Annotated in this window: 56 protein-coding genes and 1 pseudogene (1 of these 57 only partly in view); 33 read left to right on the top strand and 24 right to left on the bottom strand. The window is 74.3% G+C overall.

Annotated elements, in window-relative coordinates; genetic code table 11:
• A partial coding sequence (locus tag VKZ81_RS16510; RefSeq protein WP_324242462.1) for an alcohol dehydrogenase catalytic domain-containing protein occupies nt 1–196 on the bottom strand: 196 nt, incomplete at its 3' end.
• Nucleotides 197–281: 85 nt separating this feature from the next.
• Here VKZ81_RS16510 and VKZ81_RS16515 point away from each other — a divergent pair.
• Nucleotides 282–1046, top strand: coding sequence for an enoyl-CoA hydratase/isomerase family protein (locus VKZ81_RS16515; RefSeq protein ID WP_324242463.1), 765 nt, complete (start codon nt 282–284; stop codon nt 1044–1046).
• 49 nt (nt 1047–1095) lie between these two features.
• Here the strand turns inward: VKZ81_RS16515 and VKZ81_RS16520 are convergent, their stop codons facing one another.
• The 3 genes from VKZ81_RS16520 to VKZ81_RS16530 all read right to left on the bottom strand — a co-directional run bounded on the left by VKZ81_RS16520 (nt 1096) and on the right by VKZ81_RS16530 (nt 5163).
• Nucleotides 1096–1677 carry a COG1361 family protein gene (locus VKZ81_RS16520; RefSeq protein ID WP_324242464.1) on the bottom strand — a complete coding sequence of 194 codons (582 nt, stop codon included), beginning with the start codon at nt 1675–1677 and terminating at the stop codon, nt 1096–1098.
• 102 nt (nt 1678–1779) lie between these two features.
• Nucleotides 1780–4557, bottom strand: a complete 2778-nt coding sequence (locus tag VKZ81_RS16525) for an AfsR/SARP family transcriptional regulator (RefSeq protein ID WP_324242465.1) — start codon at nt 4555–4557, stop codon at nt 1780–1782.
• A 33-nt stretch (nt 4558–4590) separates the two neighbouring features.
• Nucleotides 4591–5163 carry a TetR/AcrR family transcriptional regulator gene (locus VKZ81_RS16530; protein WP_324242466.1) on the bottom strand — a complete coding sequence of 191 codons (573 nt, stop codon included), beginning with the start codon at nt 5161–5163 and terminating at the stop codon, nt 4591–4593.
• Nucleotides 5164–5216: 53 nt separating this feature from the next.
• Between VKZ81_RS16530 and VKZ81_RS16535 the strand changes: the two genes are divergently transcribed.
• Both VKZ81_RS16535 and VKZ81_RS16540 read left to right on the top strand, forming a co-directional pair.
• A complete protein-coding gene (locus tag VKZ81_RS16535) occupies nt 5217–6185 on the top strand; it encodes a DUF2867 domain-containing protein (RefSeq protein WP_324242467.1) in 969 nt (322 codons plus the stop codon).
• Between the two features lie 13 nt (nt 6186–6198).
• Nucleotides 6199–7128, top strand: coding sequence for a phosphotransferase family protein (locus tag VKZ81_RS16540; protein WP_324242468.1), 930 nt, complete (start codon nt 6199–6201; stop codon nt 7126–7128).
• Here the strand turns inward: VKZ81_RS16540 and VKZ81_RS16545 are convergent, their stop codons facing one another.
• Genes VKZ81_RS16545 through VKZ81_RS16555 form a run of 3 tightly spaced genes read right to left on the bottom strand, consistent with a single transcriptional unit; the run spans nt 7129 to nt 9136 of the window.
• Nucleotides 7129–7557: an acyl-CoA thioesterase gene (locus VKZ81_RS16545; protein ID WP_324242469.1), complete on the bottom strand. Its 429-nt coding sequence runs from the start codon at nt 7555–7557 to the stop codon at nt 7129–7131.
• A gap of 33 nt (nt 7558–7590) precedes the next feature.
• Nucleotides 7591–8388: an alpha/beta hydrolase gene (locus VKZ81_RS16550; RefSeq protein ID WP_324242470.1), complete on the bottom strand. Its 798-nt coding sequence runs from the start codon at nt 8386–8388 to the stop codon at nt 7591–7593.
• A gap of 16 nt (nt 8389–8404) precedes the next feature.
• Nucleotides 8405–9136, bottom strand: coding sequence for a MerR family transcriptional regulator (locus tag VKZ81_RS16555; RefSeq protein WP_324242471.1), 732 nt, complete (start codon nt 9134–9136; stop codon nt 8405–8407).
• A 101-nt stretch (nt 9137–9237) separates the two neighbouring features.
• On the opposite strand from VKZ81_RS16555, the gene VKZ81_RS16560 reads away from it, so the two are divergent.
• Complete coding sequence (locus VKZ81_RS16560) at nt 9238–10452, top strand: acetyl-CoA C-acetyltransferase (RefSeq protein WP_414709392.1); 1215 nt, start codon at nt 9238–9240, stop codon at nt 10450–10452.
• 103 nt (nt 10453–10555) lie between these two features.
• Nucleotides 10556–12718, top strand: coding sequence for a 3-hydroxyacyl-CoA dehydrogenase NAD-binding domain-containing protein (locus VKZ81_RS16565; protein WP_324242473.1), 2163 nt, complete (start codon nt 10556–10558; stop codon nt 12716–12718).
• Nucleotides 12719–12766: 48 nt separating this feature from the next.
• Here VKZ81_RS16565 and VKZ81_RS16570 read toward each other — a convergent pair whose 3' ends face one another.
• Nucleotides 12767–13843, bottom strand: a complete 1077-nt coding sequence (locus VKZ81_RS16570) for a carboxylate-amine ligase (RefSeq protein WP_324242474.1) — start codon at nt 13841–13843, stop codon at nt 12767–12769.
• Between the two features lie 138 nt (nt 13844–13981).
• Here VKZ81_RS16570 and VKZ81_RS16575 point away from each other — a divergent pair, with 138 nt between their 5' ends.
• Together VKZ81_RS16575 and VKZ81_RS16580 are read left to right on the top strand one after the other, a co-directional pair.
• The gene (locus VKZ81_RS16575; RefSeq protein WP_324242475.1) at nt 13982–14602 is read left to right on the top strand and encodes a DedA family protein; all 621 of its coding nucleotides are present in this window, start codon (nt 13982–13984) and stop codon (nt 14600–14602) included.
• Between the two features lie 60 nt (nt 14603–14662).
• The gene (locus tag VKZ81_RS16580; RefSeq protein WP_324242476.1) at nt 14663–15088 is read left to right on the top strand and encodes a pyridoxamine 5'-phosphate oxidase family protein; all 426 of its coding nucleotides are present in this window, start codon (nt 14663–14665) and stop codon (nt 15086–15088) included.
• Nucleotides 15089–15130: 42 nt separating this feature from the next.
• On the opposite strand, the gene VKZ81_RS16585 is transcribed toward VKZ81_RS16580, so the two are convergent.
• The 3 genes from VKZ81_RS16585 to VKZ81_RS16595 all read right to left on the bottom strand — a co-directional run bounded on the left by VKZ81_RS16585 (nt 15131) and on the right by VKZ81_RS16595 (nt 17667).
• Nucleotides 15131–15814: a TIGR03943 family putative permease subunit gene (locus VKZ81_RS16585; protein ID WP_324242477.1), complete on the bottom strand. Its 684-nt coding sequence runs from the start codon at nt 15812–15814 to the stop codon at nt 15131–15133.
• Nucleotides 15811–16746 (bottom strand): permease, encoded by a 936-nt coding sequence (locus tag VKZ81_RS16590; protein ID WP_324242529.1) that lies wholly within the window; start codon nt 16744–16746, stop codon nt 15811–15813. Before VKZ81_RS16590 ends, VKZ81_RS16585 begins: the two co-directional genes overlap by 4 nt.
• Nucleotides 16747–16878: 132 nt before the next feature.
• Complete coding sequence (locus tag VKZ81_RS16595; RefSeq protein ID WP_324242478.1) at nt 16879–17667, bottom strand: alpha/beta fold hydrolase; 789 nt, start codon at nt 17665–17667, stop codon at nt 16879–16881.
• Between the two features lie 84 nt (nt 17668–17751).
• On the opposite strand from VKZ81_RS16595, the gene VKZ81_RS16600 reads away from it, so the two are divergent.
• Together VKZ81_RS16600 and VKZ81_RS16605 are read left to right on the top strand one after the other, a co-directional pair.
• Complete coding sequence (locus VKZ81_RS16600) at nt 17752–19080, top strand: aminotransferase-like domain-containing protein (protein WP_324242479.1); 1329 nt, start codon at nt 17752–17754, stop codon at nt 19078–19080.
• Nucleotides 19081–19164: 84 nt separating this feature from the next.
• Nucleotides 19165–20454 carry an amidohydrolase family protein gene (locus tag VKZ81_RS16605; protein WP_324242480.1) on the top strand — a complete coding sequence of 430 codons (1290 nt, stop codon included), beginning with the start codon at nt 19165–19167 and terminating at the stop codon, nt 20452–20454.
• Nucleotides 20455–20497: 43 nt separating this feature from the next.
• On the opposite strand, the gene VKZ81_RS16610 is transcribed toward VKZ81_RS16605, so the two are convergent.
• Nucleotides 20498–21088: a pyridoxamine 5'-phosphate oxidase family protein gene (locus tag VKZ81_RS16610; RefSeq protein ID WP_324242481.1), complete on the bottom strand. Its 591-nt coding sequence runs from the start codon at nt 21086–21088 to the stop codon at nt 20498–20500.
• Complete coding sequence (locus VKZ81_RS16615; RefSeq protein ID WP_324242482.1) at nt 21081–21662, bottom strand: helix-turn-helix domain-containing protein; 582 nt, start codon at nt 21660–21662, stop codon at nt 21081–21083. Before VKZ81_RS16615 ends, VKZ81_RS16610 begins: the two co-directional genes overlap by 8 nt.
• A gap of 175 nt (nt 21663–21837) precedes the next feature.
• On the opposite strand from VKZ81_RS16615, the gene VKZ81_RS16620 reads away from it, so the two are divergent.
• The 8 genes from VKZ81_RS16620 (at nt 21838) to VKZ81_RS16655 (ending at nt 29668) form a co-directional block, all read left to right on the top strand.
• Nucleotides 21838–23100, top strand: a complete 1263-nt coding sequence (locus VKZ81_RS16620; protein WP_324242483.1) for an amidohydrolase family protein — start codon at nt 21838–21840, stop codon at nt 23098–23100.
• A 5-nt stretch (nt 23101–23105) separates the two neighbouring features.
• A complete protein-coding gene (locus tag VKZ81_RS16625; RefSeq protein ID WP_324242484.1) occupies nt 23106–23858 on the top strand; it encodes an ABC transporter ATP-binding protein in 753 nt (250 codons plus the stop codon).
• On the top strand, nt 23855–24706 hold the full coding sequence (locus VKZ81_RS16630) for an ABC transporter permease (RefSeq protein WP_324242485.1): 852 nt from the start codon (nt 23855–23857) through the stop codon (nt 24704–24706). Before VKZ81_RS16625 ends, VKZ81_RS16630 begins: the two co-directional genes overlap by 4 nt.
• A 28-nt stretch (nt 24707–24734) precedes the next feature.
• Nucleotides 24735–25907: a substrate-binding domain-containing protein gene (locus VKZ81_RS16635; RefSeq protein ID WP_324242486.1), complete on the top strand. Its 1173-nt coding sequence runs from the start codon at nt 24735–24737 to the stop codon at nt 25905–25907.
• Complete coding sequence (locus VKZ81_RS16640; RefSeq protein WP_324242487.1) at nt 25904–27241, top strand: FAD-binding oxidoreductase; 1338 nt, start codon at nt 25904–25906, stop codon at nt 27239–27241. The genes VKZ81_RS16635 and VKZ81_RS16640 overlap by 4 nt, the downstream gene beginning before the upstream one ends.
• On the top strand, nt 27241–28017 hold the full coding sequence (locus tag VKZ81_RS16645) for a creatininase family protein (RefSeq protein WP_324242488.1): 777 nt from the start codon (nt 27241–27243) through the stop codon (nt 28015–28017). The genes VKZ81_RS16640 and VKZ81_RS16645 overlap by 1 nt, the downstream gene beginning before the upstream one ends.
• A 30-nt stretch (nt 28018–28047) precedes the next feature.
• A complete protein-coding gene (locus tag VKZ81_RS16650) occupies nt 28048–28680 on the top strand; it encodes a GNAT family N-acetyltransferase (RefSeq protein ID WP_324242489.1) in 633 nt (210 codons plus the stop codon).
• Nucleotides 28681–28771: 91 nt separating this feature from the next.
• Entirely contained in the window at nt 28772–29668 is an 897-nt protein-coding gene (locus VKZ81_RS16655; RefSeq protein ID WP_324242490.1) for a DMT family transporter, read from the top strand.
• On the opposite strand, the gene VKZ81_RS16660 is transcribed toward VKZ81_RS16655, so the two are convergent.
• From VKZ81_RS16660 to VKZ81_RS16670, 3 genes are all read right to left on the bottom strand, one after another.
• On the bottom strand, nt 29637–30887 hold the full coding sequence (locus VKZ81_RS16660; RefSeq protein WP_324242530.1) for an MFS transporter: 1251 nt from the start codon (nt 30885–30887) through the stop codon (nt 29637–29639). The two genes, VKZ81_RS16655 and VKZ81_RS16660, sit on opposite strands and share 32 nt — an antisense overlap.
• A gap of 478 nt (nt 30888–31365) precedes the next feature.
• Nucleotides 31366–32043: a response regulator transcription factor gene (locus VKZ81_RS16665; RefSeq protein WP_324242491.1), complete on the bottom strand. Its 678-nt coding sequence runs from the start codon at nt 32041–32043 to the stop codon at nt 31366–31368.
• Nucleotides 32040–33191: a sensor histidine kinase gene (locus tag VKZ81_RS16670; protein WP_324242492.1), complete on the bottom strand. Its 1152-nt coding sequence runs from the start codon at nt 33189–33191 to the stop codon at nt 32040–32042. Before VKZ81_RS16670 ends, VKZ81_RS16665 begins: the two co-directional genes overlap by 4 nt.
• Before the next feature lie 101 nt (nt 33192–33292).
• On the opposite strand from VKZ81_RS16670, the gene VKZ81_RS16675 reads away from it, so the two are divergent.
• Nucleotides 33293–34240, top strand: a complete 948-nt coding sequence (locus tag VKZ81_RS16675) for an asparaginase (protein WP_324242493.1) — start codon at nt 33293–33295, stop codon at nt 34238–34240.
• 10 nt (nt 34241–34250) lie between these two features.
• On the opposite strand, the gene VKZ81_RS16680 is transcribed toward VKZ81_RS16675, so the two are convergent.
• Complete coding sequence (locus VKZ81_RS16680; protein WP_324242494.1) at nt 34251–35105, bottom strand: TetR/AcrR family transcriptional regulator; 855 nt, start codon at nt 35103–35105, stop codon at nt 34251–34253.
• A 77-nt stretch (nt 35106–35182) separates the two neighbouring features.
• Between VKZ81_RS16680 and VKZ81_RS16685 the strand changes: the two genes are divergently transcribed.
• Nucleotides 35183–36598 carry an alpha/beta hydrolase family protein gene (locus VKZ81_RS16685; RefSeq protein ID WP_324242495.1) on the top strand — a complete coding sequence of 472 codons (1416 nt, stop codon included), beginning with the start codon at nt 35183–35185 and terminating at the stop codon, nt 36596–36598.
• 6 nt (nt 36599–36604) lie between these two features.
• On the opposite strand, the gene VKZ81_RS16690 is transcribed toward VKZ81_RS16685, so the two are convergent.
• Both VKZ81_RS16690 and VKZ81_RS16695 read right to left on the bottom strand, forming a co-directional pair.
• Nucleotides 36605–39487, bottom strand: coding sequence for an FAD-binding and (Fe-S)-binding domain-containing protein (locus VKZ81_RS16690; RefSeq protein WP_324242496.1), 2883 nt, complete (start codon nt 39485–39487; stop codon nt 36605–36607).
• Nucleotides 39484–40650, bottom strand: coding sequence for a pyridoxal-phosphate-dependent aminotransferase family protein (locus VKZ81_RS16695; protein ID WP_324242497.1), 1167 nt, complete (start codon nt 40648–40650; stop codon nt 39484–39486). The genes VKZ81_RS16690 and VKZ81_RS16695 overlap by 4 nt, the downstream gene beginning before the upstream one ends.
• 128 nt (nt 40651–40778) lie before the next feature.
• On the opposite strand from VKZ81_RS16695, the gene VKZ81_RS16700 reads away from it, so the two are divergent.
• The 5 genes from VKZ81_RS16700 (at nt 40779) to VKZ81_RS16720 (ending at nt 44596) form a co-directional block, all read left to right on the top strand.
• The gene (locus tag VKZ81_RS16700) at nt 40779–42128 is read left to right on the top strand and encodes an SLC13 family permease (RefSeq protein ID WP_324242498.1); all 1350 of its coding nucleotides are present in this window, start codon (nt 40779–40781) and stop codon (nt 42126–42128) included.
• Between the two features lie 3 nt (nt 42129–42131).
• On the top strand, nt 42132–42902 hold the full coding sequence (locus tag VKZ81_RS16705) for an enoyl-CoA hydratase (RefSeq protein WP_324242499.1): 771 nt from the start codon (nt 42132–42134) through the stop codon (nt 42900–42902).
• 122 nt (nt 42903–43024) lie between these two features.
• A complete protein-coding gene (locus tag VKZ81_RS16710) occupies nt 43025–43729 on the top strand; it encodes an IclR family transcriptional regulator (RefSeq protein WP_414709393.1) in 705 nt (234 codons plus the stop codon).
• A gap of 103 nt (nt 43730–43832) precedes the next feature.
• Nucleotides 43833–44123 (top strand): hypothetical protein, encoded by a 291-nt coding sequence (locus tag VKZ81_RS16715; RefSeq protein WP_324242501.1) that lies wholly within the window; start codon nt 43833–43835, stop codon nt 44121–44123.
• A gap of 89 nt (nt 44124–44212) precedes the next feature.
• Nucleotides 44213–44596, top strand: coding sequence for a DUF6401 family natural product biosynthesis protein (locus VKZ81_RS16720; RefSeq protein ID WP_324242502.1), 384 nt, complete (start codon nt 44213–44215; stop codon nt 44594–44596).
• A gap of 4 nt (nt 44597–44600) precedes the next feature.
• Here the strand turns inward: VKZ81_RS16720 and VKZ81_RS16725 are convergent, their stop codons facing one another.
• The gene (locus tag VKZ81_RS16725) at nt 44601–45254 is read right to left on the bottom strand and encodes a TetR/AcrR family transcriptional regulator (protein ID WP_324242503.1); all 654 of its coding nucleotides are present in this window, start codon (nt 45252–45254) and stop codon (nt 44601–44603) included.
• Between the two features lie 77 nt (nt 45255–45331).
• On the opposite strand from VKZ81_RS16725, the gene VKZ81_RS16730 reads away from it, so the two are divergent.
• The 3 genes and pseudogenes from VKZ81_RS16730 (at nt 45332) to VKZ81_RS16740 (ending at nt 49162) form a co-directional block, all read left to right on the top strand.
• Complete coding sequence (locus VKZ81_RS16730) at nt 45332–45847, top strand: 2Fe-2S iron-sulfur cluster-binding protein (protein ID WP_324242504.1); 516 nt, start codon at nt 45332–45334, stop codon at nt 45845–45847.
• Nucleotides 45844–46845: an FAD binding domain-containing protein gene (locus tag VKZ81_RS16735; protein ID WP_324242505.1), complete on the top strand. Its 1002-nt coding sequence runs from the start codon at nt 45844–45846 to the stop codon at nt 46843–46845. The genes VKZ81_RS16730 and VKZ81_RS16735 overlap by 4 nt, the downstream gene beginning before the upstream one ends.
• A pseudogene (locus VKZ81_RS16740) lies at nt 46842–49162 on the top strand (xanthine dehydrogenase family protein molybdopterin-binding subunit). The gene VKZ81_RS16735 and the pseudogene VKZ81_RS16740 overlap by 4 nt, the downstream one beginning before the upstream one ends.
• 81 nt (nt 49163–49243) lie before the next feature.
• Here the strand turns inward: VKZ81_RS16740 and VKZ81_RS16745 are convergent.
• Nucleotides 49244–50047: a mechanosensitive ion channel family protein gene (locus tag VKZ81_RS16745; protein ID WP_324242506.1), complete on the bottom strand. Its 804-nt coding sequence runs from the start codon at nt 50045–50047 to the stop codon at nt 49244–49246.
• 612 nt (nt 50048–50659) lie between these two features.
• Between VKZ81_RS16745 and VKZ81_RS16750 the strand changes: the two genes are divergently transcribed.
• Together VKZ81_RS16750 and VKZ81_RS16755 are read left to right on the top strand one after the other, a co-directional pair.
• On the top strand, nt 50660–50977 hold the full coding sequence (locus tag VKZ81_RS16750) for a hypothetical protein (RefSeq protein ID WP_324242507.1): 318 nt from the start codon (nt 50660–50662) through the stop codon (nt 50975–50977).
• Between the two features lie 90 nt (nt 50978–51067).
• Entirely contained in the window at nt 51068–51376 is a 309-nt protein-coding gene (locus VKZ81_RS16755) for a pyridoxamine 5'-phosphate oxidase family protein (protein ID WP_324242508.1), read from the top strand.
• 95 nt (nt 51377–51471) lie between these two features.
• Here VKZ81_RS16755 and VKZ81_RS16760 read toward each other — a convergent pair whose 3' ends face one another.
• Nucleotides 51472–52002 (bottom strand): GNAT family N-acetyltransferase, encoded by a 531-nt coding sequence (locus tag VKZ81_RS16760; protein WP_324242509.1) that lies wholly within the window; start codon nt 52000–52002, stop codon nt 51472–51474.
• Nucleotides 52003–52040: 38 nt separating this feature from the next.
• Between VKZ81_RS16760 and VKZ81_RS16765 the strand changes: the two genes are divergently transcribed.
• From VKZ81_RS16765 to VKZ81_RS16780, 4 genes are all read left to right on the top strand, one after another.
• Complete coding sequence (locus VKZ81_RS16765; RefSeq protein ID WP_324242510.1) at nt 52041–52598, top strand: helix-turn-helix domain-containing protein; 558 nt, start codon at nt 52041–52043, stop codon at nt 52596–52598.
• 70 nt (nt 52599–52668) lie between these two features.
• On the top strand, nt 52669–53370 hold the full coding sequence (locus tag VKZ81_RS16770; protein WP_324242511.1) for an MBL fold metallo-hydrolase: 702 nt from the start codon (nt 52669–52671) through the stop codon (nt 53368–53370).
• A gap of 44 nt (nt 53371–53414) precedes the next feature.
• Complete coding sequence (locus tag VKZ81_RS16775) at nt 53415–54290, top strand: ABC transporter ATP-binding protein (RefSeq protein ID WP_324242512.1); 876 nt, start codon at nt 53415–53417, stop codon at nt 54288–54290.
• 65 nt (nt 54291–54355) lie between these two features.
• Nucleotides 54356–55321, top strand: a complete 966-nt coding sequence (locus VKZ81_RS16780) for a hypothetical protein (protein ID WP_324242513.1) — start codon at nt 54356–54358, stop codon at nt 55319–55321.
• 4 nt (nt 55322–55325) lie between these two features.
• On the opposite strand, the gene VKZ81_RS16785 is transcribed toward VKZ81_RS16780, so the two are convergent.
• Both VKZ81_RS16785 and VKZ81_RS16790 read right to left on the bottom strand, forming a co-directional pair.
• The gene (locus VKZ81_RS16785) at nt 55326–56003 is read right to left on the bottom strand and encodes a hypothetical protein (RefSeq protein WP_324242514.1); all 678 of its coding nucleotides are present in this window, start codon (nt 56001–56003) and stop codon (nt 55326–55328) included.
• 32 nt (nt 56004–56035) lie between these two features.
• On the bottom strand, nt 56036–56379 hold the 3' end of the coding sequence (locus VKZ81_RS16790) for a hypothetical protein (RefSeq protein WP_324242515.1). Its footprint extends 1144 nt past the window's final position; only the last 344 of its 1488 coding nucleotides appear in the window; its start codon lies off the right edge, out of view; it ends in the stop codon at nt 56036–56038.

Here is a 56379-nt window from a genome sequence, read left to right on the forward strand (position 1 = left end):
CGGCCTCGTGGCCCAGCAGGAACGGGAACTCGTCGTTGATCCCGCCCTCGCGGTAGTGCAGGTCGGTGTGGCAGACCCCGCACGCCTGCACCTTCACGACCGCCTCACCGGGCCCCGGGTCCGGCACGACCACCGTCTCCAGGGAGACCGGTTCCCCCTTCTTGTGCGCGACAACCCCGCGGACCTGCTGTGGCATGGCTCCCTCACCTCGTCGTCGGAAACTACTCGTATGCCTCTATGCGCAGCCTGCCACGTGTGCCGCCCGACGGTAGGTTCCAGGCGTGCTCGAACGCGACGACGTCGATGTCGAGGGCGTTCCGGTCGCCGTGCTGCGGATGGCGCACGGCCCGGTCAACGCGATGGACCTCGAGCTCTGCCAGGCGCTCGCCGGGCGGTTCTCCGATCTGGCGGACGATCCGGCGCGCGCCGTGGTCGTCACCGGATCGGACCGAGCCTTCTCGGCAGGTGTCGACCTGAAGCGCGCCACCGCGGGCGGTGACGCCTACATCGACGAGTTCCTCCCGGCGCTGGCCGACGCGTTCCGGGCCGCGTTCGAGCTGCCGAAGCCGCTCGTCGCCGCGGTGAACGGGCACGCCATCGCCGGCGGGTGCGTGCTCGCGGCCTGCGCCGACGTCGTGCTGATGGCCGAGGGCACGGCGCGGATCGGGGTGCCCGAGCTGAGGGTCGGGGTGCCGTTCCCGCGCATCGCGCTGGAGGTCGTCCGGCACGCGGTGGGCGAGCGGGGTGCGCGCGAGGTCGTGCTGGGCGCGCAGACCCACCTGCCGGAGCGGGCGCGGGAACTGGGCCTGGTCCACGAGGTGGTGCCCGCCGCGCAGCTGGGGTCGCGGGCGGTGGCCGCGGCGGCCGCGCTGGCGGCGGAGATCCCGCCCGACACGTTCGCCACCACCAAGTGGCAGCTGCGCCGCGAGGCGCTCGAGCGGGTCGACCGGCTCGCCGACGAGCACGAGCGGGTCGCCGCCCTGTGGAAGCGGCACATCGCGGACGGGTGGGTGGCGCGCTACCTGGAAGCGGCCACGAAGCGCTGAGGGGGCGGGACCGGGGTCCCCCGAAAAACACCCCGGTCCCGCCCGGGGATCAGAAGCCGAACAGGCCCTTCAGCTGGTCCCAGGCCCCGGCCGAGCCCTCCGAGGTGGTGATCTCCGCCTCGTCGACGTGCGGCCCGTCGAGGTCGGTCCAGTCCTCGGTCGGCTCACCGTTCTCGAGCGGCACGGCGAGCGCGCCCGCCTTGCCCAGGCTCGCCGACTCGGGTGCGTCCGCGGCCACCGTGTAGGAGGCCTGCGACGTCTTCGTCTCGCCGGGCGCGAACGCGCCGAACCCGTCGCTGAAGTTGCAGCTGACGAGGTCGCCGCCCTCGGGGTTCGACCCGGTCTTCTGGCAGTGCAGCGGGTCGAAGTTGAGCACGACGTCGGGCGGCAGCGAGACGTTGATGAGAACCCCGTCGGTGGCCTCGTCCCCGGTGTTGGTCAGCCGGTAGGTGATGAGCCCCTCGGTGCCGGGCGCGACCGGGTCCGGCTCCTGGATGTCGATCCGGAACGAGTGGTCCTCGTCCGCGAATGCGGGAGAAGCGAGAATCGTCGCACCCGTTCCCAGCGCCGCCGCCGCAACGGCAACGGTGGCCGCCCGCGCGATTCCACGTCGCCCGCGTGCCAAATCCACTCCACATCCTCCAAGTCGTCGGGAGCTTGATCGGTACGTGAGGGCCAACGACGCGGTTACGGCCACCGTCACGCTTTCAGGTGAGCCCCTCGACCTGCGAATTCATGGATTCCGCATGGCGTCTGCAAGCTTGCGCTCGATGGTTTCGGCGGCCCGGTTGCGTCCGCGGGCGCGCTGGATCGCGAGCGCCTCCTGCCAGCTCGCCCGCGCGGCGTCGAGGTCCCCGGCCTCGCGCTGGGCGTCGCCGAGCCGGCCGAGCGCGAGAACCTCGACGTTGACGTCGGGCGTCTCCCGGGAGGCCCGCACCGACCGCCGGAAGCAGTCGATCGCCTCCTGGTGGTGCCCGAGGTGGAGGTGGGCGTAGCCGAGCGTGTGCCACATCCCGGCCACCGGGCAGCCGTCGACCTCGCCCGCGACCCGGAGGGCCTGCGCGGCGTACTCGATCGTCCGCTCGTAGTTGCCCAGCCGGGCGTGGCACCACCCGACGCCGTTCCACGCGAAGGCCTCGCCCGCGCGGTCGCCGCCGGCGCGGGCGAGCTCGAGCGCCTGCTCGGCGTGGGCGAGCGCCTCGGTGTGGCGGCCCTGCGGCTCGAGCAGGCGCCCGAACCCGATGTGGACCGCCGCCTGGCCGGCCGGGTCGCCGAGTTGTCGGTACAGCTCGAGGGCGCGCTCGAGGTGGGCGTACGCCTCGTCGTGGGCGTCGAGCCGGGTGCACGCCCGGGCGAGCCCGCGCAGCACGATCGCCTCGACGGCGGGCGAGCCGAGGCGCCGGGCCGCGTCGAGCGCGAGCGTGCAGGCCTCGGCGTAGTCGTGCCAGTGGGCGTGCCGGTCGAGGAACTCGCCGATCGTCCACTCCAGCTGCCAGCAGTGCGTGTCGAAGCCGTGCTGGGCGGCCAGCCGGATCGCGGCGAGCACGGCGGGGCGCTCGGTGGCGAACCACTCCGTCGCCTGCCGCAGGTCGGTCGGGACCTCCGGCGTGACGCCCGGCGCGGGCGGGTCGACGTCGATCCGCGTGCGGGTCGGGGTGAGCACGAGGCTCGCCGGGACGCCGCTGTGCAGGTAGTGGTCGAGCAGCCGGCGCACGGTGGCGCGCCGCTCGGCCTCGGTGTCCTCGGCTTCGCCGCGTTCGGCGGCGTAGGCCCGCAGCAGGTCGTGCAGGACGAACCGGCCGGGCCGGTGCTCGGTGAGCAGGCTCGCCCCGGTCAGCTCGGCGAGGAGTGGCCGCACCTCGTGGACGTCGACGCCGGCGAGCCCGGCCGCGGCGGGCAGTCCGACGTCCGGGCCCGGGTGCAGGCCCAGCCTGCGGAACAGGCGCGCGGCCTCCGGGCGCAGCGCCCGGTAGGACCACGAGAACACGCTGCGCAGGTCGGCGCGGGCGTCTCCGGCGTCCAGCGCGTCGAGGCGCCCGGGGCCGTTCTGCAGCTCCTCGGCCACGGCCGCGAGCGGCAGGTGGGGGCGTGTGCTCGCCCGCGCGGCCACGATGGCGAGCGCGAGCGGCAGCCCGGCGCAGGCGCGCAGCACCGCGTCGACCGCGTCCGGTTCGGCGTCGAGCCGCTCCCGGCCGAGGTGCCCGGCGAGGAGCGCCCGCGCCTCGGCGTCGGGGAGCACGTCGAGCGGGAGCGAGCGGGCGCCGTGCACGGCGACCAGGCCGCCGAGCTGCCGCCTGCTCGTGACGAGCACGGCGCAGCCGGGACTGCCGGGCAGCAGCGGGGCGACCTGCTCGGTGTCGCGGGCGTTGTCCAGCAGGACGAGCATGCGCCTGCCCGCCACCAGGCTCCGGTACAACGCCGCCTGGGCGTCCAGGCCCGGCGGGATCGCGTCGACCTCCACGCCGAGCCCGTCCAGGAAGGTGCGGATCGCGACGTCGGGGGCCAGCGGCTCGGCGGCCCGCGAGAACCCGCCGTCGAACCCGCGCAGGTTCACGTACAGCTGGCCGTCCGGGAACCGGTCGAGGTTGCGGTGCGCCCAGTGCAGGGCGAGCGATGTCTTGCCGACCCCGCCGGTGCCGCCGACCGCGCAGATCGCGACCGGCCGCCCGTCGTCGAGCGCCGCGTCGAGCGCGGCGAGCTCGCCCTGCCGGCCGGTGAACACCGCCGGCGGGGCGGGCAGCTGGCGCGGCACCGGCCCCGCGGGCGCTCGCGCGGGCTCGACGTGGTCGAGCGACGGCGCGCCGGTGAGCATCTCGCGGTGCAGCTTCTGCAGCGCCGGGCCGGGGTCGGCGCCGAGCTCGTCGGCCAGCCGCACCCGGACCTCCTCGTAGCGCCGCAGCGCCTCGGCCTGCCTGCCGCTGCGGTACAGCGCGAGGAGCAGCTGGCGGGCGATCCGCTCGTCGAGCGGGTGCTCGTCGGCGAGCGCCGTGAGCTCGGCCAGGACGCTCGCGTGCTCCCCGCGGCGGAGCCGGACGTCGACGAGGTCGAGCTCGGCGGCCAGCCGCTCGAGCTGCGTCTCGCCGCGCAGGCGCACCGCCCACGGCGTGTCGAGCCCCGCGAGCAGGGGGCCGCGCCAGCAGGCCAGCGCCTCGGACAGCAGCGCCGCCGCGGACGCGTCGTCGGTGCCGCGCGCACCGGCGGTGAGGCGGCGGAACCGGTGCAGGTCGACCGCGTCCTCGTCGACCCGGACGGCGTACCCGCCGGGCCCGCGGTGGATCTCGCACGGCAGCGCCGAACGGAGCCGGGACAGATAACTCTGCAGCGTTTGCGCGGCCCGCAGCGGCGGGTCGTCGCCCCAAATCCGAATGGCGAGCTCGTCGGTCGGAACCTCATTGTTGACATCGATCAGCAACGCTCCGAGCACATTGCGTTGCCGGGGTGATCCGAGATCGATGGCGTGCCCGTCCTGGTGCGCCTCGACGGGCCCGAGCACCGTGAATCGCAATCGCATCGGCGGCGAGGGTACGCACGCGCCGAAATGCGCTCAGCGCGCGGTGAGGGTGGCGATCACCGCGTCCACGTACGCCGCGAGCTCGTCCCCGGTGGGCACCGCCTGCGGCGTGGCGTGGGCGAGCTGGGCGTGGCCGAGGTAGGCCGTGTACGCGAGCAGGCTCCGCCGCCGCGCGTCGTCCGGGGGGAAACCGAGCCCGGCGAACACCTGGGTGAGGTAGTCGAGCCGCCGGGAGGTGACGCGAGCGAGCGCGGGCGCGACCAGCGGGTGGTCGGCGTTCGCCTGCAGGGCGAGCTCGATGCGCTCCGCGGGGCGCTCGGTGCCCGCGCCGAGGGCGACGGTGAGCAGCTTGTGCAGCCTGCGCCGCAGGTCGGGCTCGCCCTCGACCAGCGTGATCACGTCCTCGGTCCGGGTGCGCTCCCACTCGGCGAGGGCGGCCTCCAGCAGCGCCTCCCGGTTCGGGAAGTGCCAGTAGAAGCTGCCCTTCGTGGTGCCGAGCGACGCCGCGATGGGCTCCACCGCCACCGCCGCGATCCCGCCCTCGGCCAGCGCCGTGATCGCCGCGGACGTCCAGTCCCGCGCCGTCAGCCGCTTCCTCCCCGCCACCACCGTACGGTACCGTACGGAAAACCATACGGTGGCGTACGGAGGTGGGGCCGGTGGTGCGCAACGTCCACGAGCGGATCGTCCCCGCGCCCGTCGAGCAGGTCGGCCCGCTGCTCGACCGGATCGGCGGGCCCGACGACCTGCTGTGGCCCGCCCCGGGGTGGCGGCCGATGGTGCTCGACGGCCCGGTCGCGGTGGGCACGGCCGGCGGCCACGGCTCGATCCGCTACCGCGTCACCGGCCACGAGCCGGGCCGCAGGGTCGCGTTCGAGTTCGAGCCCGGGCAGGGCATCGACGGTCGGCACGAGATCTCGGCCGAGCCCGCGGGGCCGGGTCGCACCCGGCTGCGCCACGTCGCCGAGGCCGAGCTGTCCGGCGTGATGCGGCTGGCCTGGCCGCTCGCAATCCGCTGGGCGCACGACGCGGTGCTCGAGGAGCTGCTCGACAACGCCGAGCGCGCCGTCGGGGTCGGTCCCGCCCGCCCGTACCGCCGGTCGGCGTGGGTGCGGCTGCTGCGCGCGGTGGAGGTGCCGCGGGCGCGCCCGGTCCCGCCGGCGCGCACCCCGTTGGTCGCCGGCGCCCTGCCGCGCGTCGACTGGACCGACGCCTACGCCGTCGAGGCCTTCCCCGGCACCCCACGTGACCCTCAGGCGTGGGCGGACGCGGTGTTCCGCGACCCGCCGCGGTGGGTCCTCGCCGCGCTCGGGCTGCGCGAGCTGCTGGTCGGGCTGGTCGGCATCGACCGGGGCGGCGCCGGCGCGTTCGACACGGTCGCGCGCACCGAGGACGAGGTCCTGCTCGGCGCGGACGCCAACCACCTCGACTTCAGGGTGTCGGTGCGCCGCGAGCCCGAGCGGGTCGTGCTGACCACGGTCGTCCAGCTGCACAACCGGCGCGGCCGGGCGTACTCGGCGCTGGTGCGGCCGGTGCACCCGATCGTCGTGCGGGCGATGCTGGACCGTGCCGCGCGCACGCTGTCCTCCGGCTGGAAAGCGGTGGACACGGCGGCGCGCATGCGGTGATCTCGACCGCGTGGTGAGCGGGGGAGGGGCCCGGCTGGGCCTCGACGAGGTGCCGGGACGGGTGCGCGCGGCGATCGAGGGGATCCTCGGTGCGCCCGTCGTCGCGGCGCGCTCCCAGCCCGGCGGCTTCTCGCCCGGCCTCGCCGCGCGCCTCGTGCTCGCCGACGGGCGGCGGGCGTTCGCCAAGGCCGTCGGCGTCGAGCGCAACCCCGACGCGCCCGGGTTCCACCGGCGCGAGATCGAGGTGCTCTCGGCCCTGCCGCCCGACCTGCCGGTGCCCCGCCTGCTCGGCAGCTACGACGACGGCGACTGGGTGGCGCTCGTCGTCGAGGACGTCGACGGCGTGCCGCCCGCGGAGCCGTGGCGCCCGGACGAGCTCGCCAGGGTGGTCGACGCCATGGCCGCGCTCGCCGATCGGCTCACGCCCAGCCCGGTGCCCGCCCGGCCGATCGCCACGCTCGACCAGGAGGGGTTCCGCGGCTGGCGGACGCTCGCCGCGGAGCCCGAGGCGGCCGCCCCGCTCGGTCCCGCGGTGTGCCGGCGGCTCGACGAGCTCGCCGCGATCGAGGAGGGCTGGGTGGCCGCCGCCCAGGGCACCTCGCTGGTGCACTGCGACCTGCGCGCCGACAACATCCTGCTGGCCGGCGACCGGGTGGTCTTCGTCGACTGGCCGCACGCGCGGGTCGGCGCGCCGTGGCTCGACCTGCTGTTGCTGCTGCCGAGCGCCGCGGTCACGGGCACCGACCCGGAACGGGTGTGGGCCGCCTACCCGCCGGCGCAGGCCGCCGACCCGGACGCGGTCACCGCCGTTCTCGTCGCGCTGACGGGATTCTTCCTGCGCCAGTCGCTGCTCCCGCCACCGCCGAACCTCCCGACGCTGCGGGAGTTCCAGCGGACGCAGGGCGAGGCCGCGTTCCGATGGCTGCTGGCCCGGCTCGGCTGATCAGGGCGCGTCGGCGCGCAGCGGCGCCGGCTCCCCGAGCGCGGCGGCGAGCGGCGGCGGGATCTCGCGCTTGCCGGAGCCGTCGGTGGCGATCACCACGTACACCGTGCGGCCCGAGCACGTGACCTCGTCCCCGTCCCGGCGCACCTCGAAGTCGAGCGCGAAGCTGGTGCGCCCGATGCGGGCGGTGGACACGGCCACCTCGGCCGCGTCCTGCCACCGCAGCCCGGAGCGCCAGTCGATCTCCGAGTGCACGAGCTGCACGTCGAAGCCCGACTCGATCATCTTCGCGTACGGCATCCCCCGCGCGGTGAGGAACGCCGACATGGCCTCGTCGAAGTAGGTCAGGTACCAGGCGTTGAACACGACGCCCTGCGCGTCGACCTCCATGTACCGGACGGTCAGCGGGAAGGTGAAGACGTCGCTCATGGCCGGGCGCGCTCCACGATCACGCCGCCGACGCTACCCGAGGTTGCGGTCGATGAAGGCGGTGACGTCGCCCAGGACCTCGTCCTTGTTGGTCTCGTTGAAGACCTCGTGCCGGGCGCCGGGGTAGATCTTCTCCTCGAAGACCACGCCACGCAGGGCCTCGATCCCCTCCCGGGTGCCGTCGAGCGGGACGAGCTGGTCGTCCTCGCCGTGCACCCAGAAGGTGGGCAGCGCGCCGAGCGGGCCGTGCTCGCGGATGCGGTCCAGGCACGCCATGATCGCCTCGAGGGTGGTCCGCTGGAAGCGCCCGTGCCACACCAGCGGGTCGTCGGCGTAGGCCTTGCCGACCTCCGGGTCCCGGGAGAGCGTGTCCGGATCGATCGGCACGTCCGGGATCGGGTCCTGGGCGAGCAGGTTGCTCGCGGCGTCCCACCGGCCGAGCACGGGCCCGGACAGCACGAGGGCGGCGAGCTCGTGGCCGTACCGCTGGGCGTAGCGGGCGGCGATCATCCCACCCATCGAGTGGCCGATGAGCACCGTGGGCAGCCCGCTGCGGACGCGGGTGGCGAGCTCGTGGAAGTCGTCGACGACCCGCTCGAAGTCGGTGATCAGCACCCGCTCGCCCGCGCTCTTGCCGTGGCCGACGTGGTCGACGCCGTGCACGACCGCGCCGTGGCGCACGAGCGCGTCGGCGACGTGCTCGTAGCGGCCGATGTGCTCGCCGTAGCCGTGGCAGAGCAGCGCGGTGTAGCGCGCCTGCTCGTTCGGCCAGGTGCGCGCCGTGAGCTCGCCGCCGTGCCCGGCGAAGGTCCACTCCTGCGATTCGGACACCCTCGTCCCCCTTCGTTCAGTCGCCCAACCGCTGTCGGATCGTCCGGTTGACCGCCCGCCCGAACGCCGTGACCAGCCCCAGCACGGTCACCGGCTTGAGCTGCGACAACGCGGTGGCGAGGCGCTGCCGCTCGTCGGCCCGGTGCCCCCGGTCCCGGTAGGGCTGCAGCACCTCGTTCTGGAACATCTCCATCAGGTCCTCGGCCAGTGCCGAGGTGTGCTTCTCGATCAGGCCGTGCGCGCGCCGCCACACGTCGGTCGGGAGGTCGGACCCGATCACGGCGAGCGCGCTGCCGAGCGGGCCCGCGCCGTGCAGCTGCAGGCGCCCGTCGGGCAGCGGGGTGACGGCGCCGAGGTCGCGCAGCGCGTCGAGGTCCTCGTCGGACAGGGTGCGGCCGGCGCGCTTCTCCAGCTCGGCCCGGTCGACCTCCTCGATCTCCTCCGGCACCCACGGGGTGAGCAGCGCCCGGTGCAGCGCCAGCTCGGCGGCCCCCGCGTGCGGGGGGAGGCGCTCGAGGTGGCTCTCGATCGCCGACAGCGTGAAACCCAGCGCACTCAGCTCGCTCACCAGCTCCAGCCGGGCGAGGTGGTCGGGCCCGTAGAGGCCGGTGCGCCCGCGCAGCGTCGGCGGGGGGAGCAGGCCCCGCGCCGCGTAGTACCGGATGTTGCGGACCGTGATGCCCGTCCGGGCGGCGAGCTGGTCGATCGTGAGGAGCTCGCCCCGGTCGGGTAGCGATGGTGCCGCCATGTGCGGCAGGTTACGACACCGCTTGACCTATGTGACAGTACTGCTGTAACAAAAACCCCGTTGGTCCGCTCGGTCGTCGAGGAGAGGTTCCCATGGCAGAGATGCCCGAGGCGTACATCTACGACGCCATCCGCACACCTCGCGGCCGGGGCAAGGCCTCCGGCTCGCTGTACGAGGTCAAGCCGGTCTCCCTGGTCGTCGGCCTCATCCACGAGCTGCGCGCCCGCTACCCGGAGCTCGACCCCGCCACGATCGACGACGTCGTGCTCGGCGTCGTCTCGCCGATCGGCGACCAGGGCGGCGACATCGCCAAGACCGCCGCGATCCTCGCCGGCCTCCCGGAGACCACCGCGGGCGTCCAGCACAACCGCTTCTGCGCCTCGGGCCTCGACGCGGTCAACAGCGCCGCCCACCAGGTGCGCGCGGGCATGGCCGACTTCGTGCTCGCCGGCGGAGTCGAGAGCATGTCGCGGGTGCCGATGGGCTCCGACGGCGGCGCCTGGGCGATGGACCCGGAGACCGCCTACGAGACCGGCTTCGTGCCGCAGGGCATCGGCGCCGACCTCATCGCGACGCTCGAGGGCTGGACCCGCGAGGACGTCGACGCCTACGCGCTGGAGTCGCAGACCCGCGCCGCGAAGGCCTGGGCGAACGGCTACTTCGCCCGCTCGGTCGTCCCGGTCAAGGACCGCAACGGCCTCGTGGTGCTCGACCGCGACGAGCACGTCAGGGCGAACACCACGATGGAGGCGCTCGGCGCGCTGCAGCCGTCCTTCGAGATGATCGGCGACCAGGGCGGCTTCGACGCCGTGGCGCTGCAGCGCTACCACTGGGTCGAGAAGATCAACCACGTGCACACCGCCGGCAACTCGTCCGGCATCGTCGACGGCGCCGCGCTCGTGCTCATCGGCACCGAGGCCGCGGGCAAGGCCGCAGGCCTCACCCCGCGGGCCCGGATCGTGTCCACCGCGCTGTCCGGCTCCGACCCGACGATCATGCTCACCGGTCCGGCCCCGGCCACCCGCAAGGCCCTCGCCCGGGCGGGGATGACCGTCGACCAGATCGACCTGTTCGAGATGAACGAGGCCTTCGCCGCCGTCGTGCTGCGCTTCATGAAGGACATGGGCGTGCCGCACGAGAAGGTCAACGTCAACGGCGGCGCGATCGCCATGGGCCACCCGCTCGGCGCCACCGGCGCCATGATCCTCGGCACCCTGGTCGACGAGCTCGAGCGCCGCGACCAGCGCTTCGGCGTCGCCACGCTCTGCGTCGGCGGCGGCATGGGGATCGCAACCGTCGTCGAGCGCCTTTCCTGACCTCCATTCCAGACGTGCTTTGCGTAGCGGTGCAGGTAGCGGCGCCGGCTGCGTGCTCTCCCGGCGGCCACGCCGCCAACGGAACACGAAGGGACCTCGAATCGTGACCGAGCAGCAGAAGGCCGTCCGCTGGGAGAAGGGCGAGGACGGCATCGTCGTCGTCACCCTCGACGACCCCGGCCGCAGCGCCAACACGATGAACGACCGCTACCTCGAGGCGATGGGCGAGTGCGTCGACGCGCTGGCGGCCGACAAGGACGCCATCGCCGGCGTGATCATCACCTCGGCGAAGAAGACGTTCTTCGCAGGCGGCGACCTCGACTCCCTCAGCAGGGCGACCCCGGACGACGCGGCGGCGGTCATGGAGAAGTCCATGACCGTGAAAAAGCAGCTGCGCAAGCTGGAGACGCTGGGCAAGCCGGTGGTGGCCGCCATGAACGGCACCGCGCTCGGCGGTGGCCTCGAGATCGGGCTCGCCTGCCACCACCGCATCGGGCTGGACGCCAAGGGCGTGGTCTACGGCCTGCCCGAGGTGACGCTCGGCCTGCTGCCGGGCGGCGGCGGGGTCGTGCGCACGGTGCGGATGCTCGGCATCGCGAACGCCGTGATGAACGTGCTGGTGCAGGGGCAGCGGCACAAGCCCGCCAAGGCGCTGGAGATCGGCATCCTGGACGAGCTGGCGACCAGCCAGGAGGAGATGCTCGCCAAGGCCCGCGCCTGGATCGCCGCCCACCCCGAGTCGCGCCAGCCGTGGGACGAGCCGGGCTACAAGATCCCCGGCGGCACGCCGTCGTCGCCGAAGCTCGCGTCCATCCTGCCCGCGTTCCCGGCGAACCTGCGCAAGCAGCTCAAGGGCGCCCCGCTGCCCGCGCCGCGCAACATCCTCGCCGCGGCCGTCGAGAGCACGCAGGTCGACGTCGACACCGCGTTCCGGATCGAGGCCCGCTACTTCACCGAGCTGGTGGTCGGGCAGACGTCGAAGAACATGACCAAGGCGTTCTTCTACGACCTGCAGGCCATCAACGGCGGCCGGTCGCGGCCCGACGGGTACGAGCCGTGGCAGCCCACCAAGGTCGCGGTGCTCGGCGCCGGGATGATGGGCGCGGGCATCGCCTACGTGTGCGCGCTCGCCGGCTGGCAGGTCGTGCTCAAGGACGTGTCGCTGGAGGCGGCCCAGAAGGGCAAGGCCTACTCCGAGGGCCTCGTCGCCAAGGGCGTCCAGCGCGGGAAGACCACGCAGGAGGCCGGCGACGCGCTGCTCGCGCGGATCACGCCCACCGCCGACTACGCCGACCTCGCCGGCTGCGACATGGTCATCGAGGCCGTGTTCGAGTCGATGCAGCTCAAGCACGAGGTGTTCCGCGAGGCGATGAAGGTCGTCGAGCCGGACGCCCTGCTGTGCTCGAACACCTCCACGCTGCCGATCACCGAGCTCGCCGCGGGCGTGGACCGCCCGGGCGACTTCATCGGCCTGCACTTCTTCTCGCCGGTCGACAAGATGCCGCTCGTGGAGATCATCCGCGGCGAGCGGACGTCGGACGCGTCGGTCGCCAAGGCGTTCGACGTCACCCTCGCGATCAAGAAAACCCCGATCGTCGTCAACGACAGCCGCGGGTTCTTCACCAGCCGGGTGATCGGCACCTTCCTCAACGAGGGCGTCGCGATGCTCGCCGAGGGCATCGACCCGCAGACCATCGAGCAGGCCTCCGCGCAGGCCGGCTACCCGGCGCCGGTGCTGCAGCTGATGGACGAGCTGACGCTCACGCTCCCGCAGAAGATCCGCAACGAGTCGAAGGCGGCCGTCGAGGCGGCGGGCGGTACCTGGGAGCCGCACCCCGCCGAGGCGATCATCGACCGGTTGGTCGACGAGTTCGGGCGCAAGGGCAAGAGCTCGGGCGCGGGCTTCTACGAGTACGCCGACGGCAAGCGCACCCGGCTGTGGCCAGGCCTGCGCACCGAGCTCGGCGCCACCAACCACGACGTCGACCTGCGCGAGCTGTCGGAGCGCATGCTGTTCGTCGAGGCGATCGAGACGCAGAAGTGCTTCGACGAGGGCGTGATCACCTCGGTGCCCGACGCCAACATCGGCTCGATCTTCGGCATCGGGTTCCCGGCCTGGACCGGCGGGGTGGTGCAGTACGTCGAGGGCTACCCCGGCGGGGTGGCGGGCTTCGTGGCGCGGGCCGACGAGCTCGCGCGCAAGTACGGCAAGCGGTTCGAGGTGCCGCAGAGCCTGCGCGCCCGGGCGGCGGCCGCCGCGGCGTAGCCCCTCCGACTCCGACGAGCGCGCCGTTCGTCGGAACCTCCGGGGTGGCTACCGCGCCCGGTGCACCGCGTCGAGGGCCACGGCGCCGAGGTCGCCCGTCCTGGCCAGGGCGTGGCGCTGCCGGCGGGCGCCGGTGCCCCGGCGCAGCACGGCGTCGACGAGTTCGCGCACCGCGTGCAGGTCGCCGGCGTCCTCGAGGGCGGGGCCGACGTGCGCGACCAGCGCGTCGAACACCCCGCGCGCCGGGGCCGGCCGCCACGTGCGCGGGTCCAGCAGCTCGGCCTCCGTGCCCCAGCGGCTGGCGCGCCACTCGGCGAGCTGGAGCACCTCGGTGCGCACGGGGTCGGGTTCGGTGCCGCGCGCGGCGGCGTCGGCCGCGGTCTGCACGAGCGCCCGGACCAGCCCGGCCACGAGCACGGCATCGTCCGGCTCCAGGCACACGTCGGCGACGCGCACCTCGACCGTCGGGAGGTTCCGCGCCAGCCGGGCCGCGAGGTAGACCATGCCCTCGTCGAGCAGGGTGTCGGTGGCGAGGGCGGTGTCGACGAACTCCCGGTAGGCCGCCGCGGACCCGAACCGCGCGTACGGGCCCGCCACCGGCCAGCGTTGCCAGACCTGCGTGCGGAAGCTGCGGTAGCCGGAGTCCTCGCCGTTCCAGAACGGGGAGTTGACCGACAGCGCGAGCAGCGGCGCGAGCCATGGCCGGATCCGGTCGAGCACGGCGACCCCCTCGTCCGGCGAGTCGACCGCGACGTGCACGTGGCAGCCGCAGGTGAGCCCCTCGGCGACGGTGAGCCCGAACCGGCGCGCCATCTCCGCGTAGCGCCGGGACGGCGTGATCGTCGGCTCCACCGCGAGCGGGGAGGTCCCGAGCGGGACGAGCGCGGCTCCGGCGTCGGCGGCGGCCGCGGCGGCCGCGGAGCGCGCCGCGCGGATCTGCGCCGACAGCTCGTCGAGCGTGTGGCAGGGCTTCGTGGCGGTCTCCACCTGTTCCTGCTGCAGCTCCCCGGCGAGCTCGCGGTCGGCGGAGGCGGCGAGCACCGCCTGCCCGACGGCCCGTGGCCGCCCCGTGTCCGGGTCGACCAGCAGGAACTCCTCCTCGACGCCGAGCGTCCGCGCGTTCACGAAGGACGAGGTACCCGCCCGGCCGGGGGCGTCCCGTGGGCCCGGATCACCCGTTGCGGGCGCCTCCGCCGCCGCGTGGTGAGCACCGTCGCCGCGCCGATCGGTGTCGGAACCGGACACCTCGGGCACCCTGGAGGCGTGGCGGAGTGGGTGTTCTCGATCGTCGACGGGCTCGGAGCAGCGGGTGTGGGGCTGCTCATCCTGCTCGAGAACATCGTTCCGCCGATCCCGTCCGAGGTGATCCTGCCGCTGGCGGGCTTCCGGGCCCGCACCGGCGCGCTCAACGTCGTCGCCGTCTGGCCCGCGGCCACGGCCGGGTCGGTGCTCGGCGCGCTGCTGCTCTACGGGCTCGGCGCGTGGCTGGGCTACGACCGGCTGCACCGGCTCGCCGGCCACCGCTGGTTCGTGTTCGTGAGCCAGAAGGACCTCGACCGCGGGGAGCGGGTGTTCGAGCGGCACGGCGGCAAGGTCGTGCTGCTGGGCCGCTGCGTTCCGTTCCTGCGCAGCGTGGTGTCGATCCCGGCCGGGATCGCGGGGATGCCGCTGCCACGCTTCCTCACGCTCACCACGATCGGCAGCGGGGTCTGGAACGCCGCGTTCATCGCGGTCGGCTGGGTGCTGGGGGAGAACTGGTCGCAGGTGGAGGGCGCCATCGGCCCGGTCAGCTACGTGGTGCTCGCGCTGCTCGCCGTGGGGCTGGTCGTGCTGATCGTGCGGCGGGTCCGCGCGCGGGAGCCGGAGTCGGTTCCCCAGCGGTGACCGACCCCCCTCGAAAGTGCCTTCTCCCGGGCACGGGCGGGGTCGGCGAGGCTCGCGAGCATGACGACACGGGTGCCCGACTTCGCCGCGATCGGAGAAGAGTTCGACGCCTACGTCGGGGCGATCGGGTACGCGACGATGGTCACCGTCGACGCCCGCCACCGCCCGCGGACCCGGGTGCTGATCCCGGTGTGGGAGGTGGTGGACGGCGCCCCGCTCGGCTGGCTCGCCACGTTCCCGACCCCGGTGAAGCTGGCCCACCTCGCCGGCAACCCGCACGCGAACTTCTCCTACTGGGCGCCCGGCATCAACTCGGTCGCCGTCGACGCCGTCGCGGAGTGGACCGAGATCCCAGCCGACAAGCGCCGCGTCTGGCAGCTGTACCGCCGGACCAGCCCGACCGGGGCGGGCTACGACCTGGGCGCCTTCTGGCGTTCCCCGGAGGACCCGCAGCTCGTCGTGCTGCGCCGTGGCGCATCCAGGTGATCAGGGGCATCGACCTGCGCAGCCGGATCTGGCGCTCCGAGGTCAGTACTCGTACGGATCGGGCGGCGGCGGGATCGCCCGCGCGGACGTGACGGAGAGCGCCGGGACGTAGCCCGCCGCGGCGGTCGCGCTGCCCTCCTGCAGGACGCCGCGCACCCGCAGCCACGTGTCGGCGGCCGGGTCGTCGAGGTCGCCGACCAGCCGCACGCGGTGCGGGCGGGCGTCCGCGGCGCAGCAGGCGATGGTCAACCGGGCGAGCTCGACGGCCGCGCCGCGGCGCACCACGAACCCGGTGAGCACGACCTCGCGCCCGGCGAGCGACCCGCCGTCGTCGAAGATCGCGCGCTGCACGAACTCGGCGACCGGCAGCTCGGCCGGGCCGCCCGGCGGCAGCGGGTCGAACACGTCCGAGCCGTCCACCACCGGGTTGGCCGAGCCCGCGCGGCCCACCGCGTCCGCCCCGAGCGCGGGCGGGGCCACCAGCGCGATCACGAGGACCGGCGCGAGCAGCAGCCACGGCGTGTGGCCCGCGTGCTCGTGGGCGGGCGGGCCGGCGCGGTCGCGCAGCAGCGCCACCACCGCCAGCCCCACGATCACGGCGCCCGCGGTGAGTAGCAGCCACCGGTGCGACGGGCGGACGTAGCGCAGGTAGGTGTCGTCGGCGGCGATCCGCAGCAGCGCGCCGCCGAGGAGCACGAGCAGGACGTGCTGGGTGTCGCGCCTCACAGCAGCACCAGCCCGGCGACGACCGCGCAGCCGACGGCGACGGCGAACGTGAGCGGCGCGAAGCGGGCGGCGAACGCGCGGCCGAACGTGCCCGCCTGCAGCGCGATCAGCTTGACGTCGACGGCCGGGCCGACGACGAGGAACACCAGCCGCGGCAGCAGCGGGAGCGTGGTGAGCGACGCGGCCACGAACGCGTCCGCCTCGCTGCACAGGGCGAGAACCACCGCCAGCAGGGCCATGACCAGCACGGCGAGCAGCAGCTGCCCGGCGAGCGCCTCCGTCCACGCCGGGGGCACGAGCACCGCCAGCGCCGCGGCGGCGGCCGCCCCGATGACGAGGAACCCGCCCGCGGAGACCAGGTCGTGGCGCGCGGTCTCGGCGAGCACGGCCCACCGGCCGCCGTTCACGGCGTGGGCGGCCGCTGCCCGCCGGGCGATCCACTCCGCCCGGCCGAGCCGCTGCCACAGCCACCCCGTCACGCAGGCGGTGGCGAGCGAGCCGACGGCCCGCGCCAGCACCATCCGGGGCTCGCCGGGGAAGGCGACGGCCGTGGCGACCAGCACGACCGGGTTGACCGCGGGCGCGGCGAGCAGGAACGCCAGCGCCGCGGCGTCCGGGACGCCCTGCCCGATGAGCCGGCGCGCCACCGGAACCGACGCGCACTCGCATCCCGGGAGCACGAGCCCGGCGGCGCCCGCCACCGGGACGGCCGCGGCGGGCCGCGCGGGCAGCACCCGGCGCAGCACCGCGGGCGAGACGAACGCGGCGATCGCCCCGGACAGCAGCACCCCGAGCACGAGGAACGGCAGGGCCTGCACGCAGATCGCGACGAACACCGTGGCCGCGGTCTGCAGCACAGGCACCGAGAGCGCGTCGACGAGCAGCGGCCGCGCGAGGATCGCGGTCAGCAGCACGCCGCAGAAGACGTGCATCGAACTGACGCGGGAGCCGAGCGCAGCGGTCACGGGCCGGATGCTGCCAGCGGCACCGGCTCTGGTGGGCCGATTCGGCGAAGATCGAGACGATCGGGTGCTCGGAGCAATGTCTCGGATCAATCGGTCGAATCAATCGGGCACCCGGTCGAGCAGGCGCTGCAGCGCGGCGTTGAAGTCGTCGGGGCGCTCGAGGTTGGGCATGTGCGCGGCGTTCGCCACCACCACCAGCTCCGCGCCCGGCACGCCCTCGGCGATCTCCTTCGCGTCCGCGACCGGGGTGAAGGAGTCGTCGTTGCCGACCACGACCACGGTCGGCACGCCGACGCGGGCGAGGTCGGCCCGCCGGTCGGGGCGGTCCGCGCGGGCGCGCTGGGCGGCCGCGGCGCCGACGGGGTCGGCCGAACGCATCATCTCCAGGACGTGCTCGGCCACGGCGGGCGGCGCGTCCGGCGAGACCATCAGGTAGAGGTTTTCGACGGCGTACGGGTCCATGCCGTCGCTGACCAGGCGGTGCGCCTGGTCGAGGCGGGCGGCGCGGGAGGCCGGCGTCTCGCCGGCCGCGGTGGTGTCGGCGAGCAGGAGGCCCGCGACCCGCTCCGGGTGGCGCGCCCACAGCTCCAGCGCGATCTGCCCGCCCATCGACAGGCCGACGACGACCGCACGGGATACGCGCAGGCCGTCCAGGAGTCCGGCGAGGTCGTCGGCGAACGCCGACCACGCGGGCACCGCGCCGCGGCTCGCCCCGTACCCGTGCAGGTCGGGCACGATCACGCGCCGCTCGGTGGAGAAGCGGGACAGCTGCGGTTCCCACATCGACCGGTCGAACGGGTGGCCGTGCACGAAGAGCAGCGGCGTGCCGTTGTCCGGGCCGGCGTCGGTGTAGGCGAGAACGGTGTGCCCCAGCGTGATCGTGCGCATCTGTCGGTCCTCCTGGCATTGACCGATCCGAGTCTGATCGGTACAAAGCAGCGAAGCAATACCGACAATGACCTCGGAGCAATCGTGGACGACTACCGGGCGCTGGCCGACGCCGTGGCCGCGGACATCAGGGCGGGCCGGCTCCGGGCGGGCGACCGGCTGCCCACCCAGCGGCGGTTCGCGCGCGACCGCGGCATCGCCGTGTCCACCGCGTCGCGGGTCTACGCCGAGCTCGCGCGGCGCGGGCTGGTCACCGGCGAGGTGGGCCGCGGGACGTTCGTGCGCGCCGCGCCCCCGCCGCCCGGGCCCGCCCTCGCCGAGCAGCGCCCCGGCGTGGTCGACCTCGAGCTGAACTTCCCGATCCTCGACGGGCAGGACGAGCTGCTCGCGCCCGCGCTCGCCGGGCTGCTGCGCCCGGACGGCCTGCGGGCCGGGCTCGCGCCGGGCCGCGCCGCGGGGACGGCGGCCGGCCGGGAGGCGGCCGCGGCGCTGCTCGCCTGCCCGGGTTGGACCCCGCAGCCGGAGCAGCTGCTCTTCGCGGCCAACGGGCGGCAGGCCATCGCGGCGGCCATCGGCGCGCTCGTGCCCGCCGGCGGCCGGCTCGGGGTGGAGACGCTCACCTTCCCGGTGGCGCGCACGATCGCGGCGCGGCTCGGCGTCGAGGTGGTGCCGCTCCCGGTCGACGGCGACGGCCTGCAACCGGACGGGGTGCGCGCCGCGGGCCGGCTCGACGCGGTGTTCGTGCAGCCGACGCTGCACAACCCCCTCGGCGTCACCATGCCGGTCACGCGCCGCCGCGAGCTCGCCGCCGTGCTCACCGAGCTCGACGTCCCGGCGATCGAGGACCGCATCTACTCGTTCCTCCGCGACGACCCGCCGCCGCTCGCGGCGTACGCGCCGGAGCACACGGTCGTGGTGGACAGCCTGTCCAAGCGCGTGGCGCCCGGCTGCTCGCTGGGCTTCCTCGTGCCGCCGCCCGCCCGCCACCAGCGGGTGCGCGCGTCGATCCAGGCCGGCGGGTGGGCGGCCCAGTCCTTCGCGGTCGAGGCGGCCACGCGGTGGATGGCCGAGGGCGTGGTGGCGCGGATCCAGCAGGCCAAGCGGGCCGACGCGGCGCGGCGGCAGGCGCTGGCGGCCGAGCGGCTGGCCGGGTTCACCGTGCGCGCCGACCCGGCGGCCTACCACTGCTGGTGGGAGCTGCCGCCGCCGTGGCGGGCGGAGACGTTCGTCGCCGCCGCGGCGCGCCGCGGGATCGCGGTGACCCCCGCCGCGTCGTACGCCGCGGGCGCGGGCCACGCGCCGAGCGCGGTCCGGCTGGCGCTGGCGACGCCGCCGCTCGACGCGCTCGCCGCCGCCCTCGACGTCCTCGCCGGGCTCGGCCGCGGTGCGCCGGGCGACGACGGCACCGAGTGAGTTCAGGAATGTGGCTTTCCTGAAGCCCAGGTTCGTGAATGTGGCTTTCCTGAACTCGCAGGAGGTTCGGTAGAACTTGCGCCCGTGCTGATCGTGCGGGGTGCCGAGCTGGTGTGGACGGGGAGCGCCGAGATCCCGGGGGGTGAGGTCGCCTGCGGCCCGGACGGGCGCGTGGCGGCCGGGCCCGTCGACGGGGGCGAGGTGCTCGACGCCTCCGGGTGCGTCGTCACCCCCGGGCTCGTGAACGCCCACCACCACCTGCTGCAGACCGCGTTCCGGACGCTGCCGGGCACCCGCGGCGTGCCGATGCGCGAGTGGCTCCCGCGGATGGCCGCCGCCTACGCCGCGGTGGGCGTCGACGACGAGCTGGCGCACGCCGCCGCCGCGGCCGGGCTGGCCGAGGCGCTGCTGTGCGGCGTGACGACCGTGGCCGACCACCACCTCACCTGGCCCCCCGGCGACGGGGTGGGCATCGCCCGCGCGGTGGCCGCCGCCGCGGGGGAGGTGGGGGCGCGGCTGGTGTTCGTGCGCGGCAGCGCCCGCGACGACCCCCAGGAGGCGGCGGCCTCCGCCGACGCGATCGCGACGGCGCTCGGCGGCGACCCGACCGGGATGGTGCAGGTCGCGGTGGGTCCCGCGGGCGTGCACAGCGACGGGGAGGAGACGTTCCGGCTGCTCGCCGAGGTCGCCCGGCGGCACGGGCTGCGGCGGCGGACCCAGGCGAACGAGCAGGTCGACGTCGAGGTCGCCGAGCAGCGCTACGGCCGCCGCCCCCTCGACCTGCTCGACGAGTGGGGCTGGCTCGCCCCCGACGTCACGGTCGCGCACCTGTGCGGCGTCACGGACGCCGAGATCGCCCGCGTCGCGGCGGCCGGTGTGACGGCCACCCATGCGCCCGGCTGCGACCTGCCGATGGGGTGGGGGGTCGCGCCGATGGCCGCGCTGTCGGACGCGGGCGTGGCGGTCGGGCTCGGTACGAGCGGCGGCGGCAGCAACGACGCCGGTCACCTGCTCGCCGACGCCCGCCTCGCCATGCAGGTGGCCCCGCTCGTCGGCCGCCCCGTGGCCGCCCGCGAGGTGCTGACCTGGGCGACCGCGGGCTCGGCCACCGGGCTGGGCCGCCCCGAGCTGGGCCGGCTCGACCCGGGCTGCGCGGCCGACCTCGTCTGCTGGGACGTGACCGGCGTCGCCGACGCGGGCGTCGCCGACCCCCTCGCCGGCCTGCTGTGGGCCGCCCCGGGGCGGCGGCCGCGGCACGTGGTGGTGGCGGGCCGGGTGGTCGTGCGGGACGGGGAGCTGGTGCGCCGCCCGGAGCACGAGGTGGCCGCGGACCTGCGTGCCCTCCTCGCCCGCCGCCCCGCCCCCGGCGTCTGACCGCGCCCCCGGGCCCGCCCCCACCCGTTCGAGCCGGGTGGGGTCAGGGCAGCGCCGGGAAGTGGCGCCAGCCGTCGCCGTCCCGCACGAACCGGGTCTTCGTCGACGTGGTGGTCTCCGTGCCCGCCTGCCAGAAGTCGATGCGCTCCGGCTCGAGGAGGATCGTCGTCCAGCTCGGCGGCGGCTCCGCGGACGCCGGGTCGGCGGCCGCCGCGTCGAACGCCGCCTCGACCGCGCCGGGGGCGACCGCGTGGTGCGGCGGCTCGAGCCGGGGGAGCAGCGCGTGGTAGGCCCACGCGATGAGCTGCAGCCGCCGCGGCTGGGCGAGGTAGCCCGCGCGGGAGGTCTCGGCGTCGAGCTCGCCGGCCCGCCCCTCCACCACGACCTGCCGCCCGAGCGACGGCCAGTGGAAGACGCCCGTGGCGCGGGGGTTGGCGGCGATGTCGCGGGTCTTCGTGGTGGGCGTGGAGGAGTGGAAGCGCACGCCCGCGGGGCCGACGCCGGTGACGAGCACGGTGCGGGCGTGCGGGACGCCGTCGGCGTCGGCCGTCGCGAACGTCATCGTGCGGTGGTCGCCCGCCTCGAACCACCGGGCCAGGAGGGCGAGCGGATCGCCGGAGAGCTGCTCAGTCATCGGGCGGCCCCGTGTGCACCAGCACGACGACGCACGTCTCCGGGCCGACCTGGCGGAACCGGTGATCCACGCGGCCAGGGTAGGTGATCGAGTCCCTGGCGTTGAGCGTGGTGAACCGGCTGGTGCCGTGCTCGCGCAGCTCCAGCTCGACGGTGCCGCGGGCGACGTACAGCAGCTCGCGCCGCCCGTGCCGGAAGAACTCCCCGAACTCCTGCGGGGAGCCGACGAACTCGGTGACGTCGGCGCCCTCCGGGTCGTGCAGCAGCAGCCGCGCGCCGCCCGCCTCGACCTCGACGAGCGCCGCGTCGTCGGCGCGCACGGGCTCGGCCGCGGCCGGGCTCGCGGCCCGGCCGAGAAGCGCCTGCTGGGTGGTACCGAGCGCGGTCGCGATCCGGTAGAGCGAGCGCATGGACGGGCGGGTGCGCCCGAGCTCCAGCTGGGACAGGAACGGCTGCGAGAGCCCGGCCTGCGCCGCGACCTGGGCGAGGGTCATCCCGCGTTCGTGGCGCGCCGCGCGGATCGCCCGGCCGAGGCGGGCGTCGGCCTGGCGCTGCGCCGCACTGGTGGTCGGCATCGATTTCACACAGCCGCGCGGAGGCGGCAACGTCGGCGAAACATGGGCTCCATAACGTCTCCGAATGTTGACCTCATCAATAAACTGCAGGTAGAACCCGGTCAAGGAGGAAACTATCGACGGGGAACGGGTCCGCTCGATCGGGGCGCCGGACGATTCCGCTCGGCTCTCCGGCGTGCGGCTGCGCTCCATCCGCGGTGCCCGGTTGCTCGACGGCATGGTCGCCGACCTGCGGATCTCGGGCGCCCAGATCGCCTCCGGACCGGCGCCGGACGGTGAGCCGGGCGTGGACCTCGACGCCACGGGCTGGCGCGTCCTGCCCTCGGCGGTCGAGCCGCACGCCCACCTCGACAAGGCGCTCACGGCGCCGCGCATCCCCGCCGACACCGGCAACGACCTCGGCGCGGCGATCGCGCAGTGGCGGGCGCTGGTGGCCGACATCGACGGCGCCGACATCGCCGAACGCGCGCTGGTCGCCGTTCGCCGCTACGCCGCGAACGGGATCACCACGATCCGCACGCACGTCGACGTCCCCACCACCGGCGACCCGGCGCGCGGGGTCGAGGCGCTGGTCGAGCTGCGCGAACGGCTGCGAGGGCGGGTCACGCTGCAGGTCTGCATGCTCGCCGGGCACCAGACCCCCGACTCCGTCCTCGCCGACGTCGCCGCGCGCGGGGTCGACGTGATCGGCGGCTGCCCGCACATCGCGTCCGACCCGCGCGCCGAGACCTCCCGCATGCTCGACCTCGCCGAGCGCCTCGGCCTGCCGGTGGACCTGCACGCCGACGAGCAGACCGGGCTGCCGCCGTCGGACGCGGGGCTCGACATCGTCGACCTCGCCGAGCAGGTGCTGGCCCGCGGGCTGCAGCAGCGGGTCACCGCGAGCCACTGCGTGCGCCTCGGCATGCTGCCGCCGGACCGGCTGGCGCGGGTGCTCGACGTCGCCGCCCGGGCCGGCCTCGGCATCGTCACGCTGCCGATCACGAACCTCTACCTGCAGGGCAGGGACGCCACGCACGCCGCACCGCGCGGCATCGCCGCGGTCCGGCAGATCCTCGACGCGGGCATCCCGCTGGCCGCCGGTGGGGACAACCTGCGCGACCCGTTCAACCCGGCGGGCCGCGCCGACCCGTTCGAGACCACGTCGCTGCTCATGACGGCCGCGCACCTGCGCCCGCTCGAGGCGCTCGCCGCGGTCACCACCGGGGCGCGCACCGTGCTGGGCCTGCCGCCCGCCGGCACCGCGCCCGGCGCCGTCGCCGACCTCGTGCTCGTGCCGGACGTGGACCTCGGCGACGTCCTGGCCGGGGCGGTCGGGGCCCGGGTGGTGGTGTCGGCGGGCCGTGTCGTCGCCGACACGCGGGTCGCCCGCGCGCTCGACCTGCCGAACCCGGCCACGCCGGATCTTGCCCCGCAGCCGCTCACCGATGTGAGGTGAGGAATGTGACCACCGAAATCGCCGAGCGCACGCACACGCTCGCACTCGCCGGGGTGACCAAACGGTTCCCGACCGGCACCGTCGCGCTCACCGACGTGAGCCTGTCCATCTCCCCGGGTGAGTTCGTCACCGTCGTCGGGCCGTCCGGCTGCGGCAAGTCCACGCTGCTTCGGCTCGCGTCCGGGCTGGAGACCGCCACCAGCGGCACGGTCGAGGTGTCCGCCCGGGCCACGAGCTATGTCTTCCAGGACGCCACCCTGCTGGAGTGGCGCACCGCCCTGCGCAACGTCGAGCTGGTCGGCGAGCTGCGGGGCGTCCCGCGGGAGGAGCGGCGGGAGCGGGCCCGCGCCGCGCTCGACCTCGTGGGGCTCTCCGGGTTCGAGCGGCAGCACCCGCGGCAGCTCTCGGGCGGCATGCGGATGCGCGTGTCGCTCGCCAGGGCGCTCGTCGCCGAGCCCGACCTCGCCCTCTTCGACGAGCCGTTCGGCGCGCTCGACGAGATCACCCGCCTCCAGATGCAGACCGAGCTGCAGCGGATCTTCCGGCAGGAGCGGTTCGCCGGCCTGTTCATCACGCACTCGGTGTCGGAGGCGGTCTACCTGTCCACGCGGGTGCTGGTGATGAGCGGACGACCGGGCCGGATCGTGGCCGAGATCCCGGTGCCGTGGGACTACCCGCGCCCACCCGAGCTGCGGCACACGCCCGAGTTCGGCGAGCTCACCGGCCGCGTGTCGGCCGCCTTGGGGGAGCACTCGTGACCACCGTCGAGAGCCGCGTCGAGACGCCCGCACCGCAGGCGGCGGAGCAGCCGCGCGCGGGCGCGGGCGCCCTCCTGCGCCGCGCCGCCCCGATCGTCGGCGCGCTGGTGGGCTTCCTGGCCGCCTGGTACGCGGTCACCTACCTGGTGCTGCCCGCGCGCCAGCGCTTCCTCCTCCCGCCGCCGCACGAGGTGTACGGGGGCGTGTTCTCCAACCCCCAGCTGATGGCGCCGATGATGGAGGCCCTGGGCCGCAGCTTCGCGGTGGCGCTGGTCGGGCTCGTGATCGCCGTCGTGCTCGGTATCGCCTACGCCGTGGTGATGTCGCAGTGGTCGTGGGCGGAGAAGATCCTCTACCCGTACGCGGTGATCCTGCAGACCATCCCGATCCTCGCGCTGGTGCCGCTGATCGGGATCTGGCTCGGGTACTCGTTCCTGGCCAGGGTCGCGGTCTGCGTGATCATCGCCCTGTTCCCGATGATCGCCAACACGCTGTTCGGGCTGCAGTCGGCGAGCGCCGCGGCGCACGACCTGTTCACGCTCAACAAGGCCACCCGGTGGCAGCGGCTGATGAAGCTGCAGTTCCCCGCCGCCGTGCCGTCGATCTTCACCGGCCTGCGCAACGCGGCGGGCCTCTCGGTGATCGGCGCGATCGTCGGCGACTACTTCTTCCAGCAGGGCGCCCCCGGCATCGGCGGCCTCCTGCGCGTCTACACCCAGCGCCTGCAGATGGAGGCGCTGCTCACCTCGGTCACGCTCACCGCCCTCTTCGGTGTCGTGATCTTCACGATCTTCGCCGTGCTCGACCGCGCCGTGGTCGGGCGCTGGTACGGCCGAGTGGCCCGCTGAAACCCCCGTCCCACCACTGGAGCTCCCCATGAACCGCACGTCCGCTCCCCTCGCCGCGACGGCGTTCGCCGTCGCGCTCCTCCTTTCCGCGTGCGGCGGCGCGGACGAGACGGGCGCCCCCGCCGGGCCGGCCGCCCCACCGGCCGAGGCGGGGAGTCCGCTCGACCTGAGCGACGTCTGCCCGGCCACCGTGGTGCTGCAGCAGGACTGGCAGCCCGAGGCCGAGCACGGCTCGATGTACTCGCTCGTCGGTCCCGACTACACGATCGACACGAGCGCGAAGACGGTCACCGGGTCGTTGGTCGCGCAGGGCGTCGACACCGGGGTCGACGTCGAGGTGCGTCCCGGCGGGCCCAACGTCGGCTTCCAGCCGGTGCCCGCCCTCATGTACCTCGACGACGCGATCACGCTCGGCGCCGTCAACAGCGACGCGGCGATCGCGGCCGCGGCCGACCAGCCGACCGTCGCCGTGGTCTCGCAGATGACCGTGAGTCCGCAGATCCTCATGTGGGACCCGGAGAGCCACCCGGGGATGACCACGATCCGCGAGATCGGCGCCACCGGCGTCCCGGTCGTCACGGCGGGCGACGTGATCCCGGCGCTGCTGGTGAGCCGGGGCATCATCACGCAGGAGCAGGTCGACACCAGCTACGAGGGCACGCCCGCGCGGTTCGTGTCCGACCCGTCCATCCTGCAGCAGGGCTTCGCGACCGCCGAGCCGTACGTCTACCAGAACGAGATCGGCGAGTGGGCCCGCCCGGTCGGCTACGAGCCGCTCGCGAACCACGGCTACTCGATCTACCCCGAGCCGCTCGCGGTGCGCGCCGACAAGCTCGACGAGCTGCGCCCGTGCCTGCAGAAGCTGGTGCCGATCCTGCAGCAGTCGCAGATCGACTACCTGGCGAACCCCGGCCCGACCAACCGCCTGATCGTCGAGCTCGTCGAGGTCTACCAGACCGGCTGGACCTACTCCGAGGGCGTCGCGGAGTTCTCGGCGAGGGCCCAGGTCGAGCAGGGCTTCGTGGTGAACGACCCGGCGTCGGGCGTCTTCGGGCAGTTCGACCCCGCCCGCATGCAGGAGATCGTGTCCACGTTCGGGCCGATCCTGCAGTCGCAGGGCACGATCACCTCGGTGCCCGACGCGGAGAGCCTCTACACCAACGAGTTCATCGACCCGAACATCAGGATGGAGGCTCCGTGACGGTCGCGGACCGCACCGCGGCGGCCGTCGCCGAGATCGAACGTCTCGGCGCCGGCACCGTGTCCACCGACCCGGCCCTGCTGGTCAAGGTCTCCTCGGACTGGTCGCGCATGTCGCCCGTGCTGCAGGAGAAGGTGCCGCCGGGCCGCTACGTCGCCGACGCCGTCGTGCGGCCCACGCGGCCCGAGGACGTGCCGCAGGTGCTGAAGGTGGCGTTCGACCACGACGTCCCGATCACCCCGCGCGGCGCGGGCACCGGCAACTACGGGCAGGCCACCCCGTTCGACGGCGGGATCCTGCTCGACCTGCGCGGCCTCGACTCGATCACGGTGAACCCGAGCGGCACCATCACCGCGGGCGCCGGGGCGCGGATGACCGCGATCGACCGGGTGGGCCGGGCGGCCGGCCGGGACATCTGGATGTTCCCGTCCACCAAGAGCTCCACGGTCGGCGGGTTCATCGGCGGCGGCAGCGCGGGCACCGGCACCATCGAGCACCGCACCACCACCGACGGCTTCGTCGTCTCGGCGCTGGTCGCGCACATGGACGGCAGCGGCACCATGCAGCGGGTCAGCGGCGCCGAGCTCACGCCCTACATCCACACCTACGGCGTCACCGGCATCCTCGTCGAGGTCGAGATCCGCACCGACCCGGCGCGGGACTGGGTGGCCGTCTACGGCAGCTTCGCCTCGTACGCCGACCTGGTGGCGGTGCACCGCTCGCTGCTGGACCTCCCGCAGCTGCCGCGGCTGGCCTCGGCCGACGAGCCCGCGCTCGTGCCGACGCTCACGGCGCCGATCGACCTCGACCCCACCCGCTACAGCCTGCGGGTGATCGCCGAGGCGTCCACGGCGGACGAGGTGGCCGCGCGCATGGCCGCGGGCGGCGAGCACGTCGCCACGCTCACCGACTACGCCGAGACCGACCGGCTCTCCGGCATGTCGTACAACCACCCGGTCTGGTTCTTCCAGCGCGGCAACCCGGATCGGACCTACTTCCACATGGAGTCCGGCGGCACCCCGATCTGGGACGACCCGGACGCCGTGCGCGCGGTGTACGACGGACCGGTGCACCTGCACCTGGAGCTGTTCGGCCACGGACCGGGCGCGATGATCGTCGCCGAGTACCGGGGGGAGGAGGCCGTGCTCGCCGGCATCCCGAAGCTGGAGGCGATCGGGGTGGGGGTCCACTCCCCGCACCAGTGGTACGTCGACCGCAACGTCGAGCTCGCCATCGAGACCGCGCGGGTGACCGACCCGAAGGGCCTGCTCAACCCGGGCAAGCTCACGGCCACCCCGCCCGTGGACACCCGCGTGAACATCGGGGTGCGGTGATGGTCCCGCGCTTCACCGACCTCACCGCCCCGCAGATCGCGGCGCTGCCCGCCGACACCGTCGCGGTTCTCCCGCTCGGCGCGATCGAGCAGCACGGTCCGCACCTGCCGGTCTCCACCGACTACGTCACCGCCACCGAGGCGGCGGAGGCCGCGGTGCGGGCGGTCGCCGAGGCGGGCAGCGCGCCCGTCGTCCTGCTGCCCGGGCTCGCCTACACCAAGTCCGACGAGCACCACTGGTCGGCGGGCACCGTCTGGCTGTCCTGGGACACGCTGATGCGCACCCTCGTCGACATCGGACGGTCGCTGTCCACGTCGGGCATCACCCGGCTGCTGTTCGTCAACGGCCACGGCGGCAACTCGGCGCTGGGCCAGGTGGCGTGCCGGGAGATCCGCATCAAGTTCGGGCTGCGGACGTTCTTCGCGCACCTGTCGGTGCCCGCCGACCAGGGCGGGCGCACGTCCGCGGAGCACGAGTACGGGATGGGCGTGCACGGCGGCCACGGCGAGACCTCGCTGATGCTGCACCTGCGCCCCGAGCTCGTGCACATGGAGCACGCGCGGCGCAACGTGCCCGAAGGACTGCGGGAGTACCAGCACATCGGGTTCGGCAAGCCGGTGTCGTTCGGTTGGACGAGCGCCGACTTCGGGCCCGACGGGCACGTGGGCGACCCGACCGGGGCGACCGCCGAGCACGGCAAGGCGATCTTCGAGGCCGCGGTCGGCCGGCTCGCCGAGGTGATCGTCGAGGCCCACCGCTTCACCACCCCCGCCTGACGGCCCGGTGCGGGCGGATACGGTGGCGCCGTGCCCGTGATCCGCCCGTACCGGCCGGGGGATCGCGCCGCGGTCGCCGAGATCTGCATCCTCACCGGGGACGCCGGCGGCGACTCGCGGCGGCGGTGGCCCGACCCGGAGCTGCTTGCGAACGTCTTCGCGCTGCCCTACGTCGACCACGAACCGGAGCTCGCGTTCGTGCTGGACGACGGCGGGCGGGCCGTCGGGTACATCCTCGGCACCGCCGACACGGCGTCGTTCGTGAAGTGGTTCCGCGAGGAGTGGCTGCCGCCGCTCGCCGAGCGCTACCCACCCCCTCCCGACCCGCCCACCACGCAGCTCGAGTGGCTCCGGCGCCGGCTGCACACCCCGGAGCGGATGCTCCTGCCCGTGGTGGAGGACCACCCGGCCCACCTGCACATCGACCTGCTGCCCGCCTACCAGGGCGTCGGGCACGGCCGCGCCCTGATGACCCGGTTCCTGCGGGCGCTCGGTGAGATGGGGGTTGCGCGGGTGCACCTGCAGATGGACCCGGCCAACACCCGCGCCCGGGCCTTCTACGACCGGATGGGGTTCACCGAGATCGCGGTGGACGGCCTGCCCGCCGGCGCCGTCCTCGGCCGGGAGACCATCGCGCCGCAGCAGGCCGAGTGGCTCTCCTGATCGGGCGGGAACCGGTCCTTATCCGGGGCCGCCCGGGGCCGTAGCGTGGCCTGCGAAGGCTGCTGGGGGGATCGGATCGGAGGTGCGGCCGGTGAGCCGGCGGGGATGGGTGCTGTTCGCCGCGATGGGGGTGCTCTGGGGCATCCCCTATCTGATGATCAAGGTCGCCGTCGAGGGCGTGTCCGTCCCGATGATCGTGTTCGTGCGGACCGCGGTCGGGGCGGCGGTCCTGCTGCCGCTCGCGCTGCGGGCGGGCCGGCCGACGTGGCTGCGGGACCGCTGGAAGCCGCTGCTCGCGTTCGCGACCATCGAGATCATGATCCCGTGGGCGTTGCTGTCGGACGCCGAGCGGCACATCACCAGCTCGATGACCGGCCTGCTCATCGCGGCCTCGCCCATCCTCGCGGTGGTGATCGGCCGGTTCACCGGCGACGCGGAACGGCTCGGCCTGGCCCGCTGGGCCGGCCTCGCGATCGGGATCGCGGGCGTGGCCGTGCTGGCCGGGCCGGCGCTGGGCGACGGCAGCCCGTGGGCGATCGCGGAGGTGCTGCTCGTCGCCCTCTGCTACGCCACCGCGCCGATCATCGCGGCCCGCCGCCTGTCCGACGTGCCCTCGCTGCCCATGACCGCGATCTGCCTCGGCGGGGCGGCGCTCGTCTACGCCGCCCCCGCCGCGCTGACCTGGCCACAGACGCTGCCCGAGCCCCGCGTGCTCGCCGCGCTCGCCGGCCTCGCGCTGGTGTGCACGGCGCTCGCGTTCTGCGTGTTCTTCGCGCTGATCCGCGAGGTCGGGCCGTCCCGGGCGCTGGTGTTCACCTACGTGAACCCGGCGGTCGCGGTCACGGCCGGCGTGGTCGTGCTCGGTGAGCCGCTCACCGCGTCGATCGTCGCGGCGTTCGCGCTGATCCTCGCCGGTTCCGTGCTCGCGACCGCCCAGCGGCCCGCGAAGGACGCCGCTACCGGCGCACCCGTCGGGTCTCGCGGATGAAGATCACGGCGATCAGGCTGACGATGGCCACGGCCACCATGTAGGCCGACACCGACAGCGACGTGCCCGTCGACGTCTGCAGCGCCGTGGCGATCAGTGGCGCGAACCCGCCGCCGAGCACCGCGCCGATCGCGTAGGAGAACGAGGCGCCGCTGTAGCGGAACCGCGCGTCGAACATCTCCGCGAACAGCGCCGACTGCGGGCCGTACGACGCGCCGAGGCCGATCGTCAGCACGATCACCGAGATGATCATCAGGGCGGTCGACCTGGTGTCGATGAGCAGGAAGAACGGCACCGGCCACAGGACGAGCAGCACCGAGCCGACGAGGTACACCGGCTTGCGGCCGACCCGGTCCGACCACTGCGCCGACACCATGATGCTCACCAGCCACGAGACGCTGCCGACGATCACCACGATCAGCATCGTGGTGCGCGAGACCTCCAGCACCGAGGTGCCGTAGGACAGCAGGTAGGCGAGGAAGACGTAGCCGATCGCGGTGTTGGCGATGAAGCTGCCCGAGGCCAGCAGCAGCTCACGGGGCCGCTCGCGCAGCACGTCGATCATCGGCACCCGGGCCCGCTGGTCCTGCGCGCGCAGCGCGGAGAACACCGGGCTCTCCTCGATCCGCAGGCGGATGAACAGCCCGACGCCGACGAGCACGATGCTGAACAGGAACGGCAGCCGCCAGCCCCAGGCGGCGAACTGCTCGTCGTCGAGCACGCCGACCACGACGAACACGAGCTGGGCGAGGATCAGCCCCGCGGGCACCCCGATCTGGGAGTACGAGCCGTACTTGCCCCGGTGGTCCTCGGGGGCGTGCTCGACGGCCATGAGCGCCGCGCCGCCCCACTCGCCGCCCGCGGACAGGCCCTGCAGCAGCCGCAGCACGAGCAGCAGCACCGGCGCGAGCAGCCCGATCTGGTCGTAGGTGGGCAACAGGCCGACGCCGACCGTCGCGATCCCCATCAGCAGCAGCGACGCGACGAGCATGGCCTTGCGGCCGACCCGGTCACCGAAGTGGCCCCAGAGGATGCCGCCGACCGGGCGGGCCAGGAACCCGACGCCGAGCGTCGCGAACGACGCGAGGGTCGCCGACGCCGGCTCCAACGACGTGAAGAACTGCGAACCGAACACCAGCGCGGCCGCCGTCGAGTAGATGAAGTAGTCGTACCACTCGATGGTCGTGCCTACTGCGCTCGCGAGCGCGACCCTGCGCAGCTGATCGGGGCGGGATCCCGCCTCCGCGGCCGCGACGCTCGACGGCGATGTCGATTCGCGGTCCACCGCTCCACCTCCTTGTGTGCTGCGCACACGATCCGATGGCGGCCCCCGACCGTCAACCGTCTGGTGGAACCGTGATGGCTCTGGCGACATGATCGTGACCATGGGTGCAGGCGAGCAGACCAGTTGCTCGCCGAGCAGGCCGACCACCACGCGCGGAGGGGGTCGAGCACACCGACCACACGCGTCCGGCTCCTGCAGGCGGACCTGTTCGACCGGCGGCCGGACCGCCGCTACGACGTGGTGCTCGTCGGGTTCTGGCTCTCGCGCGGCCGCTCGCGCGGTTCGCGTCGTTCTGGTCGCCGGTCGCCGACGGCCGCCGGCCGGGCGGGTGCTCTTCGTCGACGACGCGTACCGCGCGCGGGAGGAGCTCGTCGAGGGCAAGCGTCCGAGGGCGTGCTCCGCCGCCTGACGGTCACCCGGTCCAGCCGGGCCGCACCAGGCCGCTTTCGTAGGCGAGCACCACCACCTGGGCGCGGTCGCGCGCCCCGAGCTTGATCATGGCCCGGCTGACGTGGGTCTTCGCCGTCGCGGGGCTCACCACGAGCCGCTCGGCGATCTCGTCGTTGGACAGGCCCGCGGCGACCAGCGCCACCACCTCGCGCTCGCGGTCGGTGAGCTGGTCCATCAGCGCCGTGATCTGCCGGGCCGGCTGCGGCGGCTTCGCCCTGGCCGCGAACTCCTCGATCAGCCGCCGGGTGACGCCGGGGGAGAGCAGGGCGTCCCCGGCGTGCACCACGCGGATCGCGTGCACGAGCTCCACCGGCTCGATGTCCTTGACCAGGAAGCCGCTCGCGCCGTTGCGGATCGCGTCGAAGACGTAGGCGTCCTCGGCGAACGTGGTGAGCACGACGACCTTCACGCCCGACAGCCGCGGGTCGGCCACGATGTCCTTGGTGGCGTCGAGGCCGTTGCGGCCCGGCATGCGGATGTCCATGAGCACGACGTCGGGCCGGGTGTCGCGGGCCGTCCGGACCGCGGTGTCGCCGTCCTCGGCCTCGCCGACGACCTCGATGTCCGGCTGGGCCTGCAGCAGCGCCCTGAACCCGGCGCGCACGAGCGCCTGGTCGTCCACCAGCAGCACCCCGATCACCGGCCGCCTCCCGTCGTCCGCAGGTGTGCCTCCACGCGGAACCCGCCGCCGGGGCGCGGTCCCGCGGTCAGCGTGCCACCGAGGGCCGCCGCGCGCTCCCGCATGCCGGGGATCCCGTCGCCGCCGTCGCGGTCACCGCTCGGGCCCGCGCCGTCGTCGTCGATCCGCATCCTGATCCCGTCGTCGGTGTAGGAGAGCCGCACCGACGCCCGCGCGGGCCCCGCGTGCTTGCGGGTGTTGGTCAGCGCCTCCTGGATGATCCGGTACGCCGCGGTGTCGACGCTCGGCGGGAGCTCCCGCGGCTCGCCCTCGACCTCGACGTCCACCGGCAGCCCGGCCGCCCGGGTCGCCTCCACCAGCTCGTCCAGCCGCGCGAGCCCGGCGACCGGCTCGTGCGGCGGCTCCTCGTCCACACCGCGCAGCGCGCCCAGGGTGGAGCGCATCTCGCGCAGGAGGTCGCGGCTCGACTGCTTGATCGCGGTGAGCGCGGTCCGCGCCTGCTCCGGGTCGTCGTCCATCAGGTAGAGCGCCACCCCGGCCTGGACGTTGATCAGCGAGATGTGGTGGCCGAGCACGTCGTGCAGGTCGCGGGCGATGCGCAGCCGCTCCTCGCTCCCGCGCCTGCGACTGGCCTCCGCCGCGGCCGCCCGCGCCTGCTCCCGCCGCTCCCGGCGGGCCCGCCACAGCTCCGCCCCCGCGACGAACGCGGCGATCCACGCGAGCCACGCCGACGCGCCCGCGAGCGGGAACCCGGCGCCCGGGTGGTGCAGCACGTACAGGCCCACCAGGCCGACGAACGTGACGGCGGCGATCGCGTAGCCGGCGCGGCGGTACCCCCACCCCACCGCCGTGCCGAGCGCCACGAACGACGCGAGCGGCGCCGGCCCGAACGGGTAGCCGGCACCGAGGTAGGCCAGCAGCACCGCGGCGATCGCCGCGAACACCACGGGCGGGTTCCACCGGCGCACGACCAGCAGGGCGGGCCCGGTGAGCAGCAGGATCCCGCCCAGCGGGTCGAGCGGCCGCAGGCCCGTGCCGAACCGCTGGGTGAACCCCGTGCCCACGACCGTGATCACGGCGACCGCGACCGGGAGCACCACGGTGGGCACGGGGCCCGCCCACCAGCTCGGACGCTCACCGGATGCCACGAGGCGAACGTAACCGGCCCGCGGGGCCGCGACGTCCGTCCGCGGGAGTGCCTTCCCGTACCGCTCCCGGCGTACGGGTGGGCGGCGCCTACCGTGATCGCGTGATCGACGACGGGGCGGAGGTCCTCGCCCGGGTGGTGCGTGGCGGGGTGGTCGAGTCGGTGCACCGGGGGCACCTGGTCGTGCTGGGCCCCGACGGGTCGACGGTGCTGCGCCGCGGCGCCCCCGACCGCGTGTTCTTCCCGCGGTCGTCGCTCAAGCTCGTGCAGGCCGTGGCGATGCTGCGCAGCGGGCTCGACCTCGACGGCGAGCTGCTCGCGCTCGCCTGCGCGAGCCACTCCGGCGAGCCGGGCCACCTCGACGGCGTGCGCCGCGTGCTCGCGGGCGCGGGCTTCGATGAGGACGCCCTGCAGAACACGCCCGCCCTCCCGCTCGACGCGGACGCGGCGCTGGCGTGGCAGGCCGCCGGGAACGGGCCGGCCCGGCTCACCCAGAACTGCTCCGGCAAGCACGCCGCGATGCTCGCCACCTGCGTGGCCGCCGGGTGGGACCCGTCGACCTACCGCGACCCGGCCCACCCGCTGCAGCGCGCGGTGCGCGCGACGGTGGCCGAGCTGACCGGCGACGGCGACCCCGCCCACGTCACCGTGGATGGCTGCGGCGCCCCGCTGTTCTCCTGCACGCCCGCAGGCCTCGCCCGCGCGTTCGCCCGGATCGCGACGGCACCCGCGGGCACCGCGGAGCACCGCGTCGCGGACGCGGTGCGCGCGCACCCGTGGTGGCTGGGCGGGACCGGCCGGTTCCCGACGCGGCTGATCGAGGCGGTGCCCGGGTTGATCGCGAAGGACGGTGCGGAGGGCGTGTTCGCCGCGGCGCTGCCCGACGGCGGCGCGCTCGCCGTGAAGATCGCCGACGGCTCGCCGCGCCCGCTGCCCCCGGTGGTGACGGCGGCGCTCGGCGCGCTCGGCGCCGGCGGGCTGGGCGAGGTCGGGAGGGTCCCGGTGCTGGGCCACGGCGAGCCGGTGGGGGCGGTCGAGCCGGCTTTCTGACCAGGCCCGATCAGCCGCGCGCGCGAGCGGCCTCGGTCAGCCGGCGCCGGACCTCGGCGATCCGCGCCGGCGTCCACTCGACGTCGGGGTCGGGTTCGAGGAACGCCAGCGCGATGCCGGCCAGCGCCACGGCGCGCACCGGCCAGCGCGCCGTCTCCCCGGTGCCGAACGGGTCGCCCTCGACGTGCGCCTCGGCGAGGTCGGGGTTGGTGGGCGACATCAGCACCATCCCCCGGAAGTGGGCGCTGACCAGGCTCGCGAGCGTCTCGAAACCGGTGCCGAGGGCGGGGCGCACCCGGAAGCCGAACAGGTCCGCCCACTCCCGCCACGCGGCGGCGATGCGGGTGGTGAACCCGTGCTCGGACTCGGTCAGCGCCGCCTGGACGTCGGTGCGCAGGTCGCCGTCGGGCAGGCTGAGGAACGTCGCGTGCAGGGCGAGGTAGGTGCGCCACTCCGCGGAGCGGTGCACGACCGCGAAGTCCTGCTCGCGCCGGATCAGCTCCAACAGCAGCGCGCGCCGGCCCTCCGGGGTCTCCAGCCGGTCGAGCCGCTCGGCGGCGACCTCGGCGAGGACGGCCTCCCCGGTCTCGCGGCCCGCGACGGAGGCGGGGGCCACGCCCCGGGCGAGCTCGCGGAGCAGGTCGGAGAAGAACAGGTCCTTGTAGGGCCAGCGCCGGTAGACCGCGCTGCGGGCGACCCCGGCCTCCCGGATCACCTCCTCGAGGCTGATGTGCTCGAGGCTCACCGTGAGGCCGGCCTCGTTGACCATGCCCACCGCGGTGTCGAGCATGCGCCGCTCGGTCTCCCGGTCCGTCAGGCGGCGCCGGCGACGGGTGAGCCCGGTCGGCTCGCCATGCGTCGTCACATCACACTCCAAGTTTGAGATATCATGTCTCAAGTCCCATCGGGGCTCTCGGTAGTCAACCAGAAGGAGTTCATCCAGTGCGACCGCTCGAAGTCGCCCTGCTCGTCGCCCTGGCCGTGGCGTTCGCGGCCGTGGCGGCCCCGTTGCCCGACCGGGCGCGGCACCTGCGCGCCGCCGCCCTCCTCCCGATCCCGGTGCTGGTCGCGCAGGTGCTCGTCGAGGGCGCCCGCTGGCAGCTGATCCCGGCCTACGTGCTGTGCGGGCTGCTCGCCGCGGCCTGGCCGGCGCGGGCCGCGGGCCGGCTCCCGGCCGCGCGGACGGCCGGGGCGCTGGGCGTGCTGGCGCTCGCCGTGGCCATCGCGCTCCCGGCGGTGGTCCCCGTGTTCGGCTTCCCCCGCCCGAGCGGCCCGCACGCGATCGGCACGCAGACCTACCACTGGGTCGACCCGGAGCGGCCGGACGTCTTCACCGCCGATCCGGACGATCGGCGGGAGCTCGTCGTGCAGGTCTGGTACCCGGCCGAGGACGTGCCGGACGCGCCGCGGGCGCCCTACGTCGAGGACGGCGACGCGCTCGCCCCACTGGCCCGCCTCATGGGCCTCCCGGGTGGCGCCTTCGGCCACTTCGACCAGGTGCGGACGAACGCGGTCGTCGGCGCGCCGGTCGCCCGCGAGGACGCCCGCTACCCGGTGCTGCTGTTCTCCCACGGCCGTGGCGGCTACCGCCAGCACAACACGGCGCAGGTCGAGGAGCTGGTGTCGCACGGCTACGTGGTCGCGGCGATCGACCACCCGCACGCGTCCGCGGGCGTGGTCTTCCCGGACGGCCGTCAGGTCCCGATGGACCCCCGGATGTACGACCGCACCTTCATCGACGGCGTCATCCCGTTCCTCGCGCAGGACGTGAGCACCGCCCTGGACCGGCTCGCCGCGCTCGACCGCTCCCACGACCCGCTGGCCGGCCGGCTGGACCTGGACCACGTCGGCATGTTCGGGGTGTCGCTCGGCGGCGCGGTGACCGGTGAGGCCTGCAAGATCGAGCCGCGGGTGCGCGCCTGCCTGCCCATCGACGTGTTCCTGCCCGCCGACGTGGTGGAGGCCGGCCTGCGCCAGCCGGTCATGTGGATCACCCGGGACGAGGCCACCATGCGCCGCGAGGGCTGGAGCGAGTCGGACGTCGTGGAGACCCACAGCACCATGCGCGCGGTCTACGAGCGCCTCACCGGCCCCGGCTACATCGTGCAGGTGCCGGGGATGTGGCACGTCGACTTCTCCGACTTCCCGCTCTTCGCGCCGTGGTTGACCACGCCGCTCGGGCTCGGCGGCCCCCTCGACCCCGAGCGGGCGCGCACCATCCCCGACACCTACGCGCGGGCGTTCTTCGACCGCCACCTGAAGGGCCTGCCCACCCCGCTCCTGGACGGCCCCTCGCCCGACTACCCGGAGGTGCTCTTCGAGAGCAGGGCGCTGCCTGCGGGCCCGCCCGTCGGTTAGGCGGGGTCAGGCGAGGGCGGCGCGGATCAGCTCCACGGGGTGGTGGGCCCGGCGGGTGGTGCCGTGCGCGATCTGCTGGCGGCAGGAGACGCCCGTCGCGGCGATGACCGTGCCCTCCGGCTCGGCGCGGACGGCCGGGAACAGCCGGTCCTCGCCCACCCGCATCGACACCTCGTAGTGCTCGGCCTCGAAGCCGAACGAGCCGGCCATCCCGCAGCACCCGGCGTCGACCTCGACGACCTCGGCGCCGGGGATGCGGGACAGCAGGGCGACGGTGGCGGCCGTGCCGACCTCGGCCTTCTGGTGGCAGTGGCCGTGGTAGAGGATCCGCCTGCCCGCGGGCCACGCGTCGTCGCGCAGCGTCAGGGCGCCGTCGTCGATGGCCTCGACCAACAGCTCGTCGACGAGCCGCGCCCGGCCCGCCACGTCGGCGACGCGGGGGTCGTCGGCGCCGAGCAGGGCGCGGTGCTCGTCGCCGAGGGTGAGCACGCAGGACGGCTCCACGCCCGCGATCGGCCCCTCGGTGCCGGCGAGCGCGTCGACGAGCCCGGACGCCTGCCGCTTGGCCTGGTCGAGCATCCCCTTCGAGAACGCCGCCCGCCCGCAGCACCCGCTCGACTCGAGCCGGACGTCCCAGCCGGCGCGTTCCAAGAGCTCGATGGCCGCGATCCCGATGGCGGGCTCGGTGAAGGAGGTGAACGAGTCGCCGAGGAAGGTGAGCGGGCCCCGCGAGCCCGTCCGGTGGCCGTTCGGGGACCGCCCGTGGAACCAGGTCAGCAGGGTCTCCGACGCGAACGTCGGGAGCGGGCGCTCCGGTGCGATGCCGATCGCGCGGGCGGCGAGCTTGCGCAGCGCGGGCACGCGGTTGGGCAGGTTGGCCAGCGGGGCGCTCGCCGCGCCGAGCCGGTTGAGCCCGCGGATCCCGGCGAACACCCGCGAGCGCAGCGGGATGCCCTTCGTCTCGTGCTTGTGGTGCAGCGCCTCCGCCTTGAGCGTGGCCATGTCCACCGAGAGCGGGCACTCGCTCTTGCAGGCCTTGCACATCAGGCACAGGTCGAGCACCTCGTGCAGCCGCTCGTCGCCGAGCGCCGTGCGCGGGTCGGGCTCGGACAGCGCCTTGACCAGCGCGTTCGCCCGGCCCCGGGTGGCGTCCTCCTCACGGTGCGTCGCCATGTAGGACGGGCACATCACGCCGGCGGCGTCCTTGCGGCACAGCCCGATGTTCTGGCACCGGTCGGCGGCGCCGCGCATCCCGCGGTCGCCGCCCGCCACCACCGTGAAGTCGAGGGCGGTGGTGAGCGGGCCCGGGGGCGGCAGCGCGGGTTCCCGGAGGTTCTCGGTCATCGACGGGGCGTCGACGATCTTGCCGGGGTTCATCCGGCCGTCCGGGTCGAAGATGCCCTTGACCCGGCGCATGGCCTCGTAGAGCTCGTCGCCGAACAGGCTGCGGTTGAACTCGCTGCGCGCGAGGCCGTCGCCGTGCTCGGAGGAGTTGGCGCCGCCGAACTCGGCGACGAGGTCGCGGACCTCCTCGGCCACCGCCCGCATCTTCGCGACCTCCTCCGGCTTGGAGAGGTCGACGAACGGGCGCACGTGCAGGCAGCCGACCGACGCGTGGCCGTAGAAGCCGGCGCGCATGCCGTGCCGCTCGAGCACCTTCGCGAACCGCTCGGTGTACTCGGCGAGGCGGCTCGGGTCGACCGCCGTGTCCTCGACGAACGCGGCCGGCCGGTTGCTGCCCGTGCTCGCGGCCATGAGCAGCCCGAGCCCCGACTTGCGGACCTTCAGCAGGGCCGCCTGCTCGGCGGGGGTCTCGGCGCGCAGGGTGTGGTAGCCGTGGCCGTGCTTGGTCCACAGGGCGGTGAGCCGGTCCAGCTGCCCGGAGAGCTCCGCCGGGTCGTCGCCGCTGAACGACACGAACAGCAGCGCCTCCGGGTCGTCGTGCAGGATCGAGCCGAGCGCGGCGTACTCGTGCTTCGAGCGGGACAGGTCGAGGATCGTGCGGTCCATCAGCTCGACCTGCGCCGGGTCGCAGGCCAGCGCGTCCTCGGTGGCGTTGATCGCGGCCTGCGTGGAGCGGAAGTGCCCCACCGCGATCACCGTCCGCGACGGCTTGGGCACGAGCGCCACCTCGGCCTCGGTGACCACGACCAGCGTGCCCTCGGAGCCGACGACGAAGCGGGCCAGGTCGAAGGAATCGGCGAGCCGGTCGAGGCGGTAGCCGCCCGCGCGGCGCCAGAACTTCGGGAACCCGGTGGCGATGGCGTCCCGGTGGGCGTCGACGAGCGCGGGCAGCTCGCGGTAGATCCTGGCCTCCAGGGTGTCGCCCTCCGCGCGGCGCGCCCGCTCGGCCTCGTCGACCGGGCCGAACGTGGCCGTGGACGCGTCGGAGAGCACCACGTCCAGCGTCCGGACGTGGTCGATCGTCATCCCGTAGCGGACCGACCCGCTGCCCGCGGAGTTGTTGCCGATCATCCCGCCGAGCGTGGCCCGGTTGGACGTCGACGTGTCGGGCCCGAACATCAGCCCGTGCGGCGCGGCGGCCCGGTTGAGCTGGTCCTGCACGACGCCGGGCTGCACACGGGCGGTGCGCGCCTCCGGGTCGAGCTCGACGATCGCGCTCATGTGCCGCGAGAAGTCGAGGACGATCGCCTCCCCGACGGTCTGCCCGGCGAGGCTCGTGCCCGCGCCGCGGGGCAGCACGGGCACGCCGTGCTCACGCGCGATGCGGACCGTGGTGATCACGTCACCCGCGTGCCGCGGGGCGACCACGCCGATGGGCGTGATCGCGTACATGCTCGCGTCCCGGGAGTACAGGTGGCGCGTGTAGTCGTCGAAGAGGACCTCGCCCTCGAGCTCGCGGTCGAGCGCCCGTCGAAGTTGACTCATTCCGCCGCCTCCCGCAGGTGCTCCACCGCCGCCTCGACGCCCCCGGGCTTGATCGGCACGCCCGCGAGCTGCAATCCCATCTGTACCCCGCCGAGGGTCCCGATGAGCGTGAGGTCGTTGAAGTGGCCGAGGTGGCCGATCCGGAAGACCTTCCCCGCGAGCTTGCCGAGCCCCGCGCCGAGCGACATGTCGAACTTCTCGAGGATGACCCGCCGGACCTCGTCGGCGTCGTGCCCCTCGGGCAGCAGCACCGCGGTCAGCGAACCGGAGTGCTCACGTTCGTCGGCGCAGAGCACCTCGAGGCCCCACGCCCGCACGGCGGCGCGGGTGGCCGCGGCGTGGCGCTGGTGGCGGGCGAAGACGTTCGACAGCCCCTCCTCGGTGAGCATCCTGCACGCCTCGCGCAGTCCGAACAGCAGGTTGGTGCCCGGGGTGTAGGGGTAGAAGCCGCGCTCGTTGGCGGCGATGATCGGTCCCCAGTCCCAGTAGGAGCGGGGCAGCCGGGCGGCCTTGTTCGCGGCGAGCGCCTTCTCGCTCACCGCGTTGAACCCGAGGCCCGGCGGCAGCATCAGGCCCTTCTGCGAGCCCGCGACCGTGACGTCGACGCCCCACTCGTCGTGCCGGTACTCGATCGACCCCAGCGAGGAGATCGTGTCGACGAGCAGCAGCGCCGGATGCCCGACCGAGTCGAGCGCCGCGCGCACCTCGGGCACGCGGCTCGTCACGCCGGTCGAGGTCTCGTTGTGCACCACGCACACGGCCTTGATCTCCTGCCGCTCGTCGGCCGCGAGCCTGCGGGCGATCTCGGCCGGGTCGGCGCCGTGGCGCCAGTCGCCGGGGATCAGGTCGACCTGCAGCCCGAGCCGGCGCGCGAGCTCGGACCAGAGCGTGGCGAAGTGCCCGGTCTCGCTCATCAGCACGCGGTCGCCCGGGCTCAGGGTGTTGACCAGGGCGGCCTCCCACGCCCCCGTCCCCGACGACGGGTAGATCACGATCGGCCCGGACGTCGCGAACACCGGCTGGAGCGCCTCCAGCACGGCCTTGGTGAGCTCGGCGAACTCAGGCCCGCGGTGGTCGATCGTCGGCGCGGCCATCGCCCGCAGCACCCGGTCCGGGACGTTCGTCGGGCCGGGGATCTGCAGGAAGTGACGCCCTCCGGTCATGTGCACGCGGACCTCCAGTTGATGTCCCGGGTTGACGCTCCGAGTGGGTCGAACCATACTCCGTCCGGAAGCAATCTTCCGCAATGCGGAACGCCCCCCTCCGCCGCCGCTGCCGTGAGGAACTGCGCATGACCATCCACGTGGTCTCGATCCTGTTGCTCGTGGTCGCGTTCGTCATCGCGACCCTGCTGCCGATCAACCTGGGGGCCATCGCGCTCGTCGCGGCCTTCATCATCGGCTCGATCGTCCTGGAGGGCACGCCGGACGACATCGCCGACGGTATCTTCGCCGGGTTCCCCGGCGGCCTCTTCGTGACGCTGGCCGGCGTCACGTTCCTGTTCGCCATCGCCAGGGCCAACGGAACGGTCGACTGGCTGGTCCACAAGGCGGTCCGCAGCGTGCGCGGCCGCATCGTGTTCATCCCCTGGATCATGTTCGCGGTCACGGCCGTGCTCACCGCTGCCGGATCGGTGGTGCCGGCCGCCGTGGCGATCATCGCCCCGGTCGGGCTGAGCCTCGCGGTGCGGCACCGCATCAACCCCGTGCTGATGGGTCTGTCGATCATCAACGGGGCCACCGCGGGCGGCTTCTCGCCGATCAGCATCTTCGGCGGGATCACCAACGGCGTGGTGGCGGAGGCGGGGCTGCCGGGCAACCCGTTGATCCTGTTCCTCGGCAGCCTGATCTTCAACATCCTGCTCAACGTCGTGATGTTCTTCCTGTTCGGGGGCCGCGAGCTCTTCGGGCGGGTGGCGGAGCACGCCGCCGTGGCGCCCGCCCACGAGGTCGCACCCGGCGGCGGCCCCGGCGCCGCCTCGAGCCGCACGACGGGGGCCACCGGGGCCGGGTTCACCGACGGCGAGCCCGCGCCGGTCACCACGCTCGACCTCAACCGGTCGCTCACCCTCGTGGCGCTGCTCGGCGTCGCGGTGGGGGCGCTGGGCTTCCAGCTCGACGTCGGCCTGCTCGCGGTCACCGCGGCCGTGCTGCTCTCGTTGGTCGCGCCGAACGCCTACAAGGGCGCGGTCGCGCAGGTCGCGTGGCCGACGGTGCTGTTGGTCTGCGGTGTCGCCACCTACGTCAACCTCATGGAGGAGAACGGCACGATCGACGTGCTGGGGGAGGGCGTCGCCGCGATCGGCTCCCCGGTGATCGCCGCGCTGCTGATCTGCTTCATCGGCGCCGTCGTGTCGGCGTTCGCCTCCACCACCGGCATCCTCGCCGCGCTGATCCCGCTCGCCGTGCCGCTCCTGCTCGGCGGGCAGATCGGGGCCGTCGGGGTGATCACGGCGCTCGCGATCTCCTCGTCCGTGGTGGACTCGAGCCCGTACTCGACGTCGGGCGCGCTCACCGTCGCGAACTCCCCGGAGGAGCACCGCGACTACGTCTACCGGCGCCTGCTCCAGTGGGGCATGGCGATGGTGGTGGTCGCGCCGATCGTCACGTGGATCCTGCTCGTGCTCCCGGGTTGGCTGTAGCGCATGAGCGACCTCCTCGTCGAGCGGGACGGGCCTGCCCTGCGGGTCACGTTCAACCGCCCCCACGCCCACAACGCCCTGACCTTCGCGATGTACGAGGGCGTGCACGAGGCCTGCGAGAAGGCCGACGCCGACCCGGACATCCGGGTGCTCGTGCTGCGCGGCGCGGGCGGGAAGGCGTTCGTCTCCGGCACCGACATCGGCCAGTTCGAGGGCTTCGACGGTGCGGCGGGCGTCGAGTACGAGGAGCGGATGACCCGCGTGCTGCGGCGGCTGGAGGACACCGCGGTGCCCACCGTCGCCGCGGTCGACGGCTACTGCGTCGGGGGCGGGCTCGCCCTCGCCGCGACCTGCGACCTGCGGATCGCCACCGCGGCGTCCCGGTTCGGGGTGCCGATCGCGCGGACGCTGGGCAACTGCCTGTCGATGGACACGGTCGCCCTGCTGGTGGCGCACCTCGGCCGCGCGCGGGCGGCGGACATGCTGCTGCGCGCCCGCCTGCTCGACGCGGCGGAGGTGCACGCCGCGGGGTTCGTCACCCAGCTCGTCGACGACGCCGCGGCGCTCGACGCGGCGCTCGACGAGACGGTCGCGACGCTCGCGTCGCACGCGCCGCTGTCGATGTGGGCGACCAAGCAGTCGCTCGCGCGGCTGCGGCGGGCCGGCCTGCCCGACGGCGACGACATCGTCGCGCGGGTGTACGGCAGCCGCGACTTCGCCGCCGCGGTGGCCGCTTTCGCCCGCAAGGAGCGTCCCACCTGGACCGGGGAGTGACCGCGAGCGCCTAACCTGGAAGGCCAGGATCACGCAGGAGGAACACGGTGGGCGCAGTGACCCGGCCGGACCGCGGTGGCGGCGTGCAGTCCCTCGACCGCGCGTTCGCCCTGCTCGAGCACATGGCCGACGCCGGGGGCGCCGTGGCGCTGTCGGAGCTCGCCGCCCGCTCCGGCCTGCCGCTGCCCACCATCCACCGGATCGTGCGCACGCTCGTCGCGTCCGGGTACGTCCGCCAGCTCCCGTCCCGCCGCTACGCGCTCGGCCCGCGCCTGATCGGACTGGGCGACGCCGCGTCCCGGATGCTCGGCGAGTGGGCCCGCCCCCAGCTCACCGAGCTCGTCGACCAGGCCGGGGAGACCGCCAACCTCGCGATGCTCGACGGCGACGCGGTCGTCTACGTCGCGCAGGTCCCCTCGCGGCACTCGATGCGCATGTTCACCGAGGTCGGCAGGCGCGTCCCGGTGCACTGCACCGGCGTGGGGAAGGTGCTGTTGGCCCAGCTGCCGCCCGGCGAGGCCCGCGCGATCGTCTCCCGCACCGGCATGCCGGCCCAGACCCCGCACACCATCACCGACCCGGACCGGCTCGAGCGCGAGCTCGAGCGCATCCGGGCCCAGGGCTACGCCGTCGACGACGCGGAGCAGGAGCTGGGTGTGCGCTGCGTCGCCGTCGCGGTGCCGGGCGGGCCCGCGTCGACGGCCCTCTCGGTCTCCGGGCCCGAGACGCGCCTGACCTGGGCGGCGGTCGAGCGGATCGTGCCGTTGCTGCAGGCGGCGGCCGCCTCGCTCGCCGGTCATCTCGACGCCCGGGGAGCGATGGCGTGACCAGCAGGTAACACTTCTGGGTTACTCCCCCGGTTGCCGGATGCGAAGCGGCCGCATGGCTGGTAGGTGGTTGCGGGTACCCCCGACCAGGGAGGTGAGCGGCATGGAGTGGACCGCTGACGACGACCAGCAGCTCGCCGAAGCCGTGCGCCGGCACGACGCAGGGGAAGACCCGTGTGCCCGTCCCGGTGAGACGACGGTGCCGGAATGGGTCATGATCTCGATCGTGCTCGGCCTCGTGGCCCTCACCGGGTCGGTGTTCGCCGTGGTCGTGGTGGCGGCGTTCGGGTCGGTCTGGTGGCTGTTGCGCACCGCCGACGCCGTCGCCCCCACCGAGAACGACGCGGGCCGCGAGGCACGGGGGCCGTTCGGCGGGCCGGGCATCTGGCTCTGACCACCGGTTGCTGCAACCCTCGGTAGTCACTGCGGGGTTGGTCACGGGCGGGTCCCCCCGCCCGATCGGGGGAGATAGCCTGCTCAGCCGTGTCAGGACTGTTCGACCGCGTCGCCGATCATCACGCTCAGCGGTGGTTGGCCGGCCTGATGGACCAGTTGGGTGAGGCCGGGTTGGCTGCTGCCGCGGCCGTGCCGGCGCTGATGGCGGCGGTCGACCAGCACGCCGCCGCCGTGCGCGACATCCTCCTGCTGGGCGTCGAGGGATCGGCGGCCGCCGCGGGAGTCGTCCTCCTCGCCGGCTACGCGAAGGGCCTGCTCGATCAAGCCGGCACCACCGCGGCCGAGCTGCGCGCAGCGGTGGGGGAGCACTGGCACCGGGCCGACTGGCTCACCGTCCGCGTGCTCGCCGTGTGTGCGCTGAGCCGCGACGACCGCTGGCACCGCACGCCCGCTCCGCTGTTCGAGGCCTGAGGGCTCAACCCGCCATCAGGCCGCGCAGGTAGGTCCGCACGAACCGGGCCATCGACTCCCGGAAGTCCGGGGCCGCGGCCAGCTCCGGGTTCTCCGCGTACAGGGCCTGTACCTGCGGTGACGGGTGCGCCGCCTGCCACAGCCCCGCGGCCATGACACCCGTGGTCATGACCAGGTCGTGGCAGCCCTCCGCGTCGAGCGCGGGGATCGCCCGCTGCAGCGCGGGCACCACCTGCTCCATCGACGCCCTCATCGCCAGCTTGAACGCGCGCACCGCGTCCGGCGAGACCTTGCGCTCCAGCGTGAGCGGGGCGAAGAGCAGCAGCTGGCACAACAGCGGCCGGTCGGCCACGGAGCCGGCCAGCACGTCGGCCACCTCGTGCGGCTCGCGGTCCGCAACCGACAGCGCCGCGAGCACGCCCGCCGACCACTCGGCGAACTCCGTCTCGGCCAGCCGCAGGAAGATCTCCTCGCGCGTCTCGAAGTACTTGAGCAGCGCCGACTTGTGCATGCCGACCCGCGCCGCGATGTCGGCGAGGCTCACCACGCCGACCCCTTCGCGCAGGGCGAGCTCGCGCGCCGCGTCGAGGATCGCGGCGTAGCGCTGCCGCTTCTGCTCGGGGCGCCGGGCGCGTCGGAAGCCGGCCTTCGTGGTCATCGCGAACGACCCTAACCCGCCGAATACGGAAACGGCGTTGACTTGTTAAGACAACGGCGTTGCCTTATTGTGGCGCCGTGATCCCGGTGAAGCTGCGCGTGAACGGAACCACGGAGCTCCTCGACCTCGACCCGCGGGTCAGCCTGCTCGACGCCCTGCGCGAGCACCTCGGGCTGACCGGCACCAAGAAGGGGTGCGACCAGGGGGCTTGCGGTGCCTGCACGGTGCTCGTGGACGGCGAGCGGATCGCGGCGTGCCTCGCGCTCGCCGTGCAGTACGCCGAGCGGGACATCACCACGATCGAGGGCGTCGGGCAGCCCGGCCGGCTGCACCCCCTGCAGGAGGCGTTCGTGCGGGAGGACGCCTTCCAGTGCGGCTTCTGCACCTCGGGCCAGATCTGCTCGGCGCTGGGGATGCTCGCCGAGCACCGCGCCGGGATGCCGAGCGTGGTCACCCCGGACGTGTCCGCCGAGGACATCCCGCTGACCGAGGCCGAGATCAAGGAGCGGATGAGCGGCAACCTCTGCCGCTGCGGCGCCTACGAGGGCATCGTCGACGCGATCGAGGCCGTGGCCGGGGAGGGCGTCCGGTGAGACCGTTCTCCTACGTCAGCGCGCCCGACCTGCCCGCCGCGCTGGACGCGGTCGCGGCCGGGGCGCGGCCGCTGGGCGGCGGCACCAACCTCGTGGACCTCATGCGCGCCGACGTCGAACGCCCCGAGGCGCTCGTCGACGTCACCGCGCTGCCGCTCGCCGGGGTGGACGAGCTGCCCGACGGCGGGCTGCGCATCGGCGCGACCGTGCGCAACAGCCACCTCGCGGCGGACAAGCGGGTGCGCTCGCGCTACCCGGTGCTCGCGCAGTCGGTGCTCGCCGGTGCGTCGGGGCAGCTGCGCAACATGGCGACGGTCGGCGGCAACCTCCTGCAGCGCACCCGCTGCCCCTACCTGCGCGACCACGCGGTCGGCTGCAACAAGCGGGAACCCGGGTCCGGCTGCGCCGCGCTCGACGGCGTCCACCGCGGGGCGGCGGTGCTGGGCACGAGCGAGCACTGCATCGCGGCGCACCCGTCCGACATGGCGGTGGCGCTGGCCGCGCTCGACGCGGTCGTCGAGGTGCAGAGCGTGCGCGGGACCCGCCGGATCCCGTTCTGCGAGTTGCACCGGCCGCCGGGCGCCACGCCGCACGTCGAGACCACGCTCGCGCCCGACGAGCTGATCACCGCGGTCGAGCTGCCCGCGGCGCCGCTGGCCCGCAACTCGCACTACCGCAAGGTGCGCGACCGGGCCTCCTTCGCGTTCGCGCTGGTGTCGGTGGCGGCGGCGCTGGAGGTCCGCGACGGGCGGGTCGCCGAGGTGCGGCTCGCGCTCGGCGGCGTCGCCACCACCCCGTGGCGGGCGCGCGAGGCCGAGGCCGTGCTGCTGGGCGCGCCGGCCACCGAGGAGACCTTCCGGCGGGCGGCCGCGGCGGAGCTGGAGCCCGCCGCCCCCCGGCCGGACAACGCGTTCAAGGTCGAGCTGGTGCAGCGCACGATCGTGGCGACGCTGCGACAACTCGCCGGGGGGCGACTCGCCGAGGGAGGTGCGGCATGACCCAGGCGCCGGAGCGCTCCCGGCCCACCACGGCCACCCCGCCCACCACGGTCACCGGGCCCGCCGTCGGGCGGGCGATCGACCGCGTCGACGGCGCGGTCAAGACCACCGGCGCGGCCGAGTACACCGCCGACCGGCCGTACCCGGACCTCGCCCACGCCACGCTCGTGCACGCCACCATCGCCCGCGGGCGGATCAGCGCCATCGACACGGCCGACGCCGAGGCGGTGCCCGGCGTGCTGGCCGTCGTGACCCACCGGAACGCGCCCGCGCTGAAGCCGGCGCCGACCCGCATCAACCCGTTCGACCTGTCCACGATGGCGTCCGGGACCACGGTCGATTACCTGGGCAGCGACGAGGTGCACTGGAACGGGGAGCCGGTCGCGGTCGTCGTCGCGGAGACCCTCGAGGCCGCGACGGAGGCCGCCCGGCGGGTGCGGGTGACCTACGCCCCGACGGCCGCCGTCACCGACTTCCGCGCCGCGCAGGACTCGGCCGTGCCCGCGCGCGGGCTGCCGATCATCCCCGACGGCGGGCGCAAGGGCGACGCCGAGCAGGCCCTGGCCGCCGCCCCGGTCTCGGTCGACCGCCGGTACACCACCCCGCCGCAGAACCACAACGCCATCGAGCCGCACGCCACGACCGCCGTCTGGGACGGCGACCGGCTCACCGTCCACGACAGCACGCAGGCCATCGAGTTCGTGCGCAGGCACCTCGCGCTCCGGTTCGGCGTCCCCGCCGACGGGGTCCGGGTGATCGCCTCGAACGTGGGCGGCGGCTTCGGCGGGAAGGGCTTCATCTGGGCGGGCACCCTGCTGTGCGCGATGGCCGCGCGGGTGGCCGAGCGTCCCGTCCGCCTCGCGCTGTCGCGCGAGGCGGTGTACCGCACGGTGGGCGGGCGCGCGCCCACGGTCCAGCGCGTGGCGCTCGGCGCGGAACGCGACGGCACGCTGACCGCGCTCGTGCACACCGGGATCTCGCAGGTCGGGCGGGTCGGCGGCCGGCCGGAGCCGGTGGGGTCGCAGTCCCGCCACCTCTACGCGGCCCGGAACATCCTCATCCGCCACAGCAGCGCCACCCTGGACGCGCTGCCGAACTCGGCGATGCGCGCGCCGGGAGAGGCAGTCGGGTCGTTCGCGCTGGAGTCGGCGATGGACGAGCTGGCGGGCGAGCTGGGCATCGACCCGGTCGAGCTGCGCATGCGCAACGAGCCCCAGCGGGACCCGGTCAGCGGCAAGCCGTTCACCCACCGCAACCTGCGCACCGCGTACGCCCGCGGCGCGCAGCGGTTCGGGTGGGCCGACCGGCCGCCGCGGCCCCGGTCGATGCGCGACGGGAGGCGGCTGCTCGGCTGGGGTGTCGCCACCGCGTTCCACATGCCGATCCAGTTCACCGCCGACGCGACCGTCCGGCTGGGCGTGGACGGCACCGTGCTGGTCCGCTGCGCCTTCCAGGAGATCGGCGTGGGCGCGGGCACCGTGCAGTCCCAGATCGCGGCGGACGCGCTCGGGTGCCGGTCGAGGCGGTCACCGTCGAGCACGGCGACTCGGCGCTCCCGACCGGGCCGATGGCCGGCGGCTCCGGGCAGACCGCCACGGTCGCCGCGAGCGTGCTGCGGGCCTGCGAAGAGCTGAAGCGGTCCGCGCTCGCGCTGGCCCAGCGCGCGCCCGGCTCGCCGCTGCGCGGGCGCAGGCTCGACGAGCTGGCGGCCCGCGACGGCGGGCTCTTCGCCGCGGACGGCTCGGGCGAGACCTACGCGCAGATCCTCGCCCGGGCGGGCCGCCCGTCGCTCGAGGGACGGGTCGGGGCCAGGAGCGCGGTGGGGCGGGTCGCGAACCAGGTGCGGTTCCTCGCCGGCGTGGTCGACGACCAGCGCCGCCACGTGCGCGCGGCGACCGGCGCCCACTTCTGCGAGGTCGCGGTCGACGAGGACACCGGCGAGGTGCGCGTGACGCGCTGGGTCGCGGTGTTCGACGTGGGGCGGGTGATCAACCCGAAGACCGCGACCAGCCAGCTGCGCGGCGGGATCGTGATGGGGATCGGGGCGGCGCTGACGGAGGAGACGCTCGTCGACCCGGGCAACGGCCGGATCGTGAACGCGACCATGGCCGACTACCACGTGCCGGTGCAGGCCGACGTACCGCCGATCGACGTCTCCTACCTCGACGAGCCGGACCCGACCACCCCGCTCGGCCTGCTCGGGGTGGGGGAGGTCGGCATCACCGGCGTCGCGGCGGCGATCGCGAACGCCGTGCACCACGCGACGGGGGTGCGGGTCCGGGACCTGCCGATCACCCCGGACCGCCTGCTGGGCTGACTCCCTCGGGGACGAGACAGGGCCACGGCGGGGCCGGCCCTCGTGGGTTCCGGCCCCGCCGGGTGCTCGTCGGACTTCCTCTTACGGCCTGCGCACGTCCGTGGTCTGGTCGGCCGCCGTGTCCATGCGGGTGCCGACGGGGTCGGTGGCCTCGGCCGGCGTCGTGGCCGGGCGAGCGGCGTCCTCGCGGCCGCGCTCGTAGGCCTGCGCGTGGGCCTTCGCCATCGGCGCCTCCTGCTCGGCACGCTCCAGCCAGCGCTCCCAGCGCTGCTGCATCGGCCGCACGAGGCCGCCACCGACGCCGACGATCAGGACGCCGGCGACCGTGGCCAGCACGGCGATGAGCACCGGCATGGTGACCGCGACCGCGACCCCGATCTGGCTCAGCGCCGCGATCACGCCGAGGGCGATGATGAAGATGGAGGCGATGTTCGCGAGCACGCGGCCGTAGGAGAGCCCGCCGGTGACGCTCGAGACGAGGTCCTTGACGGCGGCCGCGATGGCCGAGGCGATCACCACGATGATGATCGCCACCGCGATCCGCGGCAGGAACGCGACGATGGCCGCCAGCATGTCGCTGATCGGGTTGGGCCCGAACACGCCGAACGCGAGCTGCAGCGTGAGCAGCAGCACCGCGTAGTAGACGACCATGGCGATCAGATCACTCGCGTCGTACTGCGAGCGCGCGAGGGCCTGCCCGATCCCGCCGCGCTCCACCGCGCGGTCGAAGTGCAGGCGCTCCAGGACGGTGTCGGTCAGCTTGCGCAGCCCCTTCGCGATCAGCCATCCGATGAAGAGGATGACGAGGAAGAGCAGCAGCTGCGGTATGAAGACCGCAACCATGCGCATGGCATCGCCGAGCGCCGCGCCGAGGTTGTCGAACATCGGAACTCCCAAGTCGGTGGATGTCGCACCCTGTGGATGCCCATCCCAACCCGTTCCACACCAGGTCGACACGCAAATGCGCACGACCGGTGGTCACCCTGGAGTGGGCGGGAGTGCCGATCAGAAGCGGAAGCGGAAGCCGCGCCTGCGACGGTGGCTCGCGTCGCGCTCCGCGCAGGCCGGGCACAGCTCGCCGTCGGGGGCGACCATGGGCGCCGGCGTCACGACGTGACCGCACACCGCTGAGTACTGACCGCCGCGATAGGCGATGCCGATCGCGAGCTCCTCGTCCGGGACGGAATGGCAGCGACCGTCCAGGACGCAGGTGACAGAGATCGTGGAACTCCCGCCGCCGTCGGACGGTTCCGAGTGCCCACGCGGTCTGCTCACGGTCCCCACTCCGCCACAGGTCCACCCTCCGGGGCGGCGGCCGCACGCGGCCGTGCCACCCACCGCATCCAGTGTGTCGCTCTCCGCTTGCAAACGCAAGAGGAATCTGCAACCTGCTACCGCAAGCGGAATCTGCAACGTGCTGCTGCACGTGCATCCGTCGCGCTCGTTCGTCGCCATCGTCTGCCGCTTGCGCCCCGCCGGCCCAGTAGGCTCCGGTTCGTGATCCGTCGTGCCGCTCTGTCGGCGATGTCCGTGCTCGCGGCGTTCGTCCTGGTCGCCGGGTGTGGGAGCGGGGGTTCGAACGTGGACTGCGGGCTCGACGGCTGCACCGTCACGTTCCCGCGCAGCGGCGACACCCTCGTCTCGGTGCTCGGGGTCGAGGCCCGCCTGATCGGTGTCCAGGACGGCGTCGCCGAGCTGGAGGTGGCGGGCCGGCGCATCAGCCTGCCGGTGGGCGGCGAGACCGAGGCGGGCGGCCTCGTGGTGGGGGTCGACCAGGTCACCGACACCGAGGTCGTCGTCCGGGTGCGGGCCTGAGGTGACCGCGATCCCCGAGGTCTTCCACGACCTGCTGCGCTCCCGCGCGGTCGCGTTCATCGCGACGATCGGCAAGAACGGCGCCCCCAGGTGACCCCGCAGTGGTTCCTGTGGGACGGCCAGCGGCTGCGCATCAGCCTCGTCGAGGGCCGCCAGAAGCTGCGCAACCTGCGCCGCGACCCGCGGATCGCCGTGGCGATCGCCGACCCGGACCGGCCCACCTCCTACCTGGAGCTGCGCGGCCGGGTGAGCGACCTCGTCCCCGACCCCGGCTTCGAGCTGGAGCGCGCGATCGCCGAGAAGTACACCGGCCGGTGGGAGGACGTGGAGCCGCCGGGCACGATGCGCTACGCCACGAGCGTGGTCGTCGAGCGGATCACCTCGCAGCTGGGGCACTAGCCGGCGCCGGGCTCCGCGGACCCGATCCCGGCCTGCTCGCCTCGGGGTGGGTGGTTGCGTCGGGTGCACCACCGAGTTCCGGGTTCCGCGGGACCTCAGGCCGGCTCCGCCGGCGGATCCCCTGAGTCGCCGGTGAGCATCCGCTGCACCCACGCCACGTCGTGCCACCGCCCGTGCTTCCACCCGATCCGCCGGTAGACGCCGACCGGCTCGAACCCCATCGCCCGGTGCAGGCCCTCGCTCGCCTCGTTGGGCAGGGTCATGCCCGCGAGGGCGGTGCGGTAGCCCCGCTCGACGAGGCGGGAGAAGAGCGCCTCGTAGAGGGCGCGGCCGGCGCCGGTACGCCGCCGCCCGGGCTCGAGGTAGACGCTGGTCTCGCACGCCCACCGGTACGCGGGCCGCGACCGGAACGGGCCCGCGTAGGCGTAGCCGACGACGCGGCCGCCGTCGGCCGGGTCCTCGAGGACGACCCACGCGTGCGTGCGCTCCGCCGCCGTGATCCGCTCGGCCATCTGCTCCGGCGTCGGTGGGTCGTACTCGAACGTGATCGCGGTCCCGGTGACGTAGGGCGCGTAGATCGCCGCGCAGGCCGCGGCGTCCTCGACGGTGGCCGGACGGACCTTCATGCGACGATGATAAACAAGTTTGTCACTATAGTGACAGCGTGTCGGAGAGGTTGACCGAGTCGCTCGCTACCGCGCTCCGGGAGGCGCGCACGTCGCGGGGGCTGTCGATCAGCGCGCTCGCCGAGCGGGCGGGGGTGTCCCGGGCGATGATCACGAAGGTCGAGCGGGGCGAGGCGCAGCCCACGGCCGTGCTGCTCGCCCGGCTGGCCGCGGCGCTCGGCATGACGCTGTCGGAGCTCGTGGCGCGCGCGGAGGACGGCGGGGGCAGGCTCGTCCGCGCGGCCGACCAGCCGGTGTGGACCGACCCGGCCACCGGCTACCGGCGCCGGACCGTGTCGCCGGCCGGTGGCCGGCCGCTCGAACTGGTGGAGATCGAGCTGCCGGCCGGGGCGGAGGTCGCGTACGCCGCCGACTCCTACCCCGACGTCCACCAGCAGATCTGGGTCCTCGACGGGCACCTGCGCCTGCACGAGGGCGACGCGGTGCACGAGCTCGACACCGGTGACTGCCTGCAGCTCGGCCCGCCGGTGGCGCGCACCTACGTCAACCCGACCGACCGGGTGTGCCGGTACCTCATCGCGCTCACCCGCCGCTAGCGCCGGCGGTCGGTCCGCCGGTGGCGAACACGCGTGCGCGGCGGGGGACCGGGCGTCGACGATTCCGGCCGTGGACATCGTCGACCTCGCCCCCGACCTGCGCATGCTGCGCTTCCCCACCGGCCAGGCGTACGCGCTGCGGGACGGGCGGGACATCACGCTGATCGACACGGGGCCGCCCGGCTCCGCCGACGCGATCGCGGCCGCGCTGGACGGCTGGGGCCGGGTGCGGCGGGTCGTGCTCACCCACTACCACGCCGACCACGCCGGTTCCGCCCGCGAGGTGGCCGCCTGGCCGGGCGTCCAGCTGGCGGCGCACCACGCCGACGCGCGGGTCGTCCGCGGCGAGGCGAAGGGGGAGTGGCCCACCTTCACCCCGGCCGAGCAGCAACTGCACGCCGTGGTCGCCGCCGGCCTGCCCGACCCGCCGGACGTGGCGCAGGCGCGGATCGACCTCGACCTCGACGACGGCGACGTCCTCGACGGCCTGCAGGTGATCTGGACGCCCGGACACACCCCGGGCAGCATCGCGCTGCGCCACGAGGAGCGCGGGATCCTCTTCACCGGCGACACCGCGGCCGAACACGAGGGCGCGGTGTTCCTCGGCCCCTTCAACATCGACCGGGGGCGGGCGAAGGAGTCGTTCCGGCGGCTGGCCGCGCCCGGCGCCGCGGTCGTGTGCTTCGGCCACGGCGCCCCGTTGCTGGGCGACCGGGTCGGCCTGCTGGCCGCCGCGGCGAACGCGCCCGAGGTGCCCGACCCGCTCGGCTGACCCGGCCGTCCGGCGCGCGGGAGGCTGATCGTTACCATCCGATCGTGCTGAGCGTCCGGGGGCTGACCAAGATCTACGGTGGCCGGCCCGTCGTCGACGACGTCTCGTTCGACCTGCAGCCCGGCACGGTCACCGCGTTCCTCGGCCCGAACGGCGCGGGCAAGTCCACGACCCTGCGGATGATCACGGGGCTGACGCCGCCCACCCGGGGCGGCAGCTGGATCGCGGGCAGGCCGTTCCGCGACTGGCCCAACCCGGCCCACGTCGCAGGGGTGCTGCTCGACGCCTCGGCGGTGCACCCGGGCCGCACCGGCGGCGCGCACCTGCGCAACGCGGCCTCGCTGATCGGGGTGCCCGCGCGCCGGGCCGACGAGCTGATGGTGCAGCTCGGGCTGGGCGACGCCGTGCGCAAGAAGATCGGCGAGTACAGCCTCGGCATGCGACAGCGGCTCGGGCTCGCGCACGCCCTGCTCGCCGATCCGCCGCTGCTCATGCTCGACGAGCCGATCAACGGGCTGGACCCGGTCGGCATCCGGGCCGTGCGCGAGCTGCTGCGCGGCCACGCCGCGCGCGGGGGCACGGTGCTGCTGTCCAGCCACGTGCTGTCCGAGGTGGACCAGACGGCCGACCGCATCGTCATGATCGGCAACGGCCGGGTGGTCGCCGACGGGCCGATCCGCGAGCTGCTCGCGTCCCACCAGTCGCTGGTGCGGGGGCCGGACATGCAGGCGATCGCGAACGCGCTCATGCGGGCGGGCGTGCGCATCCAGCCGAGCCCCGACGGCCAGATCCTCGCCGACGCGCCGAGCGACCGGGTCTCCGACATCGTGTTCGCGGCGGGCGTGCGGGTGCACGGCATCACCGACCACCAGCAGAACCTCGAGGAGCTGTTCTTCCGGCTGTCCGGAGGCGGGCGATGACGACAGGGCACGGACCGCAGTGGACGGCGTCCCAGGGATCGGCGCAGGGATCGGCGCCGGGATGGATGACGCCGCCGGCCCCGCCGGGCCCGGGCCCGCAGGGCTGGGGGCGCCAGCAGGCCGGGGCGGCCCCGGCCGCGCCGCATCCCCAGCCGGGGGCACCCCCCTCACCGGCCGCGCCGCCCGCGTGGGCCGGGCCGCAGGCGCCGGGCGCTCCGGCGGCGCACCAGCCGCTCCAGGCGCCCCCGCAGCCGCCCCACCAGCCGGTCGCGGTCCCACCGGGGGCGTCGCGGCGCACCCCGTTCCTGACGCTGGTGCTGGTGGAGCTGCGCAAGCTCACCGGGACGCTGTCGGACCGGATCCTGCTGGCCCTCGCGCCGGTCGCGCTGGTCGCCGTCACCGTGCTGATCCACAACACCACGGACTACGCCTCCTCGTACGCGTCGGCGGCGGGCCAGATCTCGCCGACCTTCTACGCGGTCCGGGTGGGGCACGTGCTGCTGCACGCCGTGCTGATCAAACTCATCGCCGGGGAGTGGCAGCACCGCAGCGCCCAGCCCACCCTGCTCGTCCAGCCGTCGCGGGCCCGGTACTTCCTCGCACAGGCGACGGTGGTGCTGATGCTGTGGCTGCTCGCCGCGGGGCTGCAGCTGGTCACGACCCTCCTCGTCGCCCCGGGCGCCGTCACCGGTGTCGGCGCCACCTACCTCCTGGGCTACCGGCCCGGCTGGGTCGTCGGGGTCTGCGTGCTCGGGTCGCTGCTGACGATCCTCGTCGCGCTCACGGTCGCGATGCTCGTGCCGAACGCGGCGGGCGCGCTCGCGATCTACTTCGTGGCGGTGCCGGTGATGCTCACGATCAGCGGGCTCGCCCCGGAGGTGTTCGCCTGGGTGGACCCGTCGAGCGCCACGGCCGCGCTGGCCACGGTGGCGCCGGTCGAGGGGCCGGGCCCGGTGATCGTGTCGCTGCTGTTGTGGGCCGGCCTGCTCGGGCTCGCCGGCTACCGGGTGGCCCGCCGCGACCTCGCCTAGCGGCTCACGAGGTCGCGAGCGAACCGCCGTCGGGGTCGATGTCGCGCAGCAGCGCCACGGCCGCCCGTTCGACGGTCGGGCAGTTGTCCTCCATGAACCGCGCGGTGCCCGCGTGGTCGACCTCGTAGTTCGTGAACGCCGGGTTCAGCTGGCCGTAGCCCGTGGCGTGCGCTTCGGGGACGATCCCGCGGAACTGCAGCGCGTTGGGCGATCCGGTGTCCACGGTGAGGTAGCAGCCCGGCAGGCCACCGAGGAAGTCGATGGTCTCCACCGCGTAGTAGCGCCCGTCGAGCAGCAGCCTGCGGTGGTAGGTGCTGCTGTTGATCTCACCGTTCCACACCAGCGGGAAGTAGCGCGGCTCCGACGGGTTCGGCGGGGACTGCGCCTGGATCCACAGCTCCTCGAGCTCGGCGGTGTAGAACTCGACCGCGCAGCCCTCGGGCCCGGCGAGGCCGCTCAGCACGTGCGTGTCGCTCCCGCCGATCTCGGCGATGGTGCCGGGGCTCAGCTGGTCGCACGTGTTGTCGTACGGGAACTCGCGGTCGGTCGAGAGCAGGTCGTCGTAGGCGATCGCGTCCTCGGGGAGCGTCGGCGCCGGTGTCGCGGGATCCGGACCCGGTGGGGTGGAGCAGCCGCCCAGCGCCGCAAGCGCGATCACGACAGCAGCGAGACGGATCTTCACGGCGTCAGTGCACCACACCGGCGACGGCGGCCTCAGGGCACCTTCCCGGCCACCTGCTCGAGCACCGCCCGGTTCACCCGGCACGGGTCGCCGGGCACGGTGGTCACCACGGCGGCGATGCCGTGGGTGAGCTGGACGGCGCTGTAGCAGGTCGGCTGGCCGTTGCCCGCGTTCGTGCTGGTCTGCTCCACCCCGGGCCGGCCGGCGAACTCGACGGCCACCGCGCCTGCACCGCGCGCGGCCGGGTCGGCGGAGAAACCGTCGTCGGTGGGCGTGCCCCAGACCAGCGAGGAGAACATCTCGCCCGCGTTGAACCGGCAGCCCACCTGGAACGGGTCCTCGGGGCGCACCGGCATCGGCACGGCGGGCCGCGGGG

Source organism: Pseudonocardia sp. (assembly GCF_035305885.1).
GTDB lineage: Bacteria > Actinomycetota > Actinomycetes > Mycobacteriales > Pseudonocardiaceae > Pseudonocardia.

What these genes read in the sequence shown, in the direction of transcription:
- VKZ81_RS16525 (WP_324242465.1), bottom strand. Translation starts at nt 4,557, where the DNA reads ATGCGATTGCGATTCACGGTGCTCGGGCCCGTCGAGGCGCACCAGGAC.
- VKZ81_RS16545 (WP_324242469.1), bottom strand. Translation starts at nt 7,557, where the DNA reads ATGAGCGACGTCTTCACCTTCCCGCTGACCGTCCGGTACATGGAGGTC.
- VKZ81_RS16555 (WP_324242471.1), bottom strand. Translation starts at nt 9,136, where the DNA reads ATGGCGGCACCATCGCTACCCGACCGGGGCGAGCTCCTCACGATCGAC.
- VKZ81_RS16560 (WP_414709392.1), top strand. Translation starts at nt 9,238, where the DNA reads ATGCCCGAGGCGTACATCTACGACGCCATCCGCACACCTCGCGGCCGG.
- VKZ81_RS16580 (WP_324242476.1), top strand. Translation starts at nt 14,663, where the DNA reads ATGACGACACGGGTGCCCGACTTCGCCGCGATCGGAGAAGAGTTCGAC.
- VKZ81_RS16590 (WP_324242529.1), bottom strand. Translation starts at nt 16,746, where the DNA reads ATGCACGTCTTCTGCGGCGTGCTGCTGACCGCGATCCTCGCGCGGCCG.
- VKZ81_RS16595 (WP_324242478.1), bottom strand. Translation starts at nt 17,667, where the DNA reads ATGCGCACGATCACGCTGGGGCACACCGTTCTCGCCTACACCGACGCC.
- VKZ81_RS16610 (WP_324242481.1), bottom strand. Translation starts at nt 21,088, where the DNA reads ATGACTGAGCAGCTCTCCGGCGATCCGCTCGCCCTCCTGGCCCGGTGG.
- VKZ81_RS16615 (WP_324242482.1), bottom strand. Translation starts at nt 21,662, where the DNA reads ATGCCGACCACCAGTGCGGCGCAGCGCCAGGCCGACGCCCGCCTCGGC.
- VKZ81_RS16635 (WP_324242486.1), top strand. Translation starts at nt 24,735, where the DNA reads ATGAACCGCACGTCCGCTCCCCTCGCCGCGACGGCGTTCGCCGTCGCG.
- VKZ81_RS16645 (WP_324242488.1), top strand. Translation starts at nt 27,241, where the DNA reads ATGGTCCCGCGCTTCACCGACCTCACCGCCCCGCAGATCGCGGCGCTG.
- VKZ81_RS16690 (WP_324242496.1), bottom strand. Translation starts at nt 39,487, where the DNA reads ATGAGTCAACTTCGACGGGCGCTCGACCGCGAGCTCGAGGGCGAGGTC.
- VKZ81_RS16695 (WP_324242497.1), bottom strand. Translation starts at nt 40,650, where the DNA reads ATGACCGGAGGGCGTCACTTCCTGCAGATCCCCGGCCCGACGAACGTC.
- VKZ81_RS16700 (WP_324242498.1), top strand. Translation starts at nt 40,779, where the DNA reads ATGACCATCCACGTGGTCTCGATCCTGTTGCTCGTGGTCGCGTTCGTC.
- VKZ81_RS16705 (WP_324242499.1), top strand. Translation starts at nt 42,132, where the DNA reads ATGAGCGACCTCCTCGTCGAGCGGGACGGGCCTGCCCTGCGGGTCACG.
- VKZ81_RS16710 (WP_414709393.1), top strand. Translation starts at nt 43,025, where the DNA reads ATGGCCGACGCCGGGGGCGCCGTGGCGCTGTCGGAGCTCGCCGCCCGC.
- VKZ81_RS16715 (WP_324242501.1), top strand. Translation starts at nt 43,833, where the DNA reads ATGGAGTGGACCGCTGACGACGACCAGCAGCTCGCCGAAGCCGTGCGC.
- VKZ81_RS16725 (WP_324242503.1), bottom strand. Translation starts at nt 45,254, where the DNA reads ATGACCACGAAGGCCGGCTTCCGACGCGCCCGGCGCCCCGAGCAGAAG.
- VKZ81_RS16745 (WP_324242506.1), bottom strand. Translation starts at nt 50,047, where the DNA reads ATGTTCGACAACCTCGGCGCGGCGCTCGGCGATGCCATGCGCATGGTT.
- VKZ81_RS16760 (WP_324242509.1), bottom strand. Translation starts at nt 52,002, where the DNA reads ATGAAGGTCCGTCCGGCCACCGTCGAGGACGCCGCGGCCTGCGCGGCG.
- VKZ81_RS16780 (WP_324242513.1), top strand. Translation starts at nt 54,356, where the DNA reads ATGACGCCGCCGGCCCCGCCGGGCCCGGGCCCGCAGGGCTGGGGGCGC.